Below are 56,801 nucleotides of genomic sequence, written 5' to 3'. Positions count from 1 at the left end.
CGCACCAGGGCGATCCTGGCGGTCGACCTGTACGGGCAGACCGCCGACTACGACGCGCTGCGCCGGATCGCCGATGCGCACGACCTCGTGCTCATCGCCGACGCGGCCGAGTCGCTCGGGGCGACGTGGGGCGGCAGGGCGGCAGGGTCCCTGGCCGACATCAGCACGTTCTCGTTCTTCGGCAACAAGGTCATCACCAGCGGCGAGGGCGGTGCGGTCACCACGCCCCGTGCCGACTTCCACGCCGCGATCCTCCAGCTGCGCAACCAGGGCAACCACCCGACGCGGCGCTACTTCCACGACATGGTCGGCTACAACTACCGCATGACCAACGTCGCCGCGGCCATCCTCACCGCCCAGCTGGAGCGCGCCCCCGAGCTCATCGCGCAGCGCCGCCGCGTGGTCGCCGAGTACGAGCGCCTGCTGGGCGGCGACGACCGCGTGCGCGCGCAGGACACCGCACCCGGGGCCTCGCCGACGCCGTGGATCTACTCCGTGCGCCTGGTGGGACGCTCCGCGGCCGAGCGCGACGCGGTGATCGCGGCGCTCGCGGACCGCGGCATCGAGTCGCGACCGGTCTTCCCGCTCGTGCAGGACATGCCGTTCGTGCCCGAGGCGCAGCGCGCGCAGACCCCGATCGGGGCGGCGATCTCGCGCGAGGGCATCAGCCTGCCGACCTTCCCGCGGCTCGACGATGCGGCCGTCGCCGAGGTCTGCACGGCCCTGCAGGACGCGCTGACCGCCCTGCGCACCGACGGCTAGGCACCCGTGGCCGCACGCCTGCTCCCCGGCCTGCCCGGCAGCCGCCGCCTGATCTTCGCGGTCGGCGGCAACGGCATGGTCAGTCTGGCGAGCCTGGCCCTGTCGATCACGGTCGCCCGGGCGTCGTCGGTCCCGGTGTTCGCGGCGTTCTCGCTCGCGATGGTCGCGTACCTGTTCGGGTCGGGGCTCATCCGGTCCGCGCTCACCGACTCGGCCCTGTCCCGTCCGGCCGACCGCGACACGTTCGACCGCAGCTTCCGGCGGGCCTCGCTCGTCGCGCTGGCCGGGGCCGTGGTCGTGGTGGTGTGGGGCCTCGTGACGGCGAACACGTTCCTGGTGGTGCTGGGGGTCGCGTTCCACGGCCTCATCGTGTTCGACTTCCTGCGCACGTTCGACTCCGCCGCCGGGGCCGCGGGTCGGGCGATGGTGGCCACGACCGCGTGGTCGGTGCTGACGATCGCGGTCGCGGTGCTGTCGATCGCCGGGCATCTCGACGCCGGTGTCGTGTTCGTGGTGTGGGCCGCGAGCGGGGCGCTGGCCGGCTACGTCCTGATGGCGGTCGCGCGCACCCCCGTCCTCCCCGGCTGGTCGCGGCACCGCGCCGACACCAGGGTGAGCGGGCTGTTCGCGCTCGACTACGCCGTCGGCTCGGGCGGCGCGCTGTTCACCACCGGACTGCTGGGCCTCGTGTCCGACGGACGGGTGCTGGGCGCGGTGCGCGGTGCGGGCACGCTGCTCGGCCCGCTGAACCTGATCGCGACGACCGTCCGCTCCCTGCTGCTGCCGTTCCTGTCGCGCCGCGACGACGTGCAGGGCCGGCAGATCCGCGCGGCGCTGCGGGTCGCGCTGCTGCAGGTGGCGGTGCTCGCGCCGTTCCTGGTCGCACTGCAGTTCCTGCCGGACGCGTGGGGCGAGCAGCTGCTCGGCGACACGTGGCAGCTCGCGAGCCTGGCCCTGCTGCCGCTGAGCCTGGAGGCGGTCTTCGCCCTGATCGGCGCGGTCGCCAACTCCGGGCACCGGGTGGCCTTCGCCGGGGGTCGCAGCCTGGCTCTGCGGCTCGCGGTGGGCATCCCCCGGCCGTTCGTGGTGCTCGCGTGCGCGCAGGTGTGGGGCATCCTCGGTGCGACGTGGTCGATGGCGGCGATCTCCGCGCTCAACGCCGTGGTGTGGTGGGCGAGCTACTACCACCTGTCGCGGCGGCCGCGCCCCGAGGCGCCGCCCGTCGCCTAGCGCGGCACGGCTCAGGCGTCGGCGGGCAGCAGTCCCAGGCGGCGCCGGTGCGAGGGCACCGTGCCGTGGATGAAGCTCACCACACGCTGCGCCGTGTCCTCGATCCGGTAGTCGGCCGGGATCTCCGGGCGGCGCGCCCTGTCCAGCACGACCCGCACGGCGGCGAGCACGCGCTCTGGCTCGATGCCCGCGGTGACGATGGCCCCGGTGTCGATCGCCTCCGGCCGCTCGATGAAGTCGCGCAGCGTGACGGCGGGGAAGCCGAGCAGGCTCGACTCCTCACTGATCGTGCCGCTGTCCGACAGGACGAGCTTCGCGTCCTGCTGCAGCTTGACGTAGTCGTGGAAGCCGAACGGCGGGTGGAAGCGCACGTCATCGCTCTCGGCGATGCCCAGGGCCTCCAGGCGCTTGCGCGTGCGGGGATGGGTCGAGACCAGCACGGGCAGCCCGTACTCGGCGCTCAGGGCGTGCAGCGCGTCGACGGCGGCGCGCAGGCGCTCCGGGTTGTCGACGTTCTCCTCGCGGTGCAGGCTCACCAGGAAGTACTCCCCCGGCTCCAGGCCCGCACGGGTCACGGCGTCGCTCGCGTCGATCTGCTCCCTGTTCTGCGCCAGCACCTCGCGCATGGGCGAGCCGGTCAGCAGGATGCGCGAGGGATGCAGCCCCTCCGCGAGCAGGTTGCGCCGCGCGTGCTCGGTGTAGACGAGGTTGTAGTCGGCGACGTGGTCGACCAGACGGCGGTTGGTCTCCTCCGGCACGTTCTCGTCGAAGGAGCGGTTTCCGGCCTCCATGTGGAACACCGGGACCTTCAGCCGCTTGGCGATGACCGCCGAGATGCAGCTGTTGGTGTCTCCCAGCACCACGAACGCGTCGGGCTTCTCGGTGCGCAGCACCTCCTCGGTCTTCGCGAGGATGGAGCCGAGCGCCGCCCCGAGCGACGACGTGTCCGCCTCCAGGAAGTGGTCGGGCCGGCGCAGGCCGAGGTCTTCGAAGAACACCTCGTTGAGCTCGTAGTCGTAGTTCTGCCCGGTGTGCACGAGCACCTGGTCGGTGTGCTCGTCGAGCATCTTGATCGTGGCGGAGAGGCGGATGATCTCGGGTCGGGTGCCGACCACGGTCATCACCTTGAGCTTGTCGGCCATGTCACACTGCCTCGGCAATCGTGTCGGGGTTCGCGGGGTCGAAGATGTCGTTCGTCCAGAACGAGGTGTAGAGCACGTCGTCCCCGATGTTGGTGATGTTGTGCGCCCAGAGGGTCGGCATGTCGACCGCGCCCGGCGCCTCGCCCGAGACCTCGAACGACACGACCTCCTCAGAGTACAGGCGGCGCAGCGAGATGCGGGCCCGCCCCTGCAGCACCGTGAAGCGCTCGATCTTGCGGCGGTGGAAGTGGTCGCCGCGGGTCACGCCGGGCACGGTGGTGGAGAACGACGACTGTCCGGGCCCCCCGTGCGACCGGATGATCTCGAAGAACGAGCCGCGGGCGTCGGCGTGCCGCGTGAGGTCGATCGGCGACTGCGCCGGGAACGTGTACGAGCGGTACGTGTTGAACAGGTCGCGGTCGAAGTCGTCCGCGACGCTCGGGATCTCGCCGCGGCGGTACAGCTCCGCGTATCCCTGCAGCCGCGCGAGCAGCCCGGACACGGTCTCGTGGCGCTCGCGCCCGGCCATCCCCGCCACCGGCACCGCGCCGCGCAGCACGTCGGCCGCGTCCTGCGCGTGCAGCAGCGTGAGCTCCCTGTCCTGCTCGACCACCGGGCTCTCCCCCGCGGCGACCAGGTGGCTGAACGTCGCGGTGACGGCGTTGTAGAACGGACGGCCGTGCTCGCCGAAGAGGTTGGGCAGCCGTACGTCGACGAACTCCGCGCCGATCTCGGCCGCCGCCGCGGAGAGCACCCCGGCCGCGCGGGCCTTCGCCTCCCCGTACACCGAGCCGTTGCCCGCCTGGATCGAGTTCGCGAACACGACCACGGGTGGCGGGTTCGCGGCGGCCCGGAGAGCGGAGGCCACCTGCTCGGCGAATGCGAGGTTGCCGTCGCCGACCTCCTCGTCGGTGCCCCGGTTGACCCCGGCGATGTGGATCACCCGGTCGGCACCGTCGACCGCCGTGATCGCGGCGGCCGCATCGACGCCCGCACCGAGGGCGATCGGCGCCACCTCGACGCCCGCCTCGAGCAGCGCGCCGCGCAGGTGCCAGCCCAGGAACCCGCCGGCCCCGGTGACCGCGAACCGGGTCACGCCTGCGTCCCGCGGGTCTCCGGCAGTCCGGCGGCCCGCAGCTCGGCGCGCACCTCGGGCAGCGTCAGCAGCAGCTCCTCGACCTCGCCCACCGACATCTGCTCGACCGTGTGCGAGTCGTAGTCCTCGAAGCGGCTCTGGGCGACGTCGCCCTCCTCGAAGTACACGCTGTAGTTGAGGTCGCGGTTGTCGGCCACCACGCGGAAGTAGTCGCCCATGTCCCGCGCGCGCGACAGCTCCTCGCGCGTGGCGAGCGCCTCCGACAGCTTCTCCGCATGACGGGTGCCGATCACCTCGACCTTCGCGTCGGAGCGGAACAGGTTGAGCACGGCCTGGGCGAGGTTCCCGATCGAGGTGGCCTTCGCCTTGCGCACGAACAGGTCGCCCTGCTGCGCGTTGCGGAACGCGAACTCGACCAGGTCGACCGAGTGCGCGAGCGACATCATGAACCGGGTCATGTCGGGGTTCGTGACCGTGATGTTCCCGCCCGACTGGAGCTGGCGGATGAACAGCGGGATCACGGAGCCGCGCGAGTACATCACATTGCCGTAGCGCACGCACGACACGGTGGTGGCGGTGTTGGGGTTGTTGAGCCCGTGCGACTGCGCGACCTTCTCCATCAGCGCCTTCGACATGCCCATCGCGTTCACCGGGTACACGGCCTTGTCGGTGCTGAGCGCCACGACCGAGGAGACGCCGTTGCGGTCGGCGGCCCGCACCACGTTCTCGCTGCCGTGCACGTTGGTGCGCACGGCCTCCATCGGGAAGAACTCGCACGAGGGCACCTGCTTGAGCGCGGCCGCGTGGAAGATGAAGTCCACGTCGCGGGTCGCCCGCTCCACGCTGTCGTAGTCGCGCACGTCGCCCACGTAGAACCGCAGCCGGGAATCGCGCACCTCGTGCCGCATCAGGTCCTGCTTGGCCTCGTCGCGGCTGAAGATGCGGATCTCGGCGACGTCGCGCTCGAGCAGCTTGCGCGCCACGGTGTGCCCGAACGAGCCGGTGCCGCCCGTGACCAGGACCCGCGCGCCGTTGTAGGAGTCGCTCATCGTGTGCCCGTTCCCTTCGCCGCTGCCGTGAGCAGCCGTTCGATCGTGGATATCCCGGATTCGCGGGAGAAGCTGGTGTCGTACAGGTCGCGGCCGCGGCGGCCCATCGCGGCCCGCTCCTCGGCGGGAAGGGCGGCGGCGGCGCGGAAGGCGTCCGCCATCGAGCCTACGTCCTCGGCCTCGGCGGTCAGCCCGGCCGCCGCACCCTCCACGAGCGCGCGCACATCGCCCTGCACGGTCGTGATGACCGGGAGGCCGGCCGACAGCACGGCCTGCAGCTTGGACGGGATCGTGCCGCGGAAGACCGGCATGTCCTTGAGCGACACGAGCGCGTAGTCGGCGGCCGCGTACACCTCCGCCATGCGCTCGCGCGGCACCGGGTCGAGGAAGCGCACGTTGTCGGCACCCAGCTCGTCCGCGAGCGCCCGCAGCTCGGGCTTGAGAACGCCGTCACCGACGATGGTCAGCACGACCCCGGCGTCGGCGGCGGCGTGGGCGGCGCGCACCGCGGTCGCGAGGTCCTGCATGTCGCCCACGTTGCCCGCGTACACCACGGCGGCGCGGTGCTCGTCGGCGGGCGGGAGCGCGGAGGTCACCGGCTCGCCCGCGTCGGCCCAGTTGTACACGAGGTGCGTGCGCTCGGCCGGAGCCCCGCGCGACACGAGCGTGCTCACCATGGTCGGCGCGATCCCGATCACGGCACCCGCCCGGCGGTAGGCGCTGCGCAGCCAGGGCCCCAGGGCTCCCGACACGACCCTGGCCTTGGTGCCGCCCGTCACCATCGACGAGCCCACGATCGAGTCGGGCCACAGGTCCTGCACGTGCAGCACGTAGGGGCGGCCGCCGGTGACGCGCCACAGCCACGGCCCGAAGCCGGCCGTCATCTGCGTGGCGTACACGTACACGACGTCGGCCCCGCGGGAGAGGCGTCGCGCGGTCGCAGAGCTGAGCGCGAACGACGCGTAGTTGAGTAGCCGGCGCACGGCGCTCTGCGAGTGGTCCGCGTACAGCGGCACCCGCCACACCTGCACGTCTCCGTCGCGCTCGATGGTGCGCCACCGCTGGCGGTACCCGGGGAACACGGTTCCGGTGGGGTAGTTCGGGAACCCGGTGAGCACCTTCACCCGGTGCCCGCGCTCGGCGAGGCCGTGCGCGAGGTCGGCGGGCAGCGGCACGGCCTCCGGCGGATAGTACTGCGAGACGATCAGGACCCTCACGCGTCGGTGTCCTTCGCCTGCACGCGCGCCGGGACCCCGACGACCGTGGTCCCCGCGGCGACGTCCCTGGTGACGCAGGCCGCGGCGCCGACCGTGGCACCCGCGCCCACCGTGAGCCCCTGCAGCACCACGGAACCGGCGCCGAGCAGCGTGCCGGTCTCGACGGTGACGTTGCCCGACACGATCGCGCCGGGGTTGACCGACACGTGCTCGGCGAGCACCGCGTCGTGTCCGATGATGCACGCGGGGTTGAGGTGCACGTGGTCGCCGAGGGTCACGTTGGTCGACACCTGCACGCCGGCCGTGATCACCACGCCCTCCCCGACCTGCGCCTGCGTGCCGATCACGGCGCTCGGATGGATCAGCGTGGCGGCGCGCAGCCCCGACGCCCGGAGCCGCTCCGCGACCCGGCGGCGGATCTCCGGCGCGCCGATCGCGACCACGAACCGCTCGTCGCCGTCCGCAGCGGGCAGCCACTCGTCCTCCCCGCCGAGGAAGCGCACCCCGCGCGCGGCGAGGCGCTCCAGCTCCACGGCCCGCGGTCCCGCATCGACCACGCCGACCAGCTCGAGGTCCGCGCCGGCCGCGATCATCGCCTCCAGCACGTCGAGCGTCTCGCGACCGAAGCCGCCCGCTCCCAGCACCACGATCCGCTCAGTCATGCGTCTCTCCGAACCTGCTCATGGTCACGTGCCCGTCGGCCGAGATGCCGTCCCGGCGCACGACAGAGCCGACCGTCGCGACGACGATCCGCAGGTCGAGCCCGACACTGCGCCGGTCGACGTACCGCACATCCTGCGCGAACCGGCTCTCCCACGTGACCGCGTTGCGTCCCGTCACCTGCGCGAGCCCGGTGATGCCGGGGCGCACGTCGTGCCGCCGTGCCTGCTCCGGCGTGTACCGGTCGAGGTACTCGACCAGCAGCGGCCGCGGGCCGACGATGCTCATGTCCCCGCGCAGCACGTTCCACAGGCTGGGCAGCTCGTCCAGGCTCGTCGAGCGCAGCCGGGCCCCGAACGGCGTGAGGCGCTCGGCGTCGGTCACCCACCCGCGCGCCGGGTCGACCGGGCGCATCGAGCGGAACTTGTAGAGCGTGAAGAGGCGGCCGTCGCGCCCCGGTCGCGGCTGCGCGAACACCACGGGCCGCCCGAGTCGCACCGCCACGAGCACGGCCGTCGCCACGATCACCGGCGACAGCAGCACCAGGGCGACCGCGGAGACCACGACGTCGAGCGCGCGCTTGACCGCGTCGTACGGGCGGAACCGCGCGCTCATCGGTCCAGGAAGCCGCGGATGGCCGTGACCACGCGCTCGCGCTGGGCGTCGGTGAGCGCCGAGCCGCTGGGCAGCGTGAGACCGCGGGCGAACAGCCGCTCCGACGCGCCGCTGCTCTTGCGCCTGGCGTCGGCGAACACGGGCTGCGCGTGCATCGGCTTCCACAGCGGACGGCTCTCGATGCTGTCGGCGGTCAGGGCGGCGGCCAGCTCGGACGGCTCCCAGCCCGTGACGTCGGGGTCGACCAGGATCGACGTGAGCCACACGTTGTCGTGCTCGTCACCATCGGCACCGAACACCTCGACGCCGTCGACGTCGGCGAACAGCTCCTTGTACAGCTCCCGCATCTCCCGGCGGCGCGCGATCATCGCGTCGAGCCGGGCGAGCTGGGCGCGTCCGAGCGCCGCGAGCAGGTTGCTCATGCGGTAGTTGTAGCCGATGTCGGTGTGCTCGTAGTGCACCACCGGCTGCCGGGCCTGCGTCGCGAGGTAGCGCACGTGCTGGGCGAGCTCGCCGTCGTCGGTCAGCAGCATCCCGCCGCCCGAGGTGGTCATGATCTTGTTGCCGTTGAACGACACGACCGAGGCGCGGCCGAAGCTGCCGGTCGCGCGACCCGCGTGGCTCGCGCCCAGCGACTCGGCGGCGTCGGACAGCACGGGCACGCCGTACTCCTCCGCGGCCGCCAGGATCGCGGTGTAGTCCACGGCCTTGCCCAGCAGGTCGACCGGCACGATCGCCGCGACCCGCTCCCCGGCGGCGCGGAGCTCGGCGAGGGCCTCGCGCAGCAGCGCCGCGTCCATGTTGCCCGTGCGCGGATCCGCGTCGATGAAGTAGGGCTCCGCACCCGTGTAGACGATCGCGTTGGCGGTCGCGGCGAACGTCATCGACGACGTGAGCACGACATCGCCGGGTTGCACGCCCATCGCCAGCAGCCCGAGGTGCAGGGCGGCCGTGCCGGAGCTGAGCGCGACGCCGTGCGCCACCCCGACGCGGTCGGCGAGCTCCCGTTCGAACGCGTCGACGTCGGGGCCGAGCGGAGCGATCCACCCGGAACGCATGGCCGCGACGACGGCCTGCTCCTCCGCCTCGCCGACGTCCGGCGACGACATGTAGATCCGCTCACTCACTCCTGGGGTGCCTTTCCGATGCGTACGGGCTCGATCGTCACGGTGTCGTTGACGCGGGGGCTCGAGAACATCCGCCGCATCCACCCTTCCTTGTCGAGCCGCTCGGGCGTGATGGTGTCGACGCGCGTGTGCGACACCTTGGGGTGGAAGGGGCGCTCGAGGTTCTCGCGCGAACCCACCAGCTCCTCGTGCAGCTTCTCGCCGGGACGCAGCCCCGTGAACACGATCTCGATGTTCTTGCCCGACATCGCGATCATGCGCTTGGCGACCTCGAGGATCGACACCGGCTCCCCCATGTCGAGGATCAGCACCTCGCCCGCCCGGCCGATGCCGCCCGCCTGCACGACCAGCTGGCACGCCTCGGGGATCGTCATGAAGTACCGCGTGGCCTGCGGGTGCGTGACCGTGATCGGCCGCCCCTCGGCGATCAGGCGCTGGAACGTGGGCAGCATCGATCCGCGGCTGCCGATCACGTTCCCGAACCGCACGGAGAGGTACCGCATGCCGGTGTCCTCCCCCGCCCACGCCGTGAGCTTCTCGGCCACGCGCTTGGAGTGCCCGAGCACGCTCGTGGGGTTGGCGGCCTTGTCGGTGGAGATGTTGATGAACGTCGAGACGCCGACCCGGCGAGACGCGTTGATCACGTTCAGCGTGCCGAGGACGTTGGTCTTCCACGCCTCGTCGGGGTACTGCTCCAGCATCGGCAGGTGCTTGAGCGCCGCGGCGTGGAACACCACCTCCGGCTCCCGCTCCAGGAAGATGCGGTCGAGCGTGTCGGTGTCGCGGATGTCGGCCAGCACCACGTCGTTCGTGTCGAGCAGGCCGTGCCCCGCGGTGCCGAGCTGCGCGACCTGCAGTCCGGTCTCGTCGCGGTCGACCATGATCAGCTCGCGCGGGCCGTACTTGGCGATCTGGCGGCACAGCTCGGAGCCGATCGAACCGCCCGCCCCGGTCACCAGCACGCGCCGTCCGGTGATGTATCCGGCGATCAGCTCCACGTTGGTGTCGACGGGGTGCCGGCCGATGAGGTCTTCGATGCTGATGTCGCGCACGTCGGTGAGCGCCTTCTCGCCGGAGGTCATCATCTCCAGCGTCGGCGTGACGGCCACGCGCAGGCCGGCCGCCTCGGCCCGGTCGGCGAGCGTGCGCAGCAGGGTGCTGTCGGCGCGGGCGATCGCGATCACGGCGAGCTTGGCGCCGGTGCGCTGCGCCGCGTCGGCGAGCTCGCGCGTGGTGCCGACGACCGCGACGCCCCGCAGCCGCAGATTGCGCTTGTCGGGGTCGTCGTCGAGCAGCCCGACGGGGCGGATCGGCGAGTTCGGGTCGGTGGTCATGTTGGCGAGCAGCTTGTCGCCGATGAAGCCGGCACCGATGATGAGCGCGGGTTCGGCGTCGGCGCCCGGCTTTCGGGAGCGCTCGATCACCAGGCGCGCGGCGTAGCGCACCCCGAACATCAGCAGCAGGACGAACGGGAACGCGAGCATGAGGGTGCCGCGCGGGATGCCGACCAGGGGGCCGACCGGGATGAGGACCACCGAGAGCAGCAGCGCCTCGATCACGACGATCAGCGCGAGCGTCCTGACCTCGTCGAAGGATCCGTAGGTGAAGCGTCCGCGGTAGAGGGCCGTGGCGTACCCGACCACGATCTGGATGGCTCCGGCCACGAGCGCCAGCACGACGGCGGCGATCCACGAGTCCGCGTCCATCTGCAGCTCGAACCGCAGGGCGATCGCGATGACGACGCCGAAGCTCCACGCCAGACCGTCGACGATCGCGGCGAACCGGCGTCGTCGGCGCTGCGTGACCGAGCCCTCCGACAGGATCGCGATCTCGCCGGTGGACACGTCGCCCGCCGCGTCCTTCTTGCTCACGAGTGTGTCGCCCCCTCCGGACTTTCTTCACTCCCCTGGAGATATGGTCTCACAGGCAACGACCAGGTCCGTGCGTTAGTGCGTCGTTCAGCCGACGGGGTCGCCGGACTGGTCTTCCTCACCGGTGCCCGGATCGGTCGGTGGCGGAGGAGTGGAGCCGTCCGACGGCTGATCCTGCTGCCCGCCGGACTGCCCGCCCTGACGGCGCTGCGTGTCGGCGCGCTCCTGCTCGACCTCCGCGCGGAACTGGTCGTCGAGCAGCGCGGCGAACGCGTCGCGGTACGCCACGAGCGCGGCCTGCCCGCCGGGCGCCCACGGGTCGGACGCGGCGACCTGCGCGGCGGCGTCGGTCACGGCGGTGCGGAACGACTCCTCCGCCCGCTGCCGATCCGCCGTCGCCTCGGCTGCCGCCGGCACGGACGACGCGAGGTACGCGGTCACGGCCGGGGTGGCGGCGGGGCGCAGCGCGTCGAACGCCGTGCGGATCGTGCGCATCTCCGCGGTCGCCTGGTCGAGCGCGTCGAGGTCGCCCTGCGCGTCGTCGATCGCCTGCCCCACGTCGACGAGCGAGTTCTCGTCGATCTCGGCGCGGCGATACTCGGCGGGCAGCTCGGGCACGGTCACCGCGGCGAGCGCGGCGAGATACCCGTCGAGGGCCGCGACGGCCGCCTCCTCCAGGGCCGGATCGGCCACCGCGATGACGTCGTCGTCCGACGACGACGCGGGATCGGGCACCGTGGCGGTGTCGACGATGGCGGTGCGCAGCGCGGTCGCCTCCGCCGTCTGGGTCCCGATGTCGGCGACGAGGGTGTCGCGGGCCGACGTCAACGCCTGGTGCGCGTTCTGGATGGAGGCCTCGTCCGCCTGGAGGGATTCGAGGGCGCTCGCCGCCGGGCTCGCGGTCGCTGCCTGGATCCCGCCGACGGTCGCGGCCGCGGCGACCGCGAGCACGGCGAGGGCGGCGGCGGCCGTGGTCAGCAGATCAGGGCGACGGCGCTGCCGCCGGGGTTCGCGCGCCGATCGGGGCGACTCCGCCGTGAACGGCACGGCCGTGCGCGCGGCGGCCTCCGCCATGCGCGCAAGCTCCCTGGTGTCCGCGAGCGGCGCCCGTGCGGGCTCGGAGCGGCGCGGTTCGCCGATCATCTCGCGCAGACGCCACCGGGTGTGGGTGTCGTCGAGCACGACGTCCGCGCGGTGATCCGAGCGCGGACCATCGGGGAAGAGATCGCGGAGTGCCGTCATGCTGCCCTTCGGGGAGTGGGTAGTCTCAGGAGACGATACCCCCGATCCGCACGACCGAGCACGGGAGAACCATGCAGTTCCAGGACTATCTCCGGATCCTGCGCCGCCAGCTCGTCATCATCCTGGCCGGTGCCGTGATCGGAGTGTCGGTCGGCGCCCTGATCGCCATGCTCACGCCGCAGCGCTACCAGGCCACCACCGAGGTCATGGTCACCGTGCAGCTGGGCGAGACCGCGAGCCCCACCGAGCGCGCGCTCGCCACGAGCTACGCCAACCAGGTCGTGCAGACCTACCGCGACGTCGTGACGAGCTCGATCGTGCTCGACCGCGTGATCGACGACCTCGGCCTCGACGTGGACCGGGCCGAGCTCGCGGCCGCCGCCGACGCCTCCGCCCAGCTCAACAGCGCGATCCTCTCGATCCGGGTCAGCGACACCAATCCCGGTCAGGCCGCACGGATCGCGAACGGCATCGCCGAGAGCTTCTCCGCCGTGGTCTCCGACACGCTCGAACTGCGGGAGCAGGAGACCTCCTACACCATCCACATCGTGACGCTGCAGGCCGCCCAGGTGCCCACCACACCGGTCGCGCCCAACACGCAGCTGATGCTCGTGGTCGGCGGGCTCGTCGGTCTCGCGGTCGGCCTGGCGGTCGCCCTGCTGCGCTCGCTGCTCGACCAGCGGGTGCGCACCGATGCCGACGTGCAGGCGGCCCTCCCCGTCCCGCTCCTGGGGCGGATCCCGCTCGATCCCGACACCGCCGACCGTCCGCTGGCCGTCAGCTCCGTTCCGCAGAGCGCACGCGCCGAGGCGTACCGCAGCCTCCGCACCAACGTGCGCTTCCTGTTCGAGGACGGCAGGGGCGTGTTCGTGGTCACCAGCTCCGGCCCGGGCGAGGGCAAGTCGACCACCGCCGCCAACCTCGCGCTCGCGTTCGCCGACGCCGGGCACCGCGTCGCCCTGATCGACGCCGACCTGCGGCTGCCGCGCGTCGCCGACTACTTCGGGATCGAGGGCGGCATCGGACTGAGCGACGTGCTCGCCGGTCGCGTTCGCCTGAACGACGTGGTGCAGCGCTGGGGGCGCAGCTCGCTGTTCCTGCTGCCCGCCGGCTCCCTGCCGCCGAACCCCGCGGAGCTGCTCGGCTCCCCCGCCATGCAGCAGCTCGTCGATGCGGCGAGCGAGGCGTTCGACGTGGTCGTGATCGACGCCCCTCCGCTGCTGCTCGTGACCGACGCCGCCGTGATCGCCCGGGTGACCACCGGGGCGATCCTGATCGCGGCGGCCGGGGCGACGCAGGCCGGACGACTCGCCGCCGCCGCGAAGAGCATCGAGGCCGTCGACGCCCGGGTGCTCGGCACCGTGCTCACCAAGGCCCCGCTCGGTCGCAGGGAGCACAACGCCCAGACCTCGTACGCCGCCGCGGCGCCACGCTGACGCTCCGTCCGGCACGGCGCCCGCGCTGTGGGAGAATGACGGGATTTGACTCTGCGGTTCACCGTCGTCCGGGAGCCGCCCAGCAACAGAAGGAATCTGCCGCGTGGAACTTCGCGACTATGTGCGCATCCTGCACCGGAACTGGATCCTCATCCTGGTCCTGCTCCTCCTCGGCCTCGCGGGCGGTGCCGGGTACGCGGCTCTCCAGCAGCCCAAGTACGTCGCTTCGACGCAGCTGTACGTGTCGGTGCGCACCGAGGGCGCCGCGACCGGTGACCTCGTGCAGGGGACGACGTTCGCGCGCCAGATGGTGACCAGCTACGTCGACGTGGTGGGCACCGCGCTCGTGCTCGAGCCCGTGATCGAGGAGCTGGGCCTGGACGACAGCGTCGCCGAGCTGAGCGGCCGCATCACCGCCACGACCCCGCTGAACACGGTGCTGATCGACGTGAGCGCGACCGACGGCGACCCGGAGCGCGCGGCCGAGATCGCCAACGCGGTCGCCGTGAGCTTCCAGGACGCGGTGCAGAACACGCTCGAGCAGCCGGCGGTGGAAGACGCCGTGAGCCCCGTGCGCATCACCGTGACCGAGCCGGCCGAGGTGCCGACGGCCCCCACCAGCCCGAACGTGCGGCTGCTGGTCATCCTCGGCGGCATCATCGGACTCGCCCTGGGTGTGGCGGTGGCCATGCTGCGCACCGTGCTCGACAACCGCATCCACACGCTCCACGACATCGAGGCCCTCACCGAGCGGCCCGTGCTCGGCGGCATCGCGTACGACCCGGAGGCGACCAAGCGTCCGCTGATCGTGCACGCCGACCCGCGCAGCCCGCGCGCCGAGTCCTTCCGCAGCCTCCGCACGAACCTCCAGTTCCTGAACCTCGACGCCGGTCCGCGCATCTTCGTGGTCTCCAGCGCCGGGCCCGGCGAGGGCAAGTCCACCACCACCGCCAACCTGGCCATCGCGCTCGCGGAGACCGGAGCCAGGGTCGCGCTCGTCGACGGCGACCTGCGCCTCCCCCGCGTCGCGGACTACATGGGCATCGAGGGCGGTGCGGGCCTGACCGACGTGCTGATCGGTCGCATGGATGTGGCCGATGCGCTGCAGAAGTGGGGCACCAGCGACCTCTACCTGCTGCCCAGCGGCCAGGTGCCGCCGAACCCGAGCGAGCTGCTCGGATCGGCCGCCATGGACCAGGTGCTCGCGTCTCTGGGCGAGTACTTCGACTACGTGCTGATCGACGCGCCCCCGCTGCTGCTCGTGACCGATGCCGCGGTGGTCGGCGCCAAGACGCGCGGGGTCATCCTCGCCGCCGCGTCGGGCAAAACCAGGAAGCAGGAGCTGTCCGGCGCGGTCCGCGCGCTGGAGACCGCCGGTGTCGCCCTGCTCGGCATCGTGGTGACCATGCTCCCGACCAAGGGTCCGGACAGCTACGGCTACGGCGCCTACACGTACGGTGCGACGCACGAGTCCGACGGCACCCCGGTGCATGCCGGACGGCATGCGTCCAAGCGCGGCCGCACCCGCACCTCGCGCACCGGGAAGCCCGCGAGGGTGCGGGCCTGAGCGCAGGCGCCGGCGGGTCAGTTCTTCGGAGCGACCCGGAACACCACGCCGTGGTAGAGCAGGAAGCGCAGCACCACGACGATCACGATGCTCGTGAGGTTCACGGCGTTGACGGCGATGGCGCCGGGGGTACGACCGAGGATGCCGGCCACGGCCTCCACCCCCACCCACACCAGGGCGGCGCCCAGGGCGGTGCACGCGGCGTTCACCGCCAGGAACAGGATCACCTCGGAGACCCGGCCGCGGCGGTCCCGGTGCCGGAACGTCCATTCGCGGTTGCCGATGTAGGCGTTGATCAGCGCGACGAGGGACGCGACGATCTTGGCCGCGACGACGTCCCACCCCCACACGTAGACGAGAAGATTGAAGACGCCGACCTCGATCAGGGTGCTGACGGCACCGACGACGAGGAACCGGCTGCCGACGCCGGCGAGGCGGCGCAGTCGTGAGGGAGGATTCATGGCTCAACTAGGCTACTTCCTGAACGCCTCCGCGCCCCGCCACCCCCATCCGAGGACCCCGTGACTCTCCGCCATCTCGCCATCGTCATGCCCGCCTACAACGAGGCGGAGGGCATCGAGGGCTTCGTCGACGAGATCCGCGCGTCCGTGGCCCCGCTCGCCGACACCGTCTCGTTCCACATCGCCGACGACCGGTCGACCGACACCACGGCGGCCGTGTTCGACGGTGTCGCCGACACCACGGTCGAGGTGCAGGCGGCGAACCGCGGCCACGGCCCGACCGCCCTGGCCGCCTACCGCGCCGGCCTCGCCGCCGACCCCGAGGTGCTGGTGCACGTCGACGGGGACGGGCAGTTCCTCGGCAGCGACTTCCCGCGGCTGATCGGCGCGCTCCTGGCCGAGCAGGCCGACGTCGTGCACGGCGTGCGCGACGGCCGCACCGACCCCTGGTACCGCAAGAGCCTCACCGGCGCGGTCGGCCTGCTGATCGCCCTCGCCGCCGGACGCCGCATCCCCGACGTGAACACACCGCTGCGCGCCTACCGCCCCGATGCCCTGCGCGTGCTGCTCGACGCGGTCCCGGCCGAGGCGACCGTGCCGCACGTGCACTTCTCGCTGGCCGAGGCCAGGGCGGGCTTCCGCGTGCGCTACCTCCGCGTCGCCAGCATCCCGCGCCGCGGCGAATCCGCCTCGGGCACCATGTGGGGTCGCGGCGCCGGCGTGACCCTGCCGCCCAAGCGCCTGCGCCTGTTCGTGCGCGCCGCGCTCGGTGAGGCGTGGGAGCTGTCGCTGCGGCCGTCCGCCCCGCTGCGTGCCGTGCGACGCCCGGAGCCCGTCGCCCGATGACGCGGGCGCGCACGATCCTGTTCTGGGCGGCCGCGGTCGCCCTGCTGGCGGGACATGCGATCCTCGCCTGGCACAGTCTCACGGTGTGGCGGTTCTGGGAGGACGAGGCGTTCAACCTGACCGTGCCGCGCAATCTGCTCGCCGGGCTCGGCTACGCCAGCGACGGCGCGCTGTCCGGCTCGACGATCACGCCGTTCGACCCGCGGATCTCCACCGGCCCCGTCGTGCTGCTCCCGGTCGCCGCGACCCTCGCGACCGGGATGGACCCGGTGCTGGCCGCGCGACTCGTGCCGCTCGCGTTCTGGGTCCTGCTGCTGGCGGGGCTGGGCGTGCTGGGCTGGCGGATCGCCGGACGGTGGGCGGCTCTGCTCGCCGTGACCGTGCCGCTGGCGTTCACCGCGAGCGCCGGTGTCTCCCCCATCCAGGGGCCGGCCGATCTGCTGGGCGAGATCCCCGCGGCCGCCCTGATCGTGTGGGCCCTGGTCGTGCTTCCTCGCCGCGCCTGGCTGGCCGGGCTCCTGGTGGGGCTCGCGGTGCAGGCGAAGCTCATCGCGCTGCTGGTGCTGCCGGCGTTCGCGGTCGCGCTGTGGGTGCTGTCGGACGGCACGGGCTGGGCGCGGCTGCGCGACACGCTGCGCCGCGCGTGGCTTCCGCTGCTGCTGGTCGCGGTGCCGACCGCGCTCGTGGAGCTCGCGGCACTGCTGTCGCTCGGGCCGGCCGGGTTCGTCGAGCACCTGCGGGCGCTCGTGCGGTTCGTGCGCAGCGGCGGACAGGGCGACGCGGCGACCTCCGTCCTGCAGAAGCTCGGCACACTGGCCGACTCGTGGTCGCTGCCCGGGGTGCTGGCCGTGGTCGCCGCCGTGCTCGCCCTCGTGCTCGTGGTGGCGGGGGTGGTGCGGCGCTGGCGCTCGGCCACCGCGGAGGAGCGGATCGTGATCGCCTACGCCCTCGCGGCTCTGGTGGGGGCGCTCGCCTTCGTGGGCTGGTGGGCGACCGCGTCGCGGCTGCCGCTGTGGGTGCGTCACCCCGCGCCCGGCGTGTTCGCGTTCTTCCCGGTGCTCGCAGCTGTCGCGCTGTGGGCGGTGCCGCGGCTGCCGCGCCGCGGGCTCGTGCGCGCGGTCGGCGCCGTGGGCGCGGCGGTGCTCGCCGCCGTCGTGGCGGCGGGAGCGGTCGCGCACGTGGTGTCGTGCTTCACCCCGCGCGATGTGACCCTGGAGGGCCAGCGGGCCGCGGTCGCGCCGCTCGCCACCTGGGTGGCGGACAACGACGTGCGGTGGCTCGCCGCCGACCCGTGGGGGGCGGCGGTCGCGCCGATCGTGCTCACGGGCGCGCACCTCGGGCTCGCCGACGCTCCGGCGATGGCGCACGAGCTGCGCCTCACGGGCGGAGCCTGCGCCACGGAGACGCTCGCCGACAGCGGCTACTTCCGCATCTGCGCCGCGCCCTGACCCCGCCGGGGCGGAGACGCGAACGGCCGGCCGCAGAAGCGACCGGCCGTCTCACGGGAGAGCGTCAGAGCGCGAGGCGCTCCTGCACCACGGCGGCGAGGCGCTCCGCGTAGGCGCGGGCCGACTCCGAGTCGGCCGCCTCGACCATGACCCGCACGAGCGGCTCCGTCCCGGACTTGCGCAGCAGCACGCGCCCGGTGTCGCCCAGCTCGGCTTCGACGTCGCGCACCGCCTGCTGCACGACCTCGTCGTCGGCGACACGATCCTTGTCGACGTCGCGCACGTTGATCAGCACCTGCGGGTAGACCGTCATCACGGAGGCGAGCTCGGCGAGGGACTTCCCCTGTCGCGCCATCTCGGACACCAGGTGCAGACCCGTGAGCAGGCCGTCGCCGGTGGTGGCGAACTCGCTCATGATCACGTGGCCGGACTGCTCGCCGCCGAGCGCATAGCCGCCCTCGTTCATGTCCTCGAGCACGTAGCGGTCGCCGACCGCGGTCTGGCGCACGGTCACGCCGTGCTCGCGCATCGCGACGTGCAGGCCGAGGTTGCTCATGACCGTGGCGACGAGCGTGTCGTCGGTGAGGACGCCGCGCTCCTTCATCGACAGCGCGAGGATCGCCATGATCTGGTCGCCGTCGACGATCGTGCCGTTCGCGTCGACCGCGAGGCACCGGTCGGCGTCCCCGTCGTGCGCGATGCCCACGTCGGCGCCGAGCCGCACCACGGCCTCAGCGAGGTTCTCGAGGTGCGTGGAGCCGACGCCATCATTGATGTTCCAGCCGTCGGGGTCGGCGCCGATGACGGTCACCTCGGCCCCCGCGTCGCGGAACGTCTCGGGCGATACGCCGGAGGCGGCGCCGTGCGCGCAGTCGAGCACCACGTGGATGCCCTCCAGGCGGTGCGGCAGCGAGCCGAGCAGGTGCACGACGTAGCGGTCTTCGGCGTCGGAGAAGCGGTCGATGCGACCGACGCCTGCGCCGGTGGGGCGCAGCTTCTCGCCGTGCATGGCCTCTTCGATGCGCTGCTCGACGATGTCGGGGAGCTTGCGGCCGCCGCGGGCGAAGATCTTGATGCCGTTGTCGGGCGCCGCGTTGTGCGACGCCGAGATCATCACGCCGAAGTCGGCGTCGCGGTCGGCCACGAGGAACGCGAGTGCGGGGGTCGGGATGACCCCGGCCTCGAGCACGTCGACGCCGGAGGACGCGAGGCCCGCGGAGACGGCGGCGGTGAGGAAGTGCCCCGAGACCCGGGGGTCACGGGCGACCACGGCGGTGAGTCGCTTGCCTTCGGCCTTGCGAGCCTCCGCCGTACGGCCCTGGCCCAGGACGACAGCAGTCGCCTGGGCCAGGGTGAGCGCCAGGTCGGCGGTGAGGATGCCATTGGCGAGTCCTCGCACGCCGTCCGTGCCAAAGATCGGCATCGGAGCAGTGGACCTTAACGCTTCGAGTACTGAGGCGCCTTACGGGCCTTCTTGAGTCCGGCCTTCTTGCGCTCCTTGACGCGAGCGTCGCGCGAGAGGAAGCCGGCCTTCTTCAGGGTCGGACGGTTGTTCTCCGCGTCGATGCCGTTGAGGGCACGAGCGATGCCGAGACGCAGCGCGCCGGCCTGGCCGGAGTCGCCACCACCCGAGATGCGGGCGATCACGTCGTAGGCACCGGCGAGGTTCAGCGCGGTGAACGGGTCGTTGATCAGCTGCTGGTGCAGCTTGTTCGGGAAGTAGTCCTCGAGCGTGCGGCCGTTGACCGTGATGGTGCCCGAGCCGGGGACCAGACGCACGCGGGCGATGGCCTGCTTGCGACGGCCGACAGCGGCGCCCGGGACGCTGAGCACGGGGCGGGGAGCCGCCTCGACTGCCTCGGTCTCGGGGGTCGACGTCGAGAAGTTCTGGAGGTTTTCGGTGGTGTCCTGGATGTCAGCCACGAGTATGTCCTTAGTCGTTACGGCGCTTACTGGGCGACCTGGTCGAGGGTGTACGGCTGGGGCTGCTGCGCGGCGTGCGGGTGCTCGGCACCGACGTACACCTTCAGCTTCGACAGCTGCTGGCGGCCCAGGCTGTTCTTCGGGAGCATGCCGCGGATGGCCTTCTCCACGGCGCGGACCGGGTTCTTCTCGAGCAGCTCGGAGTAGCTGACGGCCTTCAGACCACCCGGGTAGCCCGAGTGACGGTAGGCGATCTTCTTCTGGAGCTTCTGACCGGTGAGCGCGACCTTGTCGGCGTTCACGATGATGACGAAGTCACCCGAGTCGATGTGGTTGGCGAAGGTCGGCTTGTGCTTGCCACGCAGGAGCGTCGCCGCGTGCGAGGCCAGGCGGCCGAGAACGACGTCGGTGGCGTCGATGACGACCCAGTCGCGCTGGACTTCGCCAGCCTTGGGGGTGTAAGTGCGCGTCACGATAGTGCTGCTTTCTTGTCGAACGGAGGTGTTCGTGAATCCCACTCCGGGGTGGTTCCTCCCGACAGGGACGAACACGCCAGTGGAGGGCTCACGTTCGGATGTGCGTCTTCCTCGCAGTACGGGAAGGGCACCAAAGAGTCAGCATACGCCACCCGACCCCCTCCGACCAAACCAGCCGCGGGCCCGCGCCCGGTCAGTCGGTCTTCACCGTCACCAGGATCGGACGGTGGTCGCTCGACCGCTGCGGCAGGGTCGTGATGCGCTCGATCTCGAATCCGGTCGAGGTCGCGAAGTCGTAGTGACCGCGGAAGACGCGGTAGCGCGTGTAGGTGTGGTCGTCGCTGAGCGACAGCGCATAGCCGTGGTCGCGCACGGCCTGCCCCAGGTTCTCCTTGAACACGGGGTAGTTGTAGTCGCCGACCATGAGCTGCGGAAGGCCGTCCCCGAGGCTCGCGAGCTCGGTCAGGGCCGCGCGGATCTGGTGGCGCCGCAGCGAGTTCAGCGCCGTCAGCGGTGCGGCGTGGAACGACGCGACGATGAACTCGTCGCCGTCGTCGATGTCGCGCAGCCGTGCGCCGAGCACCCGCTCGTGCGCGGGCTTCGCGATGCGGTCGTGCAGCGACTTCTTGAGCCCGAGGGTGCGGATGCCCTGCAGGTGGTAGGTGCTCTCGCGGTAGAACAGCGCGAGTCCGAGGCGGTTGCCCTGGGTGGCGTCGGCGAGCACGAGGCCCCCGATCCGGTCGGGCAGCGCCGGCACGTCGCACTCCTGCAGGCAGAGGATGTCGGGGTCGTGTTCGGCGACGAGTGTCGCGAGCTCCCCGGCCGCCCGGTGTTTGCGCAGGTTGTACGAGATGACCTTCATGACCGTGCCCACGCTACCCGCCCCTGCTGTGCCCGGGATCCGTATCCGGCGATCAGTCCGACTCGCGGTCGCGGCGGGCCCTGGTCTGTTCGGCCCGTGCGGCGAGCAGCTCGTCCGCCGGATACCCGACCTCGGTCAGCGTCAGTCCCCGGGCCGCGAGCACCTTGAACTCGCTGGTCCTGGTGAGAGCGTCGCGCAGCACCACCAGGTCGGACACGTCCAGGCGACCCTCCCCCACGGCCGCGCACGCGCCGACGAGGGCGCGCACCATGCTGTGGCAGAACGCGTCCGCCTTCACCTCAGCCACCAGCACGCCGTCCGCGTCGCGCTCCCACCGGTAGTCGAGCAGGGTGCGGATGGTGGTGGCCTCCTCGCGGGGCTTGCAGTACGCCGCGAAGTCGTGCAGGCCGATCAGCGTGCGCGCGGCCTCGTCCATCGCGCGCTCGTCCAGCCGTCCGCGGATGCTCGTGGTGTCGGCGCGACGCAGCGGGTCGTAGCCGGCCAGACCGTCGGCGAGACGGTACCGGTAGCGGCGCCACACGGCCGAGAAGCGCGCGTCGAAACCCTCGGGCGCCGCGGTCGACCGGGTGACGGTGACGTCCGAGTAGGCGCCGAGCACACCCCGCATGCGTCCCGCGATCGAGCCCGCCGGATCCTGCGCCGCCCGTCCGTGCCTGGCCTCGATGCGCGACCACTGCCGCTCGTCGAGATCGACGTGTGCGACCTGTCCGCTCGCGTGCACGCCGGCGTCAGTGCGGCCGGCGACCACGAACCGCACGTCGGAGCCCACGATGCGGGCGAGCGCCGCCTCCAGCGTGCCCTGAACGGTGCGGAGCGTGGGCTGTGTCGCCCAGCCGCGGAAGTGGGTGCCGTCGTAGGCGATGTCGAGCCGGATGCGCACGAGGCCAGCCTAGGACAGCCCCGCGCGCACCCGCCGCCTCAGATGCCGCCGTCGACCGAGCGGATGGAGACGCCGGGCTCGTCCGGCACCATCACCTCGGTGTCGCGGTTCAGGCTCTCGCCGCGGAAGAAGCGCTTCGACCGCGGGAACAGGTACCACAGGAGCATCAGCACCAGGCCGATCGCGAGCGAGCCGATGCCGATCACGAACGTGCCGCCGATGCCGAACAGCACCGTGTAGCCGTAGTCCACGTCCCACATGTCGATCGCGGACTGCACGAACGCGCCGGTGAGCAGCAGCGCCCCGACGAGCGGGAAGATCCCCTTGAAGAAGAGGTCGCGTGCCGAGGTGCGCAGGTCGGCGCGGAAGTACCAGACGCAGGCGAACCCGGTGATGGCGTAGTAGAACGCGATGGCGAGGCCCAGCGACAGGATCGAGTCCTGCAGGATGTTGTCGCTGATGAGCGTCATGCCCACGTAGTACGCGGAGGCGACCACGCCCATCACGATGGTCGAGAACGACGGGGTCTTGTAGACCGGGTGCACCTCCTTGAACTTCGCGGGGAGCGCGCGGTACACGCCCATCGCGAGCGTGCCGCGCGCGGTGGGCAGGATCGTCGTCTGCGTCGACGAGATCGCCGAGATGATGACGGAGACCACCAGCACCCAGCCGAACGGGCCCAGCAGGCCGTCCTTGATCGCGAGGAAGAAGTCGTCGGCGTTGGCCTCGTTGCCGAGCCCCGTGCCGTCCTCGCCGAGACCCGCGTACATCATCGCCGCGATCGTGACGGCGACGTAGGTCACCAGCAGGATCACGCAGGTCAGCACGGCCGCCCGCCCGGGAATGCGCTTGGGGTCCTTGGTCTCCTCGTTCAGCGCGAGGCACGTGTCCCAGCCCCAGTAGATGAAGAGGGCGAGCAGGATGGCCTCGGTGAATCCCGACCAGTCCGTGAAGCCGAAGGGGTTCAGCCACTCCCACGAGAACGGCGTGGCGTCGGGGGCGTCGCCGGTGAAGAACTGCCACAGCGCGGCCACCACGAAGATCGCAAGGGCCAGGTACTGCACGGCCAGCAGGATGTTCTGGATGCGCTCGCCGATCTCGACGCCGCGCCAGCTGACCCAGGTCATCGCGGCGATGAAGAGCACCGCGACGAGGATGATCCGCCAGTCGTTGTTCTCCAGGTCGAACCCGATCAGGGACCAGAAGTACACCGAGGCGATCTGGGCGAGGTTCGCGAGCACGACCATCCCGGCCACCGCGACACCCCAGCCGCCCATCCAGCCCACCCAGGGGCCGAACGCTTTCGTGCCCCAGGTGAAGGTGGTGCCGCAGTCGGGCACGGCGTTGTTGAGCTCGCGGTAGGCGAAGGCGATCAGGAGCATCGGGACGAAGGCGATCACGAACGCGATCGGTGCCTGCGCCCCGACCGCGAGCACGACGAAGCCGAGCGTCGCGACGAGGGAGTAGACCGGCGCCGTGGAGGCGAGACCGATGACGGTGGATCCCCACAGGCCGAGGGTGCCAGCGGCCAGCCCCTTGCCGTCGGGTCGTTCCAGGTGGATGGGCGTCGTTGCCATGCTCAGACAGTACGACGAGCTGCGGTATACCGTCAATCCTTTTCTTCGAGCAACGGATTCCACTCACACAACTTCATCTCACGACGGAATCCGTGGATTCATTCGCGACCGAGCATCCCGTCGGCGTGCGTGGCGACCCACTCCATCAGCGGCAGCATCCGCTCCATCAGGTCACGCCCCAGGGGGGTGAGGCTGTACTCCACGTGCGGGGGCACCGTGGGCAGGGATTCCCGGTGCACCAGCCCATCCGCCGACAGCGTGCGCAGCGTGGTCGCGAGCATCTTCTCGCTGATGCCGTCGACCTCCCGCCGCAGCTCGCCCCAGCGCCGCGTGCCGTCCGACAGGCACGACAGCACCAGCACGCCCCACTTGCTCATGATGTGGTCCAGCACCACGCGCGTGCCGCAGCCCTGGTCGAACACCGTGGGCGAAGACTCCCGGATTTCCGCAAAACTCACCGACATGTAGGTACCTTACGTCAAAGTGGGTACCGGTCGGATGGAATGCGCGGGTGCCTCGCGCCGGTTGGGGCAGGTGTTCACCAACGGAAGGACCGCCCTCATGACCATCCTCGTCACCGGAGCCACCGGACACCTCGGCCGCCTCATCATCGCCGCCCTCCTCGCCCGCGGCGCCGACCCCCAGTCGATCGTCGCCGGAGCGCGCGACGTGGCCAGGGCGGCCGACCTCGGCGTGCGCGTCGTGCCGCTCGACTACGACGACCCGGCCTCCGTCGCCGCGGCCCTCGACGGCATCGACACGGTCGTGCTCGTGTCCGGCTCCGAGGTCGGCCGCCGCGTCGAGCAGCACCGGGCGGTGATCGACGCGGCCGCAGCCGCCGGCGTCTCGAAGCTCGTCTACACCAGCGCCCCGAAGGCCACGACGAGCGACCTGGTGCTCGCGCCGGAGCACAAGGCCACGGAGGAGCTGATCGCGGCCTCCGGCGTCCCGGCCGTGATCCTGCGCAACAACTGGTACACGGAGAACTACGCCGCCGACCTCGCGCGCGCAGCCGAGACGGGCGTGCTCGCCTCCGGCACCGGCGAGGGTCGCGTCGCCTCCGCCAGCCGCGCCGACTACGCCGAGGCCGCCGCCGTGGTCGCGCTCGACGACGGTCACACGGGCGCCGTGTACGAGCTCGGCGGCGACGTCGCGTGGGACTACACGGAGCTGGCCGCCGCGATCGCCGAGGTCACCGGACGCGAGGTGACCTTCGTGTCGCTCACGGCCGACCAGCAGCTCGCGGCGCTGCGCGAGGCCGGACTCGACGAGGGCACCGCGGGCTTCGTCGTCGCCCTCGACGCCGGCATCCGCGGGGGCGCACTGGCCGAGACCGACGGCACGCTCGCGCAGCTGATCGGCCGTCCGACCACGCCGCTCGTCGAGGGACTGCGCGCGATCGCGTGAGCCGGCCGGAGCCCCGCCGACCCCACGGTCAGCGGGGCTCCGCCTCGACGGGCTCCCCCGCGGCACGGGCGACCTGCACGTAGGCCACCACGAGCGTGATGCTCTCGCGCTGGTACCCCTGCTCCGCGAGCACGGCCTCCACCGCGGCCCGCGCCTCCCGGAGGACCTCTCCGGACGCCGCGCCCGCGTCCACCCCGATCGACGCCTCGACCGCGGCCCCGCGCGCCCCCGCGGCCACCGACACGATCGGCTCGGCGTCGCGCGTCGCGCCCAGCGCCGCGGCCCCCGCCCTGAGCAGATTCGAGATGAGCGAGCCGGAGCGGTAGACGCCGCGGACCCCGTCCTGCGCGCGCAGGACCTGTTCGATCCGGGCGGCCAGCTCACGACGACCCTCGCCGTCGATCGTCGGGTCCTGCGTCATCACGACACCTCCCTGATGTCCTTGACGGTCACGTCGATCGCGGCGATGGTGAGCTCGGTGTGCCGACGCAGCCGCGCGTCCACCTCGGTACGGAGCCGGTCGGCCAGCCCGCGGATCGGCTCGCCGTGCAGCACGCTCGCGTCGATCGCCACGCGCACCGGAGCACCCGGCGTCGTGACGTCGCCCTCCAGGCGGCATCGCCCGACGAGCACGCCGGGGACCGCCTCCTCGGCCGCCCGCACGAGACCGCGCACCGCACCCTCGGTGATCGCCAGCTCCACCGCAGGGTCGTCCGAGGCGAACGGGATGCGGCGTCCCGCCCTGGCGTCCATCGCGATCCCGCTCAGGATCCGGTCGATCCACCCCTCCTCGACCGCGGGCTCTGCCGCGGTGTCGGCCGCCATCAGCGCGTCGCCCAGTCCGTGCAGCCGCTCGAGCGCGTCGAGGGCGAGCTGGCACCCCGGCGATTCCTCGATCGAGGCCACGCGCGGCTGACGCCCCGCCTCGAGGTAGTCGCCGAGCTCCTCGATCGTGTGCCCGTCGAGGTCGTCGGGCTCCAGTCCGAGACCGCGCAGGTCCGGGTTCTCGTGGTCGTCGTTCATCGCCACGCCTCCATCCGGGTGATCAGGAATCCGCGCGCACGGGCCAGCAGCCCGCGCACCGTGCTGACGGGGACGCTGAGCTCCGCGGCGATCTCGTCGTAGCTGTACCCGCCCATCTCGCGCAGCACCCAGCATTCGCGCTGCGCCTCCGGGAGCTCCCGCAGCGCGGCTCCCAGTGCCGCGACGCCCTCGCGCACCTCCACCACCGCCGACGGCGAGGCATGCAGGGGTGCCGGCCGGTCGATCTCGGTCACATCGACCGCCGGGCGGTGGCGCCGGAGCCGGTCCACGGCCTTGCGACTCACGATGCGCATCAGCCAGCTCTTGACCTTGCCGGGGTCGTCGAGCTCGCCGAACCGCTGCCACGCGGTCACGAACGCCTCCTGCACGGTGTCGTCCACTTCGGCCGAGCCGTTCAGCATGCGCTGCGTGTACGCGCGCATCATCGGCGTGTACCTCCGCACCAGCACCGCGAACGCCTCGACGTCGCCGTCCATGGCGCGACCCGCGACGATGTGATCCCCGGCCTGTTCCAGCGGGCCACGAGAGCCATCCGCTGCCATTCCCCCACCCTTCGTTCCGCTTCCCCTGCAGGTTCGGAGCGCGTGCGGCGACGGATCGGATCCGTGCGCACGGCTCGGCCGCAGGGAGCGCCCCGACCGGGGGCGCCCCCTGCGCGAGCGGGATCACTTCTTGAACGCGTCCTTGACATCCTCGGCGGCGTTCCGCACATCGCCCTTCGCCTGCTCGGCCTTGCCCTCGGCGACGAGCCGGTCGTTGTCGGTGACCTCGCCGACGACCTCCTTCGCCTTGCCGGCGATCTTCTCGGCGGCGGCCTTGATCTTGTTCTCTCCGCTCATGGCGGCTCCTTTCCTCACGCGACCCCGGCTCTCGGGGTCGACGACGTCCGGGCGGTGCGGGACCGGTGCCCCGCCTCGCCCGCGCCGGCCAGCGACCGGCGCATCCTCTGCCTCGACCGGAACAGCTCGCGCCACCCGCGGTCCGCGACGTGCACGACCACCGGCACCTCCACGCCCAGCAACCGGTCCCACTCCGCGACGGCCGCCTCGGCCGCGGCGACGACGGCCCCCAGAGCCGCCCCCTTCCGCGGCGTCACGACGAGCCCGAGGGCGGTGCGACGGCCCGCCCGACGCGCGACCGTCCGCGCCGACACCACGTCGGCCCGAGCCGCGAGCGTCTCCGCCAGCACGCCGTCGGCCACACCGCGGTCCACCCGGGTCGTCCCCCGAGGACCCGGCACCGCGAGCACCTCGCGCACGCGACCGCGGCCCCGCGTGAGCAGGAACGCGATCAGCAGGACGACCACGACCAGGGCCGCGGCCGCGGCTGACACGGCCGCGAGCGGGAACTCCCCGATGCTCCCGAGGTCGACCGTCGCGGCCGATGCATCGGCGGACGCCCGCTCGACCGCCGAGACGGCCCCCGCCGCCTCCGCGGGCAGCAGCCGCGCCGACTCCAGCCCGGTCGCCACGAGTGCCGCGCCCGCCGCGAGCAGCACGAGGCCGCCGCCGAGCAGCACCACCCGGTTCCCCACGGATCCCGAGAGCCTCATCCGACCACTCCTTCCGTCGCCACGAGCACACGCGGCGTCAGGGCGAAGCCCACCTCGTCCAGCACGCGCACCACAGCGGTCCGCGCCGCGTCACGGTCCACGGGCACCCCGCTGGTCGGGGTCAGGCGGACCGTGGCGGCTCTGCGCCCCACCGTGACCACGACGCGCGGTCGCGGAACGCCCGTGCTCCTGGCCACCCCGTCGGCGATCGCGTCCGCGAGCACGCCGTCGTCCACTAGGAGCGCGGTGCGCCCGGTGAGACGGGCGCGTCGGGCGCGACGCCCCGGGACGACCGCCAGCGCCAGCAGCACCGCGGCGAGCGCGACCAGCGCGATGCCCGCGCCGATCGCGACACCAGGGGCGGACCGCGCCTGGGCGACGCCCGCCAGCAGCGCCGCCGCATCCGCGCGGAACCCGGGGTCGAGGGCCGCGGCGACCCCGCACCCCAGGAGCCCGAGCAGCACGATCGCCAGGAGAGCGGCGAGCACGGTCGCCGGAGCGGTCCGCGATGCCCGTGTCTCCCGGCGCAGCAGTCGGCGCGTGGCGGCGGGCGCGCTCATGCGACCCTCCGCTCGAGCGCACGCCGCACGCCGGTGAACCGCACGTCGACCGCGCCCACCCGTCGCGACGCCAGCTCCCCGAGCCGACGCACGAGGGTCTCGCGCAGCACCTCGCCGCGGTCGGCGAGGGTCGTGCCGTCGGAGCGCGCCAGCACGACGGGCACGACCACCGTGACGCGCAGGTCGCCGCGCCGGTCGCCCAGCTCCACCGCGATGTCGTCGAGCCCCACGCCCGCGGCATCCCTGGCGATGCCGAGGGCGATCCGGTGCAGGGCGCGGGTCTCGACGGACGTGGCCCCCGCCACACCCGTCGACGCCCCTGCCCGCTCGACGCTCACGAGGACGACCGCCGTCCGCGGACCACCTCGGCGAGCGCCCGGACGTCCAGGCGACCGTCGGCGATGCGCCCGGCCGCCGCGCCGACGAGCATCGCGAGGAGCACGAGCAGGAACGCCCAGAAGCCCAGCACGATCCAGGTCAGTGCGAGGACCGCGGCCGCAGCTCCGCCGATCACCGAGGCGTTCACTGGACTCGCGCCTCCTCGGCGTCGGCGTCGTCGTCCGAGGGGATGTGCACGTCGTTGACGCTCACGTTGATCTCGGCGACGTCCATGCCGACCAGGTCGACCATGGCCCGGTGGATGGCCGTGCGCACGTCGTCGGCCACCTTCTGCAGCGACACCGGGTACTCCGCGACGATCGTGACGTCGACGGCCACCTGCGTCTCGCCGACCTCCACGCTCACGCCCTGCGAGAGGTCGGTCGTGTTCAGCACGTCTCGGATCGCGCCCATCATGCGGGCCGCCCCGCCGCCGAGCGCATAGACGCCGCTGACCTCACGGGCCGCGATGCCCGCGATCTTCGCGACGACCGCGTCCTCGATCGTGGTCTTCCCCACCGCTGCGGCCTGCGCCGTCGGTACGACCTGAGCCTTGGGCTGGCTGCCCCCCGTCACGTTCGCCATCTCGAGCTCCTTCATCCGTGTGTCCGCACCGTGGGGCGCGGGCCGTGTTCTTACGACACCACTAAGACGCATGAGGCACCTCGGATGTCACGAATTCGTCGAGGGTTTTTCCGGGCGGGCAGAGAAACGCACTCTCACAGTGCACTCCAAGGTTGAAAGTGCAAAGTTGCACTCTATGGATGCAAGTGCAGAATCGACGAGGGAGCAGCGCAAGCGCGAGACGTCTCGCGCGCTCACCTCGGTGGCGCGGCGCTGGACGGTCGAACGAGGCTTCGCCGGCTTCACGATCGAGGAGCTGTGCACCGAGGCCGGGGTGTCGCGCCGCACGTTCTTCAACTACTTCGAGAGCAAGGAGAACGCGGTCTTCGGCATCACCGTGATCGACTCCCGCCAGGAGGAGCTGGAGGACGCTTTCGCGACCGCCGACGGCGACCTGCTCGACGACTTCGTCGAGCTCACCGTGGCCCGCTTCTCCCTGTTCGACCCCGTCGAGCATGCCGCCGAGCTGTTCGCCGTGATCGAGCACGAACCGCGACTGCTCAAGGCCGCGTTCGAGCAGCAGGAGAAGCACGAGCGGCGCGACGTCGCCCTGATCACCCGCCGGCTCGAGGGCGTCGAGGACGCCGAGCTGCGCGCGCAGGTGCTCGTGCAGTCCGTCGGTGCCCTCGTGCGCCTGTGCATGGAACAGCTCCTGCACCACCACTCCACCGAGCCGTTCGCCGAGCTGATCCGACGCCGTCTCCGGCTCGCGCGCGACCTGTACTCCCCCGCACAGAAAGCCCACTGAATGTCCGCCACCGCCACCGCCGACGCGCCCTTCCTGCTCACGAAGCGTCGCATCTGGATCATCTTCAGCGCCCTGATCGCCGGCATGCTGCTCGCGAGCCTCGATCAGACCATCGTGTCGACCGCGATGCCGACCATCGTGGGCCAGCTCGGCGGCGTCGACCACCAGGTGTGGATCACGACCGCGTACCTGCTGGCCACCACCATCGTGATGCCGATCTACGGCAAGTTCGGCGACGTGCTCGGTCGTCGCAGCCTGTTCCTCGTCGCGATCGCGCTCTTCACGCTCGCGTCGGTGGGCTGCGCCCTGGCGACCGACTTCTGGATGTTCGTCGTGTTCCGGGCGCTGCAGGGCCTGGGCGGCGGCGGACTGATGATCCTGTCGCAGGCGATCATCGCCGACATCGTGCCCGCCAACGAGCGCGGCAAGTACATGGGTCCGCTCGGTGCCGTGTTCGGGCTCTCCGCCGTGGCCGGTCCGCTGCTCGGCGGGTTCTTCGTCGACCACATGACGTGGCAGTGGGCCTTCTACATCAACATCCCGGTCGGGATCGCGGCGTTCGTGATCGCGCTGGTCGCGCTGCAGCTGCCCAGCAAGAAGGCCGAGAAGCGCATCGACGTGCTCGGCGTGATCTTCCTCTCCCTCGCGACGACGTGCCTGATCTTCTTCACCGACTTCGGCGGCGACAAGGAGTTCGGGTGGGATTCGCTGGCGACCTGGGCGTGGGGCGCCGGCCTCGTGGTCGCCGCGACCGCGTTCGTCATCACCGAGTCCAGGGCGCAGGACCCGATCATCCCGCTGAGCCTGTTCCGCAACCCGATCTTCGTGAACGCGACGGCCATCGGACTGGTGCTCGGGATCGGCATGTTCGCGGCGATCGGCTTCGTGCCCACGTTCCTGCAGATGTCGTCCGGCACGTCGGCCGCGGCCTCCGGGCTGCTGATGATCCCGATGATGGTGGGCCTGATGGGCACGTCCATCTTCTCGGGCATCGCGATCTCGAAGACCGGGAAGTACAAGGTCTACCCGATCGTCGGCACGATCGTGACGGGCCTCTCGATGGTCGCGATGACCACGCTGTCGGCCGAGACGCCCATCTGGCTGATCTGCGTCTTCCTGTTCGTGTTCGGCGCGGGCCTCGGGCTCATCATGCAGGTCGTGGTGCTGGTGGTCCAGAACGCCGTGCCCGCGGGCGAGATCGGCACCGCGACGAGCACCAACAACTACTTCCGGGAGGTGGGGGCATCCCTCGGAGTGGCCGTCTTCGGCACGATCTTCACGACGCGGCTGACGGAGAACCTGCTCGGCGTGTTCGCCGGAGCCGGTGCCTCGCCGGATCAGGCGTCGCAGGCCGCGTCGACCATCGACCCCGCAACGCTCAGCGCGCTGCCCGACGAGGTGCGCGACGGGATCGTGACCGCGTACGCCGATGCGCTCGCCCCGGTGTTCTGGTACCTGGTGCCGTTCGTGGCGCTCGCGCTGCTGCTGTCGCTGTTCCTCAAGCAGATCCCCCTGTCCGACCAGGCGGGACTCGTGGCACGCGGCGAAGCCATCAGTGGCGAGGAGGCGGAGCGGCTGGAGGCCGCTCAGCGCGCCGGCGGACGGACGACCACCGCGGTCGACGGGTCGGAGGGGTCCGACCCGTCGACCGCGGACCGGTGACCGGTCAGGGGAGGTCGGCGACGTCGAGGTCGTCGTCGTCGTCTTCGCTGGCCGGAAGGTCGTCGGGCTCGGGGTCGTGATCGTTGGTGACGATGTCGGCGTCCACACCGACGGCGTCCACCTCGGGGCCATCGTCGGCGGCGTTGCTGTTCGGGTCTGACATGGGGATCTCCGTTCCTCGGCCTCGTGGAGCGCCAGTCTCCCGTGCCGGCGGGCCCGAGCGCAGGGGCTTGACATGACCTCCGGGTTCCGGATGGCCCGTGCGGCCGAGGGCGCTGGCCATCGTCGGGCGGCCCGGCGCGCGGGGCCGGGTGTCACGGTCAGCTCCCCGACGGCCTGTGCGGGATCAGCCGAGCCAGCGCGGGCAGAGCGCGCCGCACGCTCAGCTCCGCTCCCTGGGAGCCTGCGCGGGATCAGCCGAGCCAGCGCGGGCAGAGCGCGCCGCACGCTCAGCTCCGCTCCCTGGGGGCCTGCGCGGGATCAGCCGAGCAGCGGGGACAGAGCGCGCCGCACGCTCAGCTCCGCTCCCCGACGGCCTGTGCACTGACGGTGACGATCGCGAACACGACGGCGGCGATGCGGTCGTCGTCCGCGTGGGCGTGGGGGTCCCACAGCACGTCGGTGCCGATCACCTCGGCGGTCATGTCGTCGAGCGGCTGCTCCTCGTCGCGGGCAAGCCCGTCGGCGAGCCAGGCGGCCGCGCGGCGCAGGTCGGCGCGATCGATCGTGTGGTGGGGGTCCTCGATCGACGCGCCGAGCACGTCGGCGACGGAGACTCCCCGGCAGCGGAGCCCGGCCACCGCACCGGACAGTGCGCCCGCCGCGACCGCGAGGCCGTAGCCCGCGGCGATGAGCGCGTCCCAGGAGACGGGGCCCGCGATGTCCTCCAGTCCGAGCGAGACGCCCGCCCTGTCCGTCACGGCGACCATCACCGCCCGATGCGCATGGCAGTAGACAGCGGTCGCGGAGGGAGCGGGGGTCGGCACGGCGGTCCTCTTTCCGGGGAGCCCGCCTCGCTCGTCCGCGCGAGCGCGCGGAACGGCTCTCACTCTAGTCCGCGGATACGACGAAACCCCCGGACGTATCCGGGGGTTTCGAGCTGTAGCAGGAGCGGGGCTTGAACCCGCGACCTCACGATTATGAGTCGTGCGCTCTCACCAACTGAGCTACCCTGCCGCACGGCATCCGCATCGCAGATGCGAACTCCGAGCCCCGAGTCAGGATTGAACTGACGACCCCTTCCTTACCATGGAAGTGCTCTGCCACTGAGCTATCGGGGCGTGCTGCCCCTCGCGGGGCAACCACACGAGAATACCATCACTGTGGCGTCCTCATGAAATCAGGCCGGTCAGTACGACGTGCGTCCGGCGTTGGCACGGAGCCACGGCATCGGGTCGATCGTCGTGCCGTTGACGATGAGCTCGAAGTGGAGGTGCGCGCCGTAGGAGCGGCCCGTGTTCCCGGTCTTGCCGATGACGGTGCCGACGGTGACCCGGTCGCCCGCCTTCACCTGGAGCGAGCCGTACTGCATGTGCGCATAGTGGCTGGTGATGGTCTGGCCGTCGATCACGTGGTCGATGTAGACCGTGACCCCGTAGGCGCCGCCCTGTTCCGTGGCGGTGCGCACCACGCCGTCGGCGATCGCCTGGATGGGCGCGCCGTTGCCGGGGGTGAAGTCGATGCCCTCGTGCAGGCGTCCGCTGCGCATGCCATAGCCGTACGACATGCCGACGCCGACCATGAACGGCCACTGGATCGCCGCGTCGGGGTCGTTCGTGAAGACCTCGCCCGAGTAGTTGATGCCCTGCTCGGCCGCGACCTCGACGAGCGAGACCGTGCTGTAGTCGTCGTTGCGGGTGAGCGGTGCGTTCTGCACGTCGGAGGGCGCGACGAAGGCCTGGATCTCGTCCTTCGCCGACCCCGCGGCGTCGGCCGCGGCAGCGGTGACGAGGGAGGTGGAGGCCATCGACCCTCCGCGCGCGGCGGCGACGGCCTCGGCGGGCAGCGTCATGGAGACCGCGAGCAGTCCGGCCAGACCCATGACACCGACGGTCGCGCCGACCGTCACGAAGCGCCGGAGACGGCGGGGACGCGATGCGACGTGTTCGGCCGCCGCACCCTGCACGTCGGCGGCGCTCGCGAACGACCGGGCACTCGCGGCCGCAGCAGGGACGGTACGCACGGTGCCGGTGCTGCGGAAGGCGCGCGAGGCACGCTCGAACGCGTCTCCCTCGGCGTCGGCTTCGGCCACGAACGGCTCGGAGGCCGGCAGGATGACCTCGGCGCCTGCGGCCTCGGCGGGTGCCTCGTGCGTCGCCGCGAGGGGCACGGCGGGGACGTCGGCCACGGCGGGCGCGGGCGTCGCGGCGATGAACGGTTCGGCGGGAGCCTGCGGCACCGGCGGGACGTCGTTCGGCCGCTGACGTGCGGCGCGACGGGAGAGGGGTGCGACGGCGGCGAGCGCGACCACGGTCTCCGCGTGAGCGAGGGGTGCCGTCGTCCCGGTCGCCGGGGCCTCGGTGGCCGCAGTGCGATGACGGCTGGAGCGACGCGTGGGCGCAGCGGCAGCCTGGGGATTCTCGAAGGGCAAAACTAGTCTCTCGGTCGTTCGTGTTGCTCGGGGGCGCAATGACAGCTTTCACCTTCGGGTGGTGAAAGTAACGATCGGGTAAACACTACCCCGATCACCCTGGGAATGCCATGTATCAGTCCAGGTTTCTCAGCACAGGATCTCGGTGAGCCGCGCGTGCACGGCTGGTCCTCCGGCGATCAGCAGCGGCCGAGGGGAGTCGGTGTCGACGCGCGTCACGATGCCGCCCGCCTCGCTCACCAAGAGCGCGCCCGCCGCGAGGTCCCAGGGGGCCAGTCCGCGCTCGAAGTAGCCGTCGAGTCGGCCAGCGGCGACGTACGCGAGGTCGAGTGCGGCCGACCCCATCCGCCGGAGGTCCCGCGCGATGGGCATCACCCGGCGCACGGTCGCGAGGTCGCCGTCGTGGGTCGCGGGGTCGTAGCCGAACCCGGTGGCGAGGAGCGCGCCGGCCGGTGTCTCCTGCGTGACCTCGAGGCGCCTGCCATCGAGCCAGGCTCCGTGACCTCGAGCGGCGGTGAAGGTCTCCCCCACGGCCGGTGCGTGCACGGCGGCGGCGAGCGCCTCCCACCGGCTCGGGTCGGGCTCTCCCTGCACGGCCGCGATGCTGACGTTGTAGGCCGGGATGCCGTAGGCATAGTTGACGGTGCCGTCGATGGGGTCGACCACCCAGGTGATCCCGCTGTCGCCCGCCGCCGTACCGGACTCCTCGCCGAGGAAGCCGTCGTGCGGCCGCGCCGTCAGCAGACGGTCGCGGATGAGCGCCTCGACCTCGCGGTCGGCCTCGGTCACGATGTCGGCCAGTGTCGACTTGGTCGCGGCCAGGGTGACCCCCTGCTGTCGGCGTGTCCTGGCGAGCTCCCCCGCCTCCCGAGCGACCTCCGCAGCGAGCGTGCCGAGCTCCTGCTCCTGTGACACTGTCACGACGCCCGGTTCCCCGGCGCGGGAGGGGGCGGCGGGAACGCGGGAGGTTCGCCCTGATGCGGCGCGGGGGGCTCCGGCGCGGCGGGTCGGGGCGGCACCGGTGCGTCCGGTACCGGAGGGCCGGGCTGGGCCACCGGGGGTGCGGAGGGCGCAGCCGGAGGCGCGGGCTGCGCGACCGCGGCCTCGGGAACCACGGGGAACGCCGTGGTCTGCGGCTGCGGGAGAGCCTGCTGCGGAGCCGTCGGGTAGCCGGTGTAGTACGCGTTCCAGTCGGGCGAGCCGTCGGGCAGTGCGGGGAGCGGGGTGCGGCCGTCGGCGAACGTGGGCCACGCGGGAGCCGGGTTCTGCGGCGTCGGCGTGGCGGCCTTCCTCGGCGCGAAGAGCGCGTTCAGCAGGGGGATGAGCGTGGTGCCCACCGCGACCAGGATCGTGAGGGCGACCACGATGCGCCAGTACAGCTCGCTGTAGTCGAACGTGTTCGGGAACGCGAGGAAGAACACGAGCATCGCCACGAGCGCACCGAGGAACACGACCGTCACGATGAAGATGACGCGCGTGAACGTGGTGACGTGGCGCTGCGCCGCCTTCGTGAACAGACGCACGTGCAGCAGGGCGAGCTGGAGCACTCCGATCACGAGCAGGAGTTGGAAGAAGCGCTCCGCCCCGAAGTAGATGCCGTCTTCCGGGAGCCAGATCTTCACGAGCCCCACCAGGAGCGCCACGACCCAGCTGACCATGCTCGCGAGCTGGAGCCAGTCCGGGCGATTGGGGGCGAGCCCGGCCTCCAGGATCGCGATGCCGGCGAACGCGGCCAGGAGCAGGATCGTGAGGAAGGCGCGACCGATCAGGCCGTTCTGGTCGCCGATCAGCACCCACACCACGCACACGAGCGCGGCCGCGATCAGCGCGCCGATCGCCACCCAGATCGAGCCTCGGATGAGCAGCGACATGTTCTTCTTCTCAGCCTGCGGCGGCGTGCTGATGTCCGGATGGGACATGGGGGTCCTCTCGTCGAGTGGCGATCGATGTCCACATCCTCCCACGCGCGCCGGTCCCGGTTCGGGGATCTTCGCGCCGTGCGGACGGACGCGACGAAAACCGGTGGCTGGGGAGGAAGAGTCAGGCCGTCTTGCGCGCCGATGCCGCAGCGAACGCGGCGACCCGCGCCTGCGCGTCGGGAGTCTCGAGCGCGGCACCGATCGAGCGCGCCTCCTCCGACAGCTGCTCGACGAAGGTGCGCTCGGGCTGCGACCGCACCAGCCGCTTGGCCTGGCCATAGGCATCCGCGGCCCCGGCCAGCCAGAAGCGCGCGACCTCCTCGGCGCGCGAGCGCACGGCCTCCGCCTCCGCAGCCGCGTCCTCGCCCTCCACGACCTCGGCCACCAGTCCCCACTCCAGCGCCTCGGCCGCCGTCAGCAACCGATCCTGCAGCACGAGCTGCAGCGCTCTGCGCTGACCGATCGCACGGGCCAGCTGCGCCGACACCGACAGGTCGGGCGTGAGACCGATGTTGGCGTACAGGCTCCCGAGCTTCGATCGTGCCCCGACCACGGCGTAGTCGGTCGCGAGCAGGATGCCGAGCCCGCCACCCGCCGTCGTACCGTGGGCGGCGGCGACCACCGGGATGCTCGACTCGGTCAGCGAGCGGATGCCCGCGTTGATCACCTCGGCGAGCGCGGTGATCTCGGCACCGGAGGCGCCCATCGTGGTCGCCATGTCGATCACGTCGCCGCCCGCGCAGAACGCCGGCCCCGCCGCGTCGAGGAGGATCGCCTTCACGTCGCTCCGCGAGGTGGCCTCGGCCGTGGCGTCACGCCAGGCGTGGGCCAGATCGGCGTTGAAGGCGTTGAGGCGAGCCGGACGGTTCAGCGTCAGCCGCGCCATCCCCTCGTCGACCGCGAACAGGATGGCTTCACTCATGGCGTCTCCCTCGAGCACAGGACGTGTGGATCCAGGCTAGCCGGACTCAGCCCTGCTCCCACACGCGGGAGACGAACCCCTCCATCCGGCGGCGCGTGCCATCGAGGCGGAAGTCGGCCTGACCCGCCGCGCGGATCTCGTTCGGCGCGAGCGGATGCGCGAGTCGCACGTTCTCGTGACAGGAGAGGTCCGCGCAGATGTACGTACCGAAGGAGTCGCCGCGAGCGCCGGCCTCGCCCGCCCGTCGCGCGGAGAACAGCGCGACCTGGTTGCCCGGCTGCATCGTGTGGCAGATGTTGCACATGCCGGAGCGCCCGCGACCGGGCTCCGACGCCCGCAGCACGACACCGACCACGCGTCCCTCGTGCTGGATCAGGACGTAGCCGCGCTTGCCCGCGCTCGGGTCGCGCCAGGCGAAGAAGTCGAGGTAGTCCCAGTCGACCAGGAGGAAGTCGTGCGGCATCTCCATGACGCGCAGCTCGTCCGCGTCCGCGTTCACGAACGAGGCCCGGACGTCGGCTTCGGTGAGGGCTCGCATCACTCCAGTCTAGGAAACGCCCTCGACGGCGGGCGCGGTCCGCGCTTCAGACGCACCGCTGCGCTCGCGGATGAGGAACCCGAAGCCGAACGCGATGAAGAACATCAGCACCCCGTAGACGGCCGCGGGGAGGCTCAGCTCCACCGAACCGAGCACGGACTGCGCGATCACGATCGCCAGGGTCGCGTTGTGGATGCCGATCTCGAACGACGTCGCGATCGCCTGACGCTTGCCCACCCGCAGCATCCGCGGGATGAGGAATCCGACCGCGAGGCTGACCAGGCAGAACAGCACGGTGATGAGAGCCAGACGCGCCACGTTGTCGACCAGGAGCGTCCAGTTCGAGGCCACGGCGCCCGCGATCACGACGATCAGGATGACGACCGAGGCGATGCGCACCGGCTTGTCCATGCTCGCGGCGAACCGTGGCCAGAACCGCCGGATCAGCATGCCGAGCGCGACGGGCAGCAGCACGATCGCGAACACCTCGAGGGCCTTCGACCACTGCAGCCCCAGCGTGTCATCGAACGGGCGGAAGTAGGCGATCGCGAGGTTCGTGATGATCGGCAGCGTGATCACCGCGATCACCGAGTTCACCGCCGTGAGCGAGATGTTGAGGGCGATGTCGCCGCGGAACAGGTGGCTGTACAGGTTCGCCGTGGTGCCGCCCGGCGACGCGGCGAGCATCATCATGCCCACCGCCAGCACCGGCGGCAGCTGGAACAGCAGCACGAGCCCGAAGCAGACGGCCGGAAGGAGCACCAGCTGACACAGCAGCGCGACGATCACCGCCCTCGGCTGCTTGAGCACCCGCGCGAAGTCGCCGAGGGTGAGGCTCAGGCCCAGACCCAGCATGATGATGCCGAGCGCGACGGGCAGTCCGATGGTGGTCAACGCTGATCCCATGGCACTCAGTGTGGCGGACGGAGGGCCTCGGTGTCACGGGTTCGTGAGACGCGCGCCGAAACGGAAGAAGCCCCCGACGAGCGGGGGCTTCCGTGGTGGCGAGTGAGGGATTCGAACCCCCGAAGTCGAAGACGGCTGATTTACAGTCAGATCCCTTTGGCCACTTGGGTAACTCGCCAGAGCGCACCCGTCCGACTTCAACAGCCAACCGGGGGCACGAAGATCCATCATACCCGCACGATGCGGGGTCGAGAAATCGAGGCGTCAGCTGCCGTGCACCCCGCGGTCGGACTCGGCGAGCGACTCGGGCGTGCGCAGCAGACCGCCCTCGGCCCTGCACGTCGCGGCCGCGATGTCCATGGCCCGTCGCAGCAGGGCATCCCACTCCCCTGCGGCCTGCGGAGCAGCGGCGACCAGACCGGCGGCGACGGCGGCGAGCGTCGCATCGCCCGCCCCCACGGTGTCGACGAGGCGCCCGGGGAGCGCGGAGATCGGGGCCGTCGAAGTGCCGGCGTCGGACTCGAGCACCGCGCCGTCCGCCCCCGCGGTGGCCAGCACCGCGCGCACGCCGAGCCCCCGGAGACGGGAGCGCAGCACGTCGAGGTCGCCGTCGTAGAGCACCGCCGCGTCGTCGGCGCCGACCTTCACGACCTCGGCCTGCGCGGCCAGACGCTCGAAGCCGCGCACGAACTCGTCGCGGTCGCTCAGCATGCCCGTGCGCGGGTTCGGATCGATCGCGAGGCGCGCACCGTCCAGGGCGGCCGCGAGCGCGTCGACCTCGGCGGGTGCGTCGAACGGGAAGCAGCTGACGACCGCGAGGTCGGCGTCCGCGATCGCGGCCACCGCGTCGTCCGAGTAGCGGATCGTGCGCTCTTGGGCGGCACGGTTGAAGACGTAGCTCGGCTCGCCGTTCGCGGCCCGGGTCACGACGGCGCGCGACGACCCGTGCGGCGCCGCGCTCGCGATCAGGCGCACGCCGTGGTCCGCCACATACTCGCGGATGTGCGCGCCTGCGACGTCTTCTCCGACCATCGCGATGAGCGTCGTGGGGATTCCGAGCCGCCGCAGACCCACCGCCACGTTCAGGGCGGCTCCGCCGACGAACTCGCGGACGCCGCTGTCATCCCGGATCTCGTCGATCAGGGCGTCTCCGATGACGACGGCCGAGCCGCCGGGGGAAGTCTCAGTGCTCACTCGCCGACCCTACCGCGCCCGCCCACGCTCCGGAGCGCTGCCGAACTGCGTGCCCGAACGCGACGAGGGACGACGAAGGCCCCGGGCGATGCCCGGGGCCTTCGTTCACTCAGTCACACCTCAGTTGTAGGTACCGGGGGTGATGTCGTCCGTCGAGAACGCGTCGAAGTCGACGTAGCCGAAGTCGCCGTCCGCGTACGCGCCGTCGGATGCGAAGATCCGGTTCGGGTAGCGCTCGCTCTTGGCTTCCTCGGTGGCCTCGACGGTGACGTCACGGTATTTCGAGAGACCGGTTCCGGCGGGGATGAGCTTACCGATGATGACGTTCTCCTTGAGACCGACCAGCGGGTCGCGCTTGCCCTCCATGGCGGCCTGCGTGAGCACGCGGGTCGTCTCCTGGAAGGACGCGGCGGACAGCCACGACTCGGTCGCGAGCGACGCCTTCGTGATACCCATCAGCTCCGGGCGACCCGACGCGGGGCGCTTGCCCTCGGCCACGGCCTCGCGGTTGATCTGCTGGTAGCGCTTCAGGTCGACCATCTCACCCGGCAGCAGGGTCGTGTCGGCGTGGTCGACGACGGTGACCTTGCGGAGCATCTGGCGGACGATGACCTCGATGTGCTTGTCGTGGATCGGCACACCCTGCGAGCGGTACACGCCCTGCACGCCGCCGACAAGGTACTTCTGCACCTCGCGGGCACCCATGACGCGCATGACCTCCTTGGGGTCGAGCGTGCCGACCTGCAGGGGCTGACCGACCGAGACGTGCTGGCCGTCCTCGACGAGGAGCGTCGCACGCTTCAGCACCGGGTAGACGACGGGCTCGTCGCCGTTGTCGGGCGTCAGGATGACCTTCTTGGCCTTGTCGGTCTCGTCGATCGTGATGCGGCCGTCGGCCTCGGCGATCGGCGACGCACCCTTGGGGGTACGGGCCTCGAACAGCTCCTGCACACGGGGCAGACCCTGCGTGATGTCGTCGGCCGACGCGGAACCACCGGTGTGGAAGGTACGCATCGTCAGCTGGGTACCGGGCTCACCGATCGACTGGGCCGCGATGATGCCGACGGCCTCGCCGATGTCGACCGTCTTGCCGGTCGCGAGCGAACGGCCGTAGCACTGCGCGCACACGCCGACGGCGGAGTCGCAGGTCAGGACCGAGCGGACCTTGATGGTCTCGACACCCGCAGCGACCAGCTTGTCGATGAGCACGTCGCCCACGTCGTCGCCGGCCGAGGCGAGGACCTCGCCCGCCGCGTTCACGACGTCGGAGGCCAGCGTCCGGGCGAACACCGAGTTCTCGACGTTCGCGTCGCGCACCAGCTCACCCTGCGAGTTCGGCGCGGCGATCGGGAGCTCGAGGCCCTTCGACGTGCCACAGTCCTCTTCGCGGATGATGACGTCCTGCGAGACGTCCACCAGACGACGGGTCAGGTAACCCGAGTCGGCGGTACGCAGAGCGGTGTCGGCCAGACCCTTACGGGTACCGTGCGTCGCGATGAAGTACTCCGCCACCGACAGACCCTCGCGGTACGAGGAGATGATCGGACGCGGGATGATCTCACCCTTGGGGTTGTTCACCAGACCACGCATACCGGCGATGTTCCGGATCTGCAGCCAGTTACCACGGGCGCCCGAGGACACCATGCGGTTGATGGTGTTGTCCTCCGGGAAGTGCGCCTTCATCGCGGCCTGCACCTCGTCGGTCGCCTCGGTCCAGATCTTGATGAGCTCCTGACGACGCTCGGCGTCGGTCGTGAGGCCCTTCTCGTACTGGGACTGGACCTTTGCGGCCTGCTTCTCGTAGCCCGCGACGATCTCCGCCTTGTTCGGCGGGGTGAGGATGTCGCTCAGCGCGACGGTGACACCCGAACGGGTCGCCCAGTAGAAGCCGGCATCCTTGATGCGGTCCAGCGTGGCGGCCGTCTCGACCTTGGGGTACTCCTCGGCCAGCTTGTTGACGATCTGCGACAGCTTGCCCTTGTCGGCCTGCTCGCGGACGAAGGGGTAGCCCTTCGGCAGCGCGTCGTTGAAGATCGCCTGACCGAGCGACGCGTCGACCAGACCGTGCTTCTCGTAGCCCTCGGGAGCCTCGCCCTCCAGGAAGGCCAGACCCGGGATGCGGATGCGGACCTTCGCCTGCAGGTCGAGCGTGCCCTCGTCGTACGCGAGCTGCGCCTCACCGACGGAGCCGAACGCACGGCCCTCGCCCTTGGCGCCGGCCTTGACCGTGGTCAGGTGGTGCAGACCGATGATCATGTCCTGCGAGGGCAGGGTCACCGGACGGCCGTCCGACGGCTTGAGGATGTTGTTCGACGCGAGCATCAGCACGCGGGCCTCGGCCTGAGCCTCGACCGACAGCGGCAGGTGCACGGCCATCTGGTCACCGTCGAAGTCGGCGTTGAACGCCGCGCAGACGAGCGGGTGCAGCTGGATGGCCTTGCCCTCCACGAGCTGCGGCTCGAACGCCTGGATGCCCAGACGGTGCAGGGTGGGTGCACGGTTGAGCAGCACCGGACGCTCGCGGATGATCTCCTCGAGCACGTCCCAGACCTCGGGACGCGTGCGCTCGACGGCGCGCTTCGCGGCCTTGATGTTCTGCGAGTGACCCAGGTCGATCAGGCGCTTGATGACGAACGGCTTGAAGAGCTCGAGCGCCATCTGCTTGGGCAGACCGCACTGGTGCAGCTTGAGCTGCGGGCCGACCACGATGACCGAACGGCCCGAGTAGTCGACACGCTTGCCGAGCAGGTTCTGACGGAAACGACCCTGCTTTCCCTTGAGCATGTCGCTCAGGGACTTCAGTGCACGGTTGCCGGTACCGGTGACGGGGCGACCACGGCGGCCGTTGTCGAACAGCGCGTCGACGGCCTCCTGCAGCATCCGCTTCTCGTTGTTGACGATGATCTCGGGGGCGCCGAGGTCGATCAGGCGACGGAGACGGTTGTTGCGGTTGATCACGCGGCGGTACAGGTCGTTCAGGTCGGAGGTCGCGAAGCGGCCACCGTCGAGCTGCACCATCGGACGCAGCTCCGGCGGGATCACCGGGACGACGTCGAGCACCATCGCGGCCGGGCTCATGCCGGTCTCGAGGAACGAGTTGACGACCTTGAGGCGCTTGATCGCACGGATCTTGCGCTGGCCCTTGCCCTCCGAGATCTGCAGGTGCAGGCTCTCGGCCTCGGCGGTCAGGTCGAACGCGGCCAGGCGACGCTGGATCGCCTCGGCACCCATGTAGGCCTCGAAGTACTGGCCGAAGCGGTCCTGCAGCTCGTGGAAGACGTCGTCCTCCGGGCGCAGGGCACCGACCTCGAGCGTGCGGAAGTCCTCCCACACGCGCTCCAGCTTCAGGATCGCCTCGTCGGCACCCTTGCGGATGAGCGACATCTCCTTCTCGGCGGCGTCCTTGACCTTCTTCTTGGCGTCGGCCTTGGCACCATCGGCCTCGAGAGCCGCGAGCTCCTCCTCCAGCTTGGCCAGGCGCTCCGCGATCTTGGCGTCGCGGCGGTCGCCGAGCGTCTTCAGCTCGAGGCGGATGTTGTTCTCCTGCGTGCCCAGGTCGCGGTGACGAGCATCCTCGTCGACCGAGATGACCATGTAGGCGGCGAAGTAGATGACCTTCTCGAGGTCCTTCGGCGCCATGTCGAGCAGGTAGCCGAGGCGCGAGGGCACGCCCTTGAAGTACCAGATGTGGGTGACGGGAGCGGCGAGCTCGATGTGACCCATGCGCTCACGGCGGACGGAGCTCTTGGTGACCTCCACGCCACAGCGCTCACAGACGATGCCCTTGAAGCGGACGCGCTTGTACTTGCCGCAGGCGCACTCCCAGTCACGGGACGGGCCGAAGATCTGCTCTCCGAAGAGACCGTCCTTCTCCGGCTTGAGGGTGCGGTAGTTGATGGTTTCGGGCTTCTTGACCTCGCCGTAGGACCACGCGCGGATGTGGTCTGCGGTCGCCAGGCCGATGCGAAGCTCATCGAAGGTTGTGGACTCGAGCACTAGTTCTCCTGTGTCGGAAATTCTGTTTGAGAAGTCTGCTTCGGTGAGCCGGGGACACGGCGGTCCCCGGCTCCCGAAGGATTAGATCTCGTCGATCGAGGCGGCCTCGAAGCGGCTGGAGATGTTGATACCGAGTTCCTCTGCGGCGCGGAACGCCTCGTCGTCGGTGTCGCGGAGGTTGACCAGCGTGCCGTCGGCCGAGAGGACCTCGACGTTCAGGCAGAGCGACTGCATCTCCTTCATGAGCACCTTGAACGACTCCGGGATGCCGGGCTCCTGGATGTTCTCGCCCTTGACGATCGCCTCGTACACCTTGACGCGGCCGAGGATGTCGTCGGACTTGATCGTGAGGAGCTCCTGGAGGGCGTACGCGGCGCCGTAGGCCTCGAGGGCCCACACCTCCATCTCACCGAAGCGCTGTCCACCGAACTGCGCCTTACCACCGAGCGGCTGCTGGGTGATCATCGAGTACGGACCGGTGGAGCGGGCGTGGATCTTGTCGTCCACCAGGTGGTGGAGCTTCAGGATGTACATGTAGCCCACGGAGATCGGCGCCGGGAACGGCTCGCCCGAGCGGCCGTCGAACAGCTGCGTCTTGCCGCTCGAGTCGATCAGGCGCAGGCCGTCACGCGTCGGGAGCGTCGAGTCGAGCAGACCGGCGATCTCCTCCTCGCTGGCGCCGTCGAACACCGGGGTCGCGACCTTGGTGCCGGGGGCGGCCTCGAAGGCCTGCTCCGGCAGCTTGGCGGCCCACTCCGGGGTGCCCTCGACCTTCCAGCCCTGCTTCGCGATCCACCCGAGGTGGGTCTCGAGCACCTGGCCGAAGTTCATTCGACCCGGGATGCCCAGCGGGTTGAGGACGATGTCGACCGGCGTGCCGTCCGAGAGGAACGGCATGTCCTCGACGGGCAGGATCTTCGCGATGACACCCTTGTTGCCGTGACGGCCGGCGAGCTTGTCACCCTCGGTGATCTTGCGCTTCTGGGCGATGTAGACCACGACGCGGCGGTTCACGCCGGAGCCGAGCTCGTCGTCGCCGTCCTCGGCGTTGAACTCCTTGACGGCGATGATCGTGCCCTGCTCACCGTGCGGCACCTTCAGCGACGTGTCGCGGACCTCGCGGCTCTTCTCGTTGAAGATCGCGCGGAGCAGGCGCTCCTCGGCCGACAGCTCGGTCTCACCCTTCGGCGTGACCTTGCCGACGAGGATGTCGCCGGGGCGGACCTCGGCACCGATGCGGATGATGCCGCGCTCGTCGAGATCCTTCAGCAGCTCGGGGCTGACGTTGGGGAGGTCACGGGTGATCTCCTCCTTGCCGAGCTTGGTGTCGCGGGCGTCGACCTCGTACTCCTCGATGTGGATCGACGAGAGGGTGTCGTCCTTCACCAGGTCCTGGCTCAGGATGATGGCGTCCTCGAAGTTGTAGCCCTCCCACGTCATGAACGCGACGAGGAGGTTCTTGCCGAGGGCCAGCTCGCCGTTCTCGGTGGCGGGGCCGTCGGCGATGACCTCGCCGACCTCGACGCGCTCACCGGCCGACACGACGACCTTCTGGTTGTAGGAGGTGCCCTGGTTCGAGCGGTCGAACTTGCGCAGGTGGTACTCCTGCGTGCCGCCCTCGTCGAGCATGACCACGACGCGGTCGGCGGAGACCTCGGAGACGACACCGGCCTTCTCGGCGGTGATCACGTCACCCGCGTCGATGGCGGTGTAACCCTCCATACCGGTGCCGACGAGCGGCGAGTCGCTGCGCAGCAGCGGCACGGCCTGGCGCTGCATGTTGGCGCCCATGAGCGCGCGCTGCGCGTCGTCGTGCTCGAGGAAGGGCACGAGCGAGGTCGCGACCGACACCATCTGGCGCGGCGAGACGTCGATGTAGCCGATCTCCTCCGGCAGGAACAGGTCGACCTCACCGCTACCGCCCTTGGGGCGCGCGAGCACGTGGCTCTCGCGGAAGCGACCCTTCGCATCGAGCGGCGCGTTGGCCTGCGCGATGTTGAAGTCGACCTCCTCGGACGCCGTGAGGTAGTCGATCTGCTCGGTCACGACACCGTCGACGACCTTGCGGTACGGGGTCTCGATGAAGCCGAACGAGTTGATGCGCGCGAAGGTCGCGAGCGCACCGATCAGGCCGATGTTCGGGCCTTCCGGGGTCTCGATCGGGCACATGCGGCCGTAGTGCGAGGGGTGGACGTCACGGACCTCGACGCCGGCGCGGTCGCGGCTCAGACCACCGGGGCCGAGGGCCGAGAGGCGGCGCTTGTTGGTCAGACCCGCGAGCGGGTTGTTCTGGTCCATGAACTGCGACAGCTGCGAGGTTCCGAAGAACTCCTTGATCGCGGCGACGACGGGGCGCACGTTGATCAGCGTCTGCGGCGTGATGGCCTCGATGTCCTGCGTGGTCATGCGCTCGCGGACGACGCGCTCCATGCGGGACAGACCCGTGCGGACCTGGTTCTGGATCAGCTCGCCGACCGCGCGGATGCGACGGTTGCCGAAGTTGTCGATGTCGTCGGTCGCGAGACGGATCTCCGTCTTCTTGCCGCCGCGGATGCCCTCGAAGGTCTCCTCGGTGCCGGCGTGCAGACGCACCAGGTACTTGATGGTCGCGACGATGTCCTGCACCGTCAGCACCGACTCCGTCAGCGGGGTGTCGAGACCCAGCTTGTGGTTGATCTTGTACCGGCCGACCTTGGCGAGGTCGTAGCGCTTCGGGTTGAAGTAGAAGTTGTCGAGCAGCGCGCGGGCGGCCTCGGCGGCCACCTGCTCGCCCGGACGCAGCTTGCGGTAGATATCGCGCAGCGCGTCTTCCTTGGTGACGATCGTGTCCTTCGCGAGCGTCTCCTCGATGGAGGTGTAGCCGGCGAACTCGGCCAGGATCTCCTCGCTGGTCATGCCCAGCGCCTTGAGGAAGACCGTGACGGACTGCTTGCGCTTGCGGTCGACGCGCACGCCCACCTGGTCGCGCTTGTCGATCTCGAACTCGAGCCAGGCACCGCGGCTCGGGATGACGCGCGCCGAGACGATGTCCTTGTCGGAGGTCTTGTCGGGCGTCTTGTCGAAGTAGACACCGGGCGAGCGGACGAGCTGCGACACGACGACGCGCTCGGAGCCGTTGATGATGAACGTGCCCTTGTCGGTCTGCAGGGGGAAGTCGCCCATGAAGACCGTCTGCGTCTTGATCTCACCCGTGAGGTGGTTCATGAACTCGGCCTCGACGTACAGCGGCGCGGCGTAGGTCTTGCCACGCTCCTTGCACTCCTCGATCGAGTACTTCTCCGGCTCGAGGTACGGGTTCGTGAACGACAGCTGCATCGTCTCGCCGAGGTCCTCGATCGGGGAGATCTCCTCGAAGATCTCGCCCAGACCGCTGTTCTCGTTCACGTCGGTGCGACCGGCGGCCTTCGCCTCGGCCACGCGCGCCTTCCAGGCGTCGTTGCCGACGAGCCAGCCGAAGGACTCGGTCTGCAGAGCGAGAAGGTCGGGGACCGTCAGCGTGTCGGAGATCTTGGCGAACGAAAGACGGGAAGCTCCGCGTCCGTTCTTGGTGGTGGTGGATGTGGATGCGTTGGGAGCAGCAGCCAAGGGAATAACCTCCGTGAGCCCCGCAGGGCTTCTCGATTCCTTTGTCGTCAGGTGGAGTTCGCGCTCGAGAGCTCAACGGATGCCGACCACCATATGAGGGCAGGGAGGAGCGAGCGCAACTACCAACTATACCCACGATTCCGCGACATGGCAAGCACAGTCCTTGACCAATCTCAGAACCTGCGGTATTGGCGCTCGCTCCCCCGTCTCAGGACGCGATGCCGAGCTCGTTGCCCGGGATCGAGGCGAGCAGGCGCCGCGTGTAGGGGTCGCGCGGATTCGTGAAGATCTCCTCCGACGTCGCCGCCTCGACCAGCTTCCCGTCCTTCATCACGCACACGTAGTCGCTGATGAGCCGCACCACCGCGAGGTCGTGCGAGATGAACAGGTAGCTCAGGCCGTACTCCCGCTGCAGGTCGCCGAGCAGCCGCAGGATCTGGTCCTGCACCAGCACGTCGAGCGCCGACACCGGCTCGTCGCACACGATGAGGTCGGGCGAGAGCGCGAGCGCCCGGGCGATCGCGACGCGCTGCCGCTGACCGCCCGACAGCTCCGACGGGTAGCGGCGCAGCATCGACTGCGGCAGCGCCACGTCGTCGAGCAGCTGCCGCACGCGCTTGCGACGGTCGGCGCCACTCCCCCGCCGATAGAACTCCAGGGGCTCGGCGATCAAACGCTCGATCGTGAACATCGGGTTCAGGCTCGAGTACGGGTCCTGGAAGATCGGCTGCACGCGCTGCCGGAACTCCTTTGTCTCCGCACGATTCAGCGATGCGATGTCCTTGCCCTCGTAGCGGATGAGTCCGCTCGTCGGCTCGATCAGCTTGAGCAGCATGCGGGCGGTCGTCGTCTTGCCCGAGCCGGACTCTCCGACGATTGCGACCGTCTCGCCGCGCGGGATCGCCAGCGACACGTCATCGACGGCCACGAAGTCCTCGTGCTTGCCCCGCACCGGATACACCTTCGTGAGGTTCTCGATCTCGACGATGTGGTCGCGCGGCTTCTCCTCCGCTGCGGGCAGCTCCGCGGCGGACGTGTCGCGCACGAACGCCTCCGGCCGCAGCCGGGCGACCGCGACCGAGGGCGCCGCCTTCACGAGCGACTGCGTGTACGGGTGCTGCGGGTCCTCCAGGATCTGCCGCGCGGGCCCCTGCTCGACCACCTTGCCGCGGTGCATCACCACGACCCGCTCCGCCCGCTCGGCCGCGAGACCGAGGTCGTGCGTGATGAGCAGCACCGCCGTGCCGAGCTCGCGCGTCATCTCGCCGATCTGGTCGAGGATGGTCTGCTGCACCGTGACGTCGAGCGCGCTGGTGGGCTCGTCGGCGATCAGCAGCCGCGGCTTGCACGCCAGCCCGATCGCGATCAGCGCGCGCTGGCGCATACCGCCGGAGAACTCGTGCGGATACTGCTTGGCGCGGCGCTCCGGGTCGGGCAGGCCCGCGGCCGTGAGCGCCTCGACGACCTTCCCCTGCACGTTCTGCCGCGTGGCCAGGCCGTGCGCGAGCAGCGTCTCTGCGACCTGCGTGCCGATCTTGGCGACCGGGTTGAGGTTCGACATGGGGTCCTGCGGGACCAGGCCGATGTCGCGCCCCCGGATCGTGCGCAGCTCGTTCTCCGAGGCGTGCGCGATCTCGCGGCCGTCCAGGCGGATACTGCCCGCCGCGACCTTCCCGCCCCCGGCGAGCAGCCCGATGATGGCCATCGCGGTGGTGGACTTGCCCGACCCGGACTCACCCACGATCGCGACCGTCTCGCCCGGTCGGATCTCCAGGTCGACGCCCTCGACCGCGTGCACGACGCCGTCCATGGTGGCGAAGTCGACCGCCAGTCCCTCGACCGACAGCAGCGGCTCGTCCGACATGCGGTTCTCCCTCGCGGCGCGCGCGGCGCCCTCGTCTCGCGTGTTCATCGTGCCCTCGTCCTCGGGTCCATGGCCTCGCGCAGCGCCTCGCCCAGCAGGGTGAAGCCGAGCGCCGTGACCGCGATGCAGATGCCGGGCAGGAACGCCAGCCACGGCGCGATCGCCAGCTCCGCCTGGGCGTAGGTGAGCATGCGCCCCCACTCGGCGGTCTCGGGGCGGCCGCCGCCGAGCCCGAGGAACGACAGCGCCGCCGCGTCGATCACCGCGGTCGCCAGCGTCAGCGTGCCCTGCACGATCACGGGGCCGATCGCGTTGGGGAGCACGTGCGACATCGTGATCCGGCCGCGGCCGAGGCCCAGCGTCTGCGCCGAGAGCACGTAGTCGCTGGAGCGCTGCTGCAGCATCGACGCCCGCAGCAGCCGCGCGAAGATCGGCACCTGCGAGGCACCGATCGCGATCATGACCGCGAACGGCGTCTGGCCGAGGATCGCCGCGATCGACACCGCCAGCAGCAGGTTCGGCACGGACAGGATGATGTCGACCACGCGCATGATGACCGTGTCGACCCAGCCGCCGAACGTGCCGGCGATGAGCCCGAGCAGCATGCCGCCGACGAGCCCCATCGCGGTCGAGACGACACCGATGAGCAGCGACGCCTGCGCGCCCCAGATCAGCTTCGAGAGCACGTCGCCGCCGAAGCGGTCGAGCCCGAGCGGGAACTCCGGCAGCTCGCCCGGTCCGGGGATGTGCGTCGGGGTGATGAACTTCGCGCCGGGGAGCGCGGTCTCCGGATACGGGGCGATCACCGGTGCCAGCAGGGCGATTGCCAGGAAGACGAGCACGATGACCGCGCCGATCCATGCGGTCGGGTTGCGGCGGAGTCGACGGAACACGTCGCTCCAGAAGCCGCCGCCGTTCTTCAGATCGGCCTGCGCGATCGCGACGGTGTCGATGCTTCCCCCGCTCTCGGCGGAGGGTCCCTGTGCGGGTGGGAGGGCGATGCTCATGCGACCGCCTCCTTTCGGACGATGAGGAGAGACATCACTGCACCCTCACTCTCGGGTCGATGAAGCTGTAGGAGACGTCCACCGCCAGGTTGATCAGCGCGTACGCGATCGCGATGAAGATGATGAAGCCCTGGAGCACCGGGAAGTCCCGCGTGAAGATGGCCCGCGCCAGGAACGAGCCGATGCCGGGGAACGCGAACACCGTCTCGGTGAGCACCGCCCCCGAGATCAGCAGTCCCGTCTGCAGACCGATCGTGGTGATCACCGGCAGCATGGCGTTGCGCAGGATGAAGCGGCTGCGCAGCGTCGACGAGCCGACGCCCTTCGCGCGCCCGGTGCGGACGTAGTCGGCGTTCTGCACCTCGAGCACGCTCGCCCTTGTGATGCGCACGATGATCGCCAGCGGGATCGTGCCGAGCGCGAGCGCCGGGAGGATGAGGTGCAGGATGGCGTCCCACGCCGCGTCGAACTCGCCGGTGATGATGCCGTCCCACACGTAGAACCCGGTGGGATGCGTCGCGTCTATCCGCGGGTTCTGCCGCCCGTCGGACGGCAGCCAGCCCAGCTGCACCGCGAAGACGTACTTGAGGATGAACGCCAGGAAGAACACCGGGATGGTGATGCCGATCAGGCTCAGCACGACCGAGGCGTGATCGGTGAACTTGCCGTGTCGCCGCGCGGCCCAGTAGCCGAGCGGGATGCCGACGCCCACCGCGAAGATGAGCGCCATGACGCTCAGCTCGATCGTGGCGGGGAACCGGCGGAAGAACTCCTCCACCACCGGACGGTTGGTCTGGATCGAGGTGCCGAAGTCGCCCTGCAGCAGGCGCGTGATCCAGATGAAGTACTGCTCGATGAGCGGCTTGTTGAAGCCGTAGAGCTCGTTGACCCTGGCGATCGCCTCGGGTGTGGCCTTCTCGCCGAGGAGGGCGACCGCGGGGCCGCCGGGAAGGGCCCTGACCCAGGCGAACAGCAGGATGCTGAGCCCGAACAGGGTGGGGATGAGGAACAGCAGTCGCCTGCCGATGGTGCGCAGCACGAAGATCTCCGTCGATCAGGCCCGTCGTCTCGCTCCGCTCGTTCAGGGACCGAACCGGGATGGTGTTTCCCGATCCGGTCCCTGAACGAGGAGCGGAGCGACGAGACGAAGGGGTCTCGGTCGGTCAGGCCGTTACTTGGTGAGGACGATGTCCGTGAAGACCTCGTCGTTCACCGGGCTGGCAGGGTAGCTCTTCACGCGCGGATCGAACGCGAGCGTCGGAGCCGGGTGCGCGAGCGGGACGCCGGGGATGAACTCCGCCACCATCTCGTTGATGTCCTCGTACAGCGCGGTCTGCTCCTCCAGGTTGGACACGCCGCGAGCCTCGGTCAGCTTCTGGAACAGCTCCGGGTTGTCGAAGCCCCACTCCGAGCTCTGCTGGCCGAAGAACACGCCGACGAAGTTGTCGGTGTCGTTGTAGTCGCCCGTCCAGCCCAGCAGGTGGATGCCGTGGTCGGAGGTGCCGGTCGTGCGGTCGAGGTACTCGACCCACTCCTCCGACACCGGGGTGGTCTCCACGCCGACCTCGGACAGCTGCGACGACAGCACCGTGAAGATCTGCTCGGGGTCCGGCATGTAGGGACGCGACACGTTGACCGGGTAGTTGAAGGTGAGCTTCAGCGGGTTCGACTCGTCGTAGCCGGCCTCCGCGAGCAGAGCCTTGGCCTTCTCGGGGTCGTAGTCGTAGGTCGTGACGTCGGGGTTGTAGCCGTTGACGACCTCGGGCACGAACTGCGTGGCCTTCTGCGTGCCCTCGGGCAGCACCTGGCTGATCAGCGCGTCCTTGTCGACCGCGTACGAGAGGGCCTCGCGCACCTTCGGGTCCTGCAGCTCGGGCACGGCCTGGTTGAACGCCAGGTACAGGATCGTGAACGGCGGGCGCGACACCATCGTGAAGCCGTCGTCCTCGAGCGCCTTGGTGTCGGCGGGACCGACGAGGTCGTAGCCGTCGATCGAGCCGGACTCGAGCGCCTGGCGGCGGGCCGTCGGATCGTCGATCGTGCGGAAGATGATCTCGTCGACCTGACCCGCGTCGCCCCAGTAGTCGTCGTAGGCCTTGAGCGTGACCTGCTCGCCCGGCGCCCACTCCTCGAACTGGTACGGGCCCGTGCCGACCGGGTGGCCCATCGCGTACTCGGACAGCTGCGGCGCCTCGGCCGACCCGCCGACCTCATCGGCGCCGAACTCCTGCATCGCGGACGGGCTCTGCATGCCGAACGCGGGCAGCGACAGCGAGGCGATGAACCCGGCGAACGGCTTGTTCAGCTCGATCGTGACGGAGTTCTCGCCGTCGGGCGTGCACGACTTGTAGACGGCGTCGGCGGGGTTCGACGCGTAGCCCTTGAAGAGCTTGTTGTAGTAGTAGCCGAACGCCTCGGAGGCGGCCAGACCGGTCCAGTTGTACCAGCGGTCGAAGTTGTAGCAGACCGCCTCGGCGTTGAACGGGGTGCCGTCCTGGAAGGTCACCCCCTCCTTCAGCTGGAACGTGTGCGACATGCCGTCCTCGGACGACTCCCACGACTCCGCCAGCAGCGGCGCGGGGTCGGCGGTGCCCGGCTCGGTGCCCACCAGACCCTCGAAGATCTGGCGGGAGACGCGGAACGTCTCGCCGTCCTGCGCGAACGCGGGGTCGAGGCTCGCCGGATCGGACGACGCGGCGAAGACGAACGTGCCGTCGACGTCGCCCGAGCCCTCCGAACCGTTGTCGCCGCGCTCGCTGGCGACGCATCCGGCGAGAGCGAGAGCCGCGATGGCCGCTCCGGTGACGGCGACGATCCCTCGCCGACGCATGGCTGACTGGTGCATTGTGTGACCTTCCCTGTCGGGCGCTTCGATGCGCGTACCCGGGGCGTCGTCGCCCCGGAGACGGTGATTCCTCGAAGGTACCCAGCCGGATCGCGGATGCCAAATAGCCGGAGGTTGCGATCCGGTATCGACACGCGCGGGACTCGGGATCGGGTACCGTCGAGAACGTGCCAGAGTCCACCCCGCTCGCCGTCTGCTTCGGCGAGGGCATGGTCGCCCTCGTCCCGGCCACCGCCGGTGCCCTGGAGATCTGCCGCACGTTCGACCGGTCGCTCGCGGGCGCGGAGTGGAACACCGCGATCGCGCTCGCCTCGGCGGGAGTCGACACGGCCGTGGTCTCGCGCGTGGGCGACGACGGGTTCGGCCGGTTCCTGACGGGCGAGCTCCGCGCCCACGGCGTGGACGACAGCGCGATCGAGGTCGATGCGGACGCGCCGACCGGGCTGTACGTCAAGGAGCTGTCGCCCCGGCCGGACGGCACGGTCGAGGGCACGATGCACTACTACCGGGCAGGGTCGGCCGCCGCCGCACTGTCTCCGCGCACCCTCGAGACGCCCGCGGCCGCTGCCCTCCTCGCCCGTGCCGCGCTCGTGCACACCTCGGGCATCACGCCAGCCCTGTCGGACTCGGCCGCCGCCGCGCAGGATGCGCTGTTCCGCGACCACCGTCCCGCTCACGCGCTGCTGAGCTTCGACCTCAACTGGCGTCCGGCGCTCTGGCGCGGGAGGGAAGACCACGCGAAGCGCCTGCTGGGCGGACTCGCCCGCGACGCCGACGTGCTGTTCTGCACCAGGCCGGACGCCGCGGCGGTGTTCGGCACGAGCGACCCCGACGCCCTCCGCGCGCTGTTCCCCGAGCCGCGGTTCGTCGTGGTGACCGACCCGGCCGGCGCCGTGGCGTTCGACCGCGGGGATCGCGCGCAGAGCGACGCCCTCGACGCGCCCGTCGTGGAGACGATCGGCGCGGGAGACGCGTTCGCCGGCGGCTTCCTCGCCGGGGTGCTCGCCGGGCTCTCGCTCAGCGGCAGCCTGGCCCGTGCGCACCGCATCGCCACGCGCGCGATCGCCAGCACCCGCGACCACGTGGACTGAGCCTCCCTGCCGTCACCCCCCTACGCGCGGCGCGGACGGCGCGGCGGCACGGCATCGTGCGTGCGCTGCAGGGACACGGCCACCGGCTCCCCGCGGTGCTGCACCACGCGCACGAACAGCACGTCGATCAGGGCGAGCTGTGCGATCCGACTCGACATCGCCGCCATGCGATACGGCGACTCCTGCGCCTGGCTGAGCAGCACCACGTCCGCCACCGCCGCGAGCGGGGAGTCCGCATCGCTGGTCACGGCGACCGCGAGCGCTCCGGTGTCGCGCGTCACCTCCAGCGCCCTGACCGTCTCGGCCGTCTCCCCGCCGTGCGAGAAGGCGATCGCGACGTCCTCGGGCGAACGCAGCGACGCGGTCGTGATCGCCAGGTGCGGATCGGCGGAGTGCGACACCGAGCACCCGATGCGCGACAGCTTCAACTGCAGATCCTGCGCCGTCAGCGACGACGCCGCCTGACCGAACAGGTCGATGTGGCGGGCGGCCACCAGCGCACGCGCGACCCGGTCGAGGGCGGCCTCATCGAGCGCACGGGCGGTCTTCTCGATCGCGTCGATCTCCTGCGCCGCGAGCTTCGCCGCGATCGCGCCTGGCCCGTCGTGCGGATCGATCGCGGTGGTGTCCAGGCCGAAGCGCGCCTGCTGCGCCTGGGCGAGCGTGACCGAGCGGGCGACCGCGACCCGCAGCTCGCGGTAGCCGCTGAACCCCAGCGACTGGGCGAACCGCGCCACGGTGGACAGCGACGTGCGGCACAGCTGCGCCAGATCGTTGATCGCGAGGTCGACGACGAGCGTGGGGTCGCCGAGGATGGTCTCGGCCACGCGGCCCTCGGCCGCGCTCAGCCTGGGCAGGGAGCGCCGCACCGTGGCCAGAACGTCGTCGTCCATGCGCTGATCCCGTCTCAACCGGCGGTGGTCGACCTCTGCCGTAGCGGGAAGCGACCCAGGAGTGCCTCCCGTGCGGTCTGCGCCCCGAGCCTGCTGGCCGCCCCGACCTCGACGGTCGGCAGGGGAAGCGGGGTGCGGGCGGGGAGCCCGACGTTCACCACGACCGCGTGCGGGTCGCGGGCGGCGGTGCGTTCCACGAGAGCGCGCTGTGCCGGCTCCGCGTCTGGCCGGTCCACCAGCACCACCGTGGTGCCAGGGGCCGCGACGACCTCGGCGATCACGTCGTCCTGCTCCGTCACAGGACGCGCGGCGACATCGAGCCGGACGCGCACACCGTCGCCCGCGAGGGCGCTGGCCACGTACGACGCGGCGCTGTCGACGGCGAGGGTCGAGCGACGGCGGGCGTCGATCACCGCGAGCGCCTCGGCCGACTCCGGCGTCGCGCCCACGAGGGTCACCGCGCGCCGGGCGATGTCCTGCGCGTCGAAGCCGTCCACGGGCTGCTGCCCGGCGTGCTCGCGGGCAGCCTGCGCCTGCAGCTTCGCGGCGAGGGCGGCCACGCGTCCCGCGGCCTCCTCCACGCGCTCGCGCGACAGCGAGCCGTCGCGCAGCGCAGCCACGATCCCGTCGCGCGCAGCACGGAAGTCGCGCAGATCCTGGTCGGGCAGCGCCGCCTCGCCGGGGTTGGTCGGATTGCCGATGCACAGCAGGTCGACGCCGGCGGCGAGGGCACGTGCCGCGCCGCCGCCGAGCCCGACGGTCTCGCGGATCGCGGCCATGTCGAGCGCGTCGGTGATGATCACGCCGTCGAAGCCCCAGTCGCGCAGGATGCCGAGCACGCGCGGGTTGAGGGTCGCCGGAGCGTCGCCCCACCCGGGAACCACGATGTGCGCGGTCATGACGGCGTCGACGCCCGCCTCCACCGCGGCACGGAACGGCTCCAGGTGCTCGCGCTCGTACTCGTCGAGGTCGAGGTCGATCCGGGGCAGCGCATGGTGCGAGTCGACGTGGGTGTCGCCGTGACCCGGGAAGTGCTTCACGCACGCCGCCGCCCCGCCGTCCTGGATGCCGTCGAGCATCGCGACCGCGTGGCGCGACACGAGCTCCGTGTCCGCGCCGAAGGACCGCACGCCGATGACCGGGTTGCGATGATCGGTGTTGACGTCGGCGACCGGGCCGAGCACGACGTTCCCGCCCACCGCCCGCACGCGGCGGGCGAGCTCCGCACCGGTGCGCTCCGAGGCGACGAGATCGTCGAGCGTGCCGAGCTGCGCCGCGCCGGGGAGCGTGGAGCCGGTGGCCGACTCCAGGCGCGTGACGCTGCCGCCCTCCTCGTCGACGCCGATCAGCGCCGCGGGGTTCGCGTCGAGGATCTGGGCGCTCAGCGCCGGCAGCCCCTCTCCGACGTTCTGCCCGAAGTACACGACACCGGCCAGTCCATCGCGCAGCTCATCGAGAAGCCACGCGGGCGCCTCCGTACCGAGGAAGCCCGGCCACAGCACGCCGTTCGCCAGGCGCTCCAGCTCGTCGGTCATCCCTTCACCGCCCCGGCGACCATGCCGGCGGAGAGCCGACGCTGCACGATCACGAAGAAGATCATGACCGGCACGGTGATGATGGTCGATGCGGCCATGATGCTGCCCCAGTCGTTGGAGTAGAGGCCGAAGAACGACTTGAGGCCGATCGACACCGTGTACTGGTCGGTCTGGGCACCGAGGATCGTCATCGCGAAGATGAACTCGTTCCAGGCGGTGATGAAGCTGAAGATGCTGGTCGCGACGAGACCCGGCATCACGAGCGGCAGCAGCACCGAGCGGAACATGCGCCACCAGCTGGCACCGTCGATGTACGCGGCCTCCTCCAGCTCGACGGGCACGGCGGCGACGAAGCCGCGCAGCATCCAGATGCCGAACGCGAGCGACAGCGCCACGTACACCACCATCAGACCGATGATGCTGTTGAGCAGGC

General features: G+C 70.8%; 54 protein-coding genes and 3 tRNA genes (2 of these 57 running past the window's edge). 10 read left to right on the top strand and 47 right to left on the bottom strand.

Annotation, left to right across the window (positions count from 1 at the left end; genetic code table 11):
* Both ACWH95_RS09295 and ACWH95_RS09290 read left to right on the top strand, forming a co-directional pair.
* A protein-coding gene (locus ACWH95_RS09295; protein ID WP_454120563.1) for a DegT/DnrJ/EryC1/StrS family aminotransferase crosses the window boundary here: on the top strand, positions 1–762 show its 3' portion. Its footprint begins 354 nt before the window's first position; only the last 762 of its 1,116 coding nucleotides appear in the window; its start codon lies beyond the left edge, outside the window; its stop codon occupies positions 760–762.
* Between the two features lie 6 nt (positions 763–768).
* On the top strand, positions 769–1,992 hold the full coding sequence (locus ACWH95_RS09290) for a hypothetical protein (protein ID WP_454120562.1): 1,224 nt from the start codon (positions 769–771) through the stop codon (positions 1,990–1,992).
* An 11-nt stretch (positions 1,993–2,003) separates the two neighbouring features.
* On the opposite strand, the gene wecB is transcribed toward ACWH95_RS09290, so the two are convergent.
* The 9 genes from wecB to ACWH95_RS09245 all read right to left on the bottom strand — a co-directional run bounded on the left by wecB (position 2,004) and on the right by ACWH95_RS09245 (position 12,011).
* The gene (wecB, locus tag ACWH95_RS09285) at positions 2,004–3,134 is read right to left on the bottom strand and encodes a non-hydrolyzing UDP-N-acetylglucosamine 2-epimerase (protein ID WP_454120561.1); all 1,131 of its coding nucleotides are present in this window, start codon (positions 3,132–3,134) and stop codon (positions 2,004–2,006) included.
* Position 3,135: 1 nt separating this feature from the next.
* Positions 3,136–4,230, bottom strand: a complete 1,095-nt coding sequence (locus tag ACWH95_RS09280) for a polysaccharide biosynthesis C-terminal domain-containing protein (RefSeq protein WP_378803433.1) — start codon at positions 4,228–4,230, stop codon at positions 3,136–3,138.
* A complete protein-coding gene (locus ACWH95_RS09275) occupies positions 4,227–5,279 on the bottom strand; it encodes an SDR family NAD(P)-dependent oxidoreductase (RefSeq protein ID WP_136028753.1) in 1,053 nt (350 codons plus the stop codon). Before ACWH95_RS09275 ends, ACWH95_RS09280 begins: the two co-directional genes overlap by 4 nt.
* Positions 5,276–6,496: a glycosyltransferase family 4 protein gene (locus ACWH95_RS09270; protein WP_454120560.1), complete on the bottom strand. Its 1,221-nt coding sequence runs from the start codon at positions 6,494–6,496 to the stop codon at positions 5,276–5,278. Before ACWH95_RS09270 ends, ACWH95_RS09275 begins: the two co-directional genes overlap by 4 nt.
* A complete protein-coding gene (locus ACWH95_RS09265) occupies positions 6,493–7,158 on the bottom strand; it encodes a NeuD/PglB/VioB family sugar acetyltransferase (RefSeq protein WP_378803430.1) in 666 nt (221 codons plus the stop codon). The genes ACWH95_RS09270 and ACWH95_RS09265 overlap by 4 nt, the downstream gene beginning before the upstream one ends.
* Positions 7,151–7,771: a sugar transferase gene (locus ACWH95_RS09260; protein WP_378822531.1), complete on the bottom strand. Its 621-nt coding sequence runs from the start codon at positions 7,769–7,771 to the stop codon at positions 7,151–7,153. Before ACWH95_RS09260 ends, ACWH95_RS09265 begins: the two co-directional genes overlap by 8 nt.
* Positions 7,768–8,898, bottom strand: coding sequence for a DegT/DnrJ/EryC1/StrS family aminotransferase (locus ACWH95_RS09255; protein ID WP_205814426.1), 1,131 nt, complete (start codon positions 8,896–8,898; stop codon positions 7,768–7,770). The genes ACWH95_RS09260 and ACWH95_RS09255 overlap by 4 nt, the downstream gene beginning before the upstream one ends.
* Positions 8,895–10,769 carry a polysaccharide biosynthesis protein gene (locus tag ACWH95_RS09250; protein ID WP_206251697.1) on the bottom strand — a complete coding sequence of 625 codons (1,875 nt, stop codon included), beginning with the start codon at positions 10,767–10,769 and terminating at the stop codon, positions 8,895–8,897. The genes ACWH95_RS09255 and ACWH95_RS09250 overlap by 4 nt, the downstream gene beginning before the upstream one ends.
* 87 nt (positions 10,770–10,856) lie before the next feature.
* On the bottom strand, positions 10,857–12,011 hold the full coding sequence (locus ACWH95_RS09245) for a hypothetical protein (RefSeq protein ID WP_447652775.1): 1,155 nt from the start codon (positions 12,009–12,011) through the stop codon (positions 10,857–10,859).
* Positions 12,012–12,082: 71 nt separating this feature from the next.
* Between ACWH95_RS09245 and ACWH95_RS09240 the strand changes: the two genes are divergently transcribed.
* Together ACWH95_RS09240 and ACWH95_RS09235 are read left to right on the top strand one after the other, a co-directional pair.
* Entirely contained in the window at positions 12,083–13,447 is a 1,365-nt protein-coding gene (locus ACWH95_RS09240; RefSeq protein WP_378803428.1) for a polysaccharide biosynthesis tyrosine autokinase, read from the top strand.
* Positions 13,448–13,550: 103 nt separating this feature from the next.
* Positions 13,551–15,014, top strand: a complete 1,464-nt coding sequence (locus tag ACWH95_RS09235; RefSeq protein WP_136028759.1) for a polysaccharide biosynthesis tyrosine autokinase — start codon at positions 13,551–13,553, stop codon at positions 15,012–15,014.
* 17 nt (positions 15,015–15,031) lie between these two features.
* On the opposite strand, the gene ACWH95_RS09230 is transcribed toward ACWH95_RS09235, so the two are convergent.
* Positions 15,032–15,475: a GtrA family protein gene (locus tag ACWH95_RS09230; RefSeq protein WP_136028760.1), complete on the bottom strand. Its 444-nt coding sequence runs from the start codon at positions 15,473–15,475 to the stop codon at positions 15,032–15,034.
* 60 nt (positions 15,476–15,535) lie between these two features.
* Here ACWH95_RS09230 and ACWH95_RS09225 point away from each other — a divergent pair, with 60 nt between their 5' ends.
* Positions 15,536–16,321, top strand: a complete 786-nt coding sequence (locus ACWH95_RS09225) for a glycosyltransferase family 2 protein (protein WP_136028761.1) — start codon at positions 15,536–15,538, stop codon at positions 16,319–16,321.
* Complete coding sequence (locus tag ACWH95_RS09220) at positions 16,318–17,769, top strand: hypothetical protein (protein WP_454120559.1); 1,452 nt, start codon at positions 16,318–16,320, stop codon at positions 17,767–17,769. The genes ACWH95_RS09225 and ACWH95_RS09220 overlap by 4 nt, the downstream gene beginning before the upstream one ends.
* A gap of 64 nt (positions 17,770–17,833) precedes the next feature.
* On the opposite strand, the gene glmM is transcribed toward ACWH95_RS09220, so the two are convergent.
* The 7 genes from glmM to ACWH95_RS09185 all read right to left on the bottom strand — a co-directional run bounded on the left by glmM (position 17,834) and on the right by ACWH95_RS09185 (position 23,972).
* The gene (gene glmM / locus ACWH95_RS09215) at positions 17,834–19,192 is read right to left on the bottom strand and encodes a phosphoglucosamine mutase (RefSeq protein WP_136031689.1); all 1,359 of its coding nucleotides are present in this window, start codon (positions 19,190–19,192) and stop codon (positions 17,834–17,836) included.
* Positions 19,193–19,206: 14 nt separating this feature from the next.
* The gene (gene rpsI, locus ACWH95_RS09210; protein WP_136031687.1) at positions 19,207–19,692 is read right to left on the bottom strand and encodes a 30S ribosomal protein S9; all 486 of its coding nucleotides are present in this window, start codon (positions 19,690–19,692) and stop codon (positions 19,207–19,209) included.
* Between the two features lie 26 nt (positions 19,693–19,718).
* On the bottom strand, positions 19,719–20,165 hold the full coding sequence (gene rplM / locus ACWH95_RS09205) for a 50S ribosomal protein L13 (RefSeq protein ID WP_136031685.1): 447 nt from the start codon (positions 20,163–20,165) through the stop codon (positions 19,719–19,721).
* Between the two features lie 196 nt (positions 20,166–20,361).
* Positions 20,362–21,030, bottom strand: a complete 669-nt coding sequence (locus ACWH95_RS09200) for an endonuclease/exonuclease/phosphatase family protein (protein ID WP_136031683.1) — start codon at positions 21,028–21,030, stop codon at positions 20,362–20,364.
* Positions 21,031–21,082: 52 nt separating this feature from the next.
* Entirely contained in the window at positions 21,083–21,931 is an 849-nt protein-coding gene (gene truA / locus ACWH95_RS09195; protein WP_136036436.1) for a tRNA pseudouridine(38-40) synthase TruA, read from the bottom strand.
* Positions 21,932–21,969: 38 nt separating this feature from the next.
* On the bottom strand, positions 21,970–23,508 hold the full coding sequence (locus ACWH95_RS09190) for an APC family permease (RefSeq protein ID WP_136036437.1): 1,539 nt from the start codon (positions 23,506–23,508) through the stop codon (positions 21,970–21,972).
* Between the two features lie 98 nt (positions 23,509–23,606).
* A complete protein-coding gene (locus ACWH95_RS09185) occupies positions 23,607–23,972 on the bottom strand; it encodes a winged helix-turn-helix transcriptional regulator (protein WP_136031678.1) in 366 nt (121 codons plus the stop codon).
* 97 nt (positions 23,973–24,069) lie between these two features.
* Between ACWH95_RS09185 and ACWH95_RS09180 the strand changes: the two genes are divergently transcribed.
* Positions 24,070–24,915, top strand: a complete 846-nt coding sequence (locus ACWH95_RS09180; RefSeq protein ID WP_378822525.1) for an SDR family oxidoreductase — start codon at positions 24,070–24,072, stop codon at positions 24,913–24,915.
* Positions 24,916–24,943: 28 nt separating this feature from the next.
* Here ACWH95_RS09180 and ACWH95_RS09175 read toward each other — a convergent pair whose 3' ends face one another.
* The 9 genes from ACWH95_RS09175 to ACWH95_RS09135 all read right to left on the bottom strand — a co-directional run bounded on the left by ACWH95_RS09175 (position 24,944) and on the right by ACWH95_RS09135 (position 29,034).
* On the bottom strand, positions 24,944–25,336 hold the full coding sequence (locus ACWH95_RS09175; RefSeq protein WP_378822524.1) for a hypothetical protein: 393 nt from the start codon (positions 25,334–25,336) through the stop codon (positions 24,944–24,946).
* On the bottom strand, positions 25,336–25,938 hold the full coding sequence (locus ACWH95_RS09170; protein WP_378822523.1) for an Asp23/Gls24 family envelope stress response protein: 603 nt from the start codon (positions 25,936–25,938) through the stop codon (positions 25,336–25,338). The genes ACWH95_RS09175 and ACWH95_RS09170 overlap by 1 nt, the downstream gene beginning before the upstream one ends.
* Positions 25,935–26,501, bottom strand: coding sequence for an RNA polymerase sigma factor (locus ACWH95_RS09165; protein WP_454120558.1), 567 nt, complete (start codon positions 26,499–26,501; stop codon positions 25,935–25,937). The genes ACWH95_RS09170 and ACWH95_RS09165 overlap by 4 nt, the downstream gene beginning before the upstream one ends.
* 123 nt (positions 26,502–26,624) lie before the next feature.
* Positions 26,625–26,798: a CsbD family protein gene (locus ACWH95_RS09160; protein WP_136031698.1), complete on the bottom strand. Its 174-nt coding sequence runs from the start codon at positions 26,796–26,798 to the stop codon at positions 26,625–26,627.
* Between the two features lie 14 nt (positions 26,799–26,812).
* Positions 26,813–27,511: a hypothetical protein gene (locus tag ACWH95_RS09155; RefSeq protein WP_378822522.1), complete on the bottom strand. Its 699-nt coding sequence runs from the start codon at positions 27,509–27,511 to the stop codon at positions 26,813–26,815.
* The gene (locus ACWH95_RS09150; protein WP_454120557.1) at positions 27,508–28,071 is read right to left on the bottom strand and encodes a hypothetical protein; all 564 of its coding nucleotides are present in this window, start codon (positions 28,069–28,071) and stop codon (positions 27,508–27,510) included. Before ACWH95_RS09150 ends, ACWH95_RS09155 begins: the two co-directional genes overlap by 4 nt.
* On the bottom strand, positions 28,068–28,409 hold the full coding sequence (locus ACWH95_RS09145) for a hypothetical protein (RefSeq protein WP_454120556.1): 342 nt from the start codon (positions 28,407–28,409) through the stop codon (positions 28,068–28,070). The genes ACWH95_RS09150 and ACWH95_RS09145 overlap by 4 nt, the downstream gene beginning before the upstream one ends.
* On the bottom strand, positions 28,406–28,597 hold the full coding sequence (locus ACWH95_RS09140; protein WP_136031662.1) for a DUF2273 domain-containing protein: 192 nt from the start codon (positions 28,595–28,597) through the stop codon (positions 28,406–28,408). Before ACWH95_RS09140 ends, ACWH95_RS09145 begins: the two co-directional genes overlap by 4 nt.
* Positions 28,594–29,034 carry an Asp23/Gls24 family envelope stress response protein gene (locus tag ACWH95_RS09135; RefSeq protein WP_240744574.1) on the bottom strand — a complete coding sequence of 147 codons (441 nt, stop codon included), beginning with the start codon at positions 29,032–29,034 and terminating at the stop codon, positions 28,594–28,596. The genes ACWH95_RS09140 and ACWH95_RS09135 overlap by 4 nt, the downstream gene beginning before the upstream one ends.
* A gap of 175 nt (positions 29,035–29,209) precedes the next feature.
* Here ACWH95_RS09135 and ACWH95_RS09130 point away from each other — a divergent pair, with 175 nt between their 5' ends.
* Entirely contained in the window at positions 29,210–29,821 is a 612-nt protein-coding gene (locus ACWH95_RS09130) for a TetR/AcrR family transcriptional regulator (protein ID WP_247638399.1), read from the top strand.
* Positions 29,822–31,483 (top strand): MDR family MFS transporter, encoded by a 1,662-nt coding sequence (locus ACWH95_RS09125; RefSeq protein ID WP_378803421.1) that lies wholly within the window; start codon positions 29,822–29,824, stop codon positions 31,481–31,483. It begins immediately after the preceding gene.
* A 4-nt stretch (positions 31,484–31,487) separates the two neighbouring features.
* Here the strand turns inward: ACWH95_RS09125 and ACWH95_RS09120 are convergent, their stop codons facing one another.
* The 18 genes from ACWH95_RS09120 to ACWH95_RS09035 form a co-directional block, all read right to left on the bottom strand.
* Positions 31,488–31,646, bottom strand: coding sequence for a hypothetical protein (locus ACWH95_RS09120; RefSeq protein WP_168387156.1), 159 nt, complete (start codon positions 31,644–31,646; stop codon positions 31,488–31,490).
* A 352-nt stretch (positions 31,647–31,998) separates the two neighbouring features.
* Positions 31,999–32,469, bottom strand: coding sequence for a hypothetical protein (locus ACWH95_RS09115; protein WP_247981286.1), 471 nt, complete (start codon positions 32,467–32,469; stop codon positions 31,999–32,001).
* A gap of 116 nt (positions 32,470–32,585) precedes the next feature.
* Positions 32,586–32,659, bottom strand: a tRNA-Met gene (locus ACWH95_RS09110).
* 32 nt (positions 32,660–32,691) lie between these two features.
* Positions 32,692–32,763 (bottom strand) — tRNA-Thr (locus tag ACWH95_RS09105).
* Between the two features lie 68 nt (positions 32,764–32,831).
* On the bottom strand, positions 32,832–34,073 hold the full coding sequence (locus tag ACWH95_RS09100; RefSeq protein ID WP_454120555.1) for a peptidoglycan DD-metalloendopeptidase family protein: 1,242 nt from the start codon (positions 34,071–34,073) through the stop codon (positions 32,832–32,834).
* A 129-nt stretch (positions 34,074–34,202) separates the two neighbouring features.
* The gene (locus ACWH95_RS09095; RefSeq protein WP_454120661.1) at positions 34,203–34,988 is read right to left on the bottom strand and encodes an inositol monophosphatase family protein; all 786 of its coding nucleotides are present in this window, start codon (positions 34,986–34,988) and stop codon (positions 34,203–34,205) included.
* A 2-nt stretch (positions 34,989–34,990) separates the two neighbouring features.
* The gene (locus ACWH95_RS09090; protein ID WP_136036360.1) at positions 34,991–35,992 is read right to left on the bottom strand and encodes a hypothetical protein; all 1,002 of its coding nucleotides are present in this window, start codon (positions 35,990–35,992) and stop codon (positions 34,991–34,993) included.
* 121 nt (positions 35,993–36,113) lie between these two features.
* Positions 36,114–36,914 (bottom strand): enoyl-CoA hydratase/isomerase family protein, encoded by an 801-nt coding sequence (locus tag ACWH95_RS09085; protein ID WP_136031649.1) that lies wholly within the window; start codon positions 36,912–36,914, stop codon positions 36,114–36,116.
* 46 nt (positions 36,915–36,960) lie between these two features.
* Positions 36,961–37,452, bottom strand: a complete 492-nt coding sequence (locus ACWH95_RS09080; RefSeq protein WP_136044941.1) for an FBP domain-containing protein — start codon at positions 37,450–37,452, stop codon at positions 36,961–36,963.
* Positions 37,453–37,461: 9 nt separating this feature from the next.
* Entirely contained in the window at positions 37,462–38,346 is an 885-nt protein-coding gene (locus tag ACWH95_RS09075; protein WP_240745359.1) for a bile acid:sodium symporter family protein, read from the bottom strand.
* Positions 38,347–38,451: 105 nt separating this feature from the next.
* Positions 38,452–38,536, bottom strand: a tRNA-Tyr gene (locus tag ACWH95_RS09070).
* An 86-nt stretch (positions 38,537–38,622) separates the two neighbouring features.
* Positions 38,623–39,552 carry a PfkB family carbohydrate kinase gene (locus ACWH95_RS09065; protein ID WP_454120554.1) on the bottom strand — a complete coding sequence of 310 codons (930 nt, stop codon included), beginning with the start codon at positions 39,550–39,552 and terminating at the stop codon, positions 38,623–38,625.
* 120 nt (positions 39,553–39,672) lie between these two features.
* Positions 39,673–43,548, bottom strand: coding sequence for a DNA-directed RNA polymerase subunit beta' (gene rpoC / locus ACWH95_RS09060; protein WP_136035906.1), 3,876 nt, complete (start codon positions 43,546–43,548; stop codon positions 39,673–39,675).
* 81 nt (positions 43,549–43,629) lie between these two features.
* Complete coding sequence (gene rpoB, locus ACWH95_RS09055; protein ID WP_136031622.1) at positions 43,630–47,133, bottom strand: DNA-directed RNA polymerase subunit beta; 3,504 nt, start codon at positions 47,131–47,133, stop codon at positions 43,630–43,632.
* Between the two features lie 208 nt (positions 47,134–47,341).
* Entirely contained in the window at positions 47,342–49,045 is a 1,704-nt protein-coding gene (locus ACWH95_RS09050) for an ABC transporter ATP-binding protein (RefSeq protein WP_206251716.1), read from the bottom strand.
* Entirely contained in the window at positions 49,042–50,004 is a 963-nt protein-coding gene (locus tag ACWH95_RS09045) for an ABC transporter permease (protein ID WP_136031619.1), read from the bottom strand. Before ACWH95_RS09045 ends, ACWH95_RS09050 begins: the two co-directional genes overlap by 4 nt.
* Before the next feature lie 34 nt (positions 50,005–50,038).
* Complete coding sequence (locus tag ACWH95_RS09040) at positions 50,039–51,043, bottom strand: ABC transporter permease (protein WP_136035908.1); 1,005 nt, start codon at positions 51,041–51,043, stop codon at positions 50,039–50,041.
* A 132-nt stretch (positions 51,044–51,175) separates the two neighbouring features.
* Positions 51,176–52,849, bottom strand: a complete 1,674-nt coding sequence (locus tag ACWH95_RS09035; protein ID WP_136032298.1) for an ABC transporter substrate-binding protein — start codon at positions 52,847–52,849, stop codon at positions 51,176–51,178.
* Positions 52,850–53,016: 167 nt separating this feature from the next.
* Between ACWH95_RS09035 and ACWH95_RS09030 the strand changes: the two genes are divergently transcribed.
* Positions 53,017–53,940, top strand: coding sequence for a sugar kinase (locus tag ACWH95_RS09030; RefSeq protein WP_136035909.1), 924 nt, complete (start codon positions 53,017–53,019; stop codon positions 53,938–53,940).
* Between the two features lie 20 nt (positions 53,941–53,960).
* On the opposite strand, the gene ACWH95_RS09025 is transcribed toward ACWH95_RS09030, so the two are convergent.
* The 3 genes in view from ACWH95_RS09025 to ACWH95_RS09015 are tightly spaced (at most 14 nt apart) and all read right to left on the bottom strand, a layout consistent with a single transcriptional unit that may run on beyond the window.
* Complete coding sequence (locus ACWH95_RS09025; protein ID WP_136032295.1) at positions 53,961–54,833, bottom strand: MurR/RpiR family transcriptional regulator; 873 nt, start codon at positions 54,831–54,833, stop codon at positions 53,961–53,963.
* 14 nt (positions 54,834–54,847) lie between these two features.
* Entirely contained in the window at positions 54,848–56,368 is a 1,521-nt protein-coding gene (locus tag ACWH95_RS09020) for a glycoside hydrolase family 3 protein (RefSeq protein ID WP_378803415.1), read from the bottom strand.
* On the bottom strand, positions 56,365–56,801 hold the 3' portion of the coding sequence (locus tag ACWH95_RS09015) for a carbohydrate ABC transporter permease (protein ID WP_136032291.1). Its footprint extends 397 nt past the window's final position; the window shows 437 of its 834 coding nt (coding positions 398–834); its start codon lies off the right edge, out of view; its stop codon occupies positions 56,365–56,367. The genes ACWH95_RS09020 and ACWH95_RS09015 overlap by 4 nt, the downstream gene beginning before the upstream one ends.

The sequence above is a fragment of the Microbacterium sp. NPDC055502 genome (genome assembly GCF_053643635.1).
This window is presented reverse-complemented; position numbering and strand designations above follow the sequence as displayed.

What these genes read in the sequence shown, in the direction of transcription:
- wecB (WP_454120561.1), bottom strand. Translation starts at nt 3,134, where the DNA reads ATGGCCGACAAGCTCAAGGTGATGACCGTGGTCGGCACCCGACCCGAG.
- ACWH95_RS09275 (WP_136028753.1), bottom strand. Translation starts at nt 5,279, where the DNA reads ATGAGCGACTCCTACAACGGCGCGCGGGTCCTGGTCACGGGCGGCACC.
- ACWH95_RS09265 (WP_378803430.1), bottom strand. Translation starts at nt 7,158, where the DNA reads ATGACTGAGCGGATCGTGGTGCTGGGAGCGGGCGGCTTCGGTCGCGAG.
- ACWH95_RS09260 (WP_378822531.1), bottom strand. Translation starts at nt 7,771, where the DNA reads ATGAGCGCGCGGTTCCGCCCGTACGACGCGGTCAAGCGCGCGCTCGAC.
- ACWH95_RS09245 (WP_447652775.1), bottom strand. Translation starts at nt 12,011, where the DNA reads ATGACGGCACTCCGCGATCTCTTCCCCGATGGTCCGCGCTCGGATCAC.
- ACWH95_RS09240 (WP_378803428.1), top strand. Translation starts at nt 12,083, where the DNA reads ATGCAGTTCCAGGACTATCTCCGGATCCTGCGCCGCCAGCTCGTCATC.
- ACWH95_RS09230 (WP_136028760.1), bottom strand. Translation starts at nt 15,475, where the DNA reads ATGAATCCTCCCTCACGACTGCGCCGCCTCGCCGGCGTCGGCAGCCGG.
- ACWH95_RS09220 (WP_454120559.1), top strand. Translation starts at nt 16,318, where the DNA reads ATGACGCGGGCGCGCACGATCCTGTTCTGGGCGGCCGCGGTCGCCCTG.
- glmM (WP_136031689.1), bottom strand. Translation starts at nt 19,192, where the DNA reads ATGCCGATCTTTGGCACGGACGGCGTGCGAGGACTCGCCAATGGCATC.
- ACWH95_RS09200 (WP_136031683.1), bottom strand. Translation starts at nt 21,030, where the DNA reads ATGAAGGTCATCTCGTACAACCTGCGCAAACACCGGGCGGCCGGGGAG.
- ACWH95_RS09190 (WP_136036437.1), bottom strand. Translation starts at nt 23,508, where the DNA reads ATGGCAACGACGCCCATCCACCTGGAACGACCCGACGGCAAGGGGCTG.
- ACWH95_RS09185 (WP_136031678.1), bottom strand. Translation starts at nt 23,972, where the DNA reads ATGTCGGTGAGTTTTGCGGAAATCCGGGAGTCTTCGCCCACGGTGTTC.
- ACWH95_RS09180 (WP_378822525.1), top strand. Translation starts at nt 24,070, where the DNA reads ATGACCATCCTCGTCACCGGAGCCACCGGACACCTCGGCCGCCTCATC.
- ACWH95_RS09175 (WP_378822524.1), bottom strand. Translation starts at nt 25,336, where the DNA reads ATGACGCAGGACCCGACGATCGACGGCGAGGGTCGTCGTGAGCTGGCC.
- ACWH95_RS09170 (WP_378822523.1), bottom strand. Translation starts at nt 25,938, where the DNA reads ATGAACGACGACCACGAGAACCCGGACCTGCGCGGTCTCGGACTGGAG.
- ACWH95_RS09165 (WP_454120558.1), bottom strand. Translation starts at nt 26,501, where the DNA reads ATGGCAGCGGATGGCTCTCGTGGCCCGCTGGAACAGGCCGGGGATCAC.
- ACWH95_RS09160 (WP_136031698.1), bottom strand. Translation starts at nt 26,798, where the DNA reads ATGAGCGGAGAGAACAAGATCAAGGCCGCCGCCGAGAAGATCGCCGGC.
- ACWH95_RS09155 (WP_378822522.1), bottom strand. Translation starts at nt 27,511, where the DNA reads ATGAGGCTCTCGGGATCCGTGGGGAACCGGGTGGTGCTGCTCGGCGGC.
- ACWH95_RS09150 (WP_454120557.1), bottom strand. Translation starts at nt 28,071, where the DNA reads ATGAGCGCGCCCGCCGCCACGCGCCGACTGCTGCGCCGGGAGACACGG.
- ACWH95_RS09135 (WP_240744574.1), bottom strand. Translation starts at nt 29,034, where the DNA reads ATGGCGAACGTGACGGGGGGCAGCCAGCCCAAGGCTCAGGTCGTACCG.
- ACWH95_RS09130 (WP_247638399.1), top strand. Translation starts at nt 29,210, where the DNA reads ATGGATGCAAGTGCAGAATCGACGAGGGAGCAGCGCAAGCGCGAGACG.
- ACWH95_RS09125 (WP_378803421.1), top strand. Translation starts at nt 29,822, where the DNA reads ATGTCCGCCACCGCCACCGCCGACGCGCCCTTCCTGCTCACGAAGCGT.
- ACWH95_RS09120 (WP_168387156.1), bottom strand. Translation starts at nt 31,646, where the DNA reads ATGTCAGACCCGAACAGCAACGCCGCCGACGATGGCCCCGAGGTGGAC.
- ACWH95_RS09090 (WP_136036360.1), bottom strand. Translation starts at nt 35,992, where the DNA reads ATGTCCCATCCGGACATCAGCACGCCGCCGCAGGCTGAGAAGAAGAAC.
- ACWH95_RS09085 (WP_136031649.1), bottom strand. Translation starts at nt 36,914, where the DNA reads ATGAGTGAAGCCATCCTGTTCGCGGTCGACGAGGGGATGGCGCGGCTG.
- ACWH95_RS09080 (WP_136044941.1), bottom strand. Translation starts at nt 37,452, where the DNA reads ATGCGAGCCCTCACCGAAGCCGACGTCCGGGCCTCGTTCGTGAACGCG.
- ACWH95_RS09050 (WP_206251716.1), bottom strand. Translation starts at nt 49,045, where the DNA reads ATGAACACGCGAGACGAGGGCGCCGCGCGCGCCGCGAGGGAGAACCGC.
- ACWH95_RS09045 (WP_136031619.1), bottom strand. Translation starts at nt 50,004, where the DNA reads ATGAGCATCGCCCTCCCACCCGCACAGGGACCCTCCGCCGAGAGCGGG.
- ACWH95_RS09035 (WP_136032298.1), bottom strand. Translation starts at nt 52,849, where the DNA reads ATGCACCAGTCAGCCATGCGTCGGCGAGGGATCGTCGCCGTCACCGGA.
- ACWH95_RS09025 (WP_136032295.1), bottom strand. Translation starts at nt 54,833, where the DNA reads ATGGACGACGACGTTCTGGCCACGGTGCGGCGCTCCCTGCCCAGGCTG.
- ACWH95_RS09020 (WP_378803415.1), bottom strand. Translation starts at nt 56,368, where the DNA reads ATGACCGACGAGCTGGAGCGCCTGGCGAACGGCGTGCTGTGGCCGGGC.